This is a genomic window from Nonomuraea polychroma, from assembly GCF_004011505.1.
In the GTDB taxonomy this organism is placed as follows: Bacteria; Actinomycetota; Actinomycetes; order Streptosporangiales; family Streptosporangiaceae; genus Nonomuraea; species Nonomuraea polychroma.
The window spans coordinates 6,156,157-6,210,418 of the sequence record NZ_SAUN01000001.1 but is presented as its reverse complement, the minus strand read 5'-3'; the positions used below and the strand labels follow the sequence as shown (position 1 = coordinate 6,210,418).

Annotated in this window: 59 protein-coding genes and 1 riboswitch (2 of these 60 running past the window's edge); of the genes, 25 read left to right on the top strand and 34 right to left on the bottom strand. The window is 70.7% G+C overall.

Going from position 1 to position 54,262, the window contains the following annotated elements; translation table 11 throughout:
- Nucleotides 1-800, top strand: the 3' portion of a protein-coding gene (locus tag EDD27_RS28295) for a class I SAM-dependent methyltransferase (RefSeq protein ID WP_164903826.1). Its footprint begins 280 nt before the window's first position; the window shows 800 of its 1,080 coding nt (coding positions 281-1,080); its start codon lies off the left edge, out of view; its stop codon occupies nt 798-800.
- Nucleotides 801-886: 86 nt separating this feature from the next.
- On the opposite strand, the gene EDD27_RS28290 is transcribed toward EDD27_RS28295, so the two are convergent.
- The gene (locus tag EDD27_RS28290; protein WP_127935081.1) at nt 887-1,201 is read right to left on the bottom strand and encodes a hypothetical protein; all 315 of its coding nucleotides are present in this window, start codon (nt 1,199-1,201) and stop codon (nt 887-889) included.
- Between the two features lie 37 nt (nt 1,202-1,238).
- Here EDD27_RS28290 and pgeF point away from each other — a divergent pair, with 37 nt between their 5' ends.
- Nucleotides 1,239-1,946 carry a peptidoglycan editing factor PgeF gene (gene pgeF, locus EDD27_RS28285; RefSeq protein ID WP_127935080.1) on the top strand — a complete coding sequence of 236 codons (708 nt, stop codon included), beginning with the start codon at nt 1,239-1,241 and terminating at the stop codon, nt 1,944-1,946.
- Here pgeF and EDD27_RS28280 read toward each other — a convergent pair.
- Genes EDD27_RS28280 through EDD27_RS28270 form a run of 3 tightly spaced genes read right to left on the bottom strand, consistent with a single transcriptional unit; the run spans nt 1,943 to nt 4,184 of the window.
- Nucleotides 1,943-2,287 (bottom strand): hypothetical protein, encoded by a 345-nt coding sequence (locus EDD27_RS28280; protein ID WP_127935079.1) that lies wholly within the window; start codon nt 2,285-2,287, stop codon nt 1,943-1,945. The genes pgeF and EDD27_RS28280 overlap by 4 nt on opposite strands.
- Before the next feature lie 26 nt (nt 2,288-2,313).
- Entirely contained in the window at nt 2,314-3,465 is a 1,152-nt protein-coding gene (locus EDD27_RS28275; RefSeq protein WP_127935078.1) for an ATP-dependent DNA ligase, read from the bottom strand.
- On the bottom strand, nt 3,465-4,184 hold the full coding sequence (locus tag EDD27_RS28270; protein ID WP_127935077.1) for a pyrimidine reductase family protein: 720 nt from the start codon (nt 4,182-4,184) through the stop codon (nt 3,465-3,467). Before EDD27_RS28270 ends, EDD27_RS28275 begins: the two co-directional genes overlap by 1 nt.
- A 211-nt stretch (nt 4,185-4,395) precedes the next feature.
- Between EDD27_RS28270 and EDD27_RS28265 the strand changes: the two genes are divergently transcribed.
- Nucleotides 4,396-4,791 (top strand): hypothetical protein, encoded by a 396-nt coding sequence (locus EDD27_RS28265; protein WP_127935076.1) that lies wholly within the window; start codon nt 4,396-4,398, stop codon nt 4,789-4,791.
- A gap of 6 nt (nt 4,792-4,797) precedes the next feature.
- Here the strand turns inward: EDD27_RS28265 and glgX are convergent, their stop codons facing one another.
- Both glgX and EDD27_RS28255 read right to left on the bottom strand, forming a co-directional pair.
- Nucleotides 4,798-6,921: a glycogen debranching protein GlgX gene (glgX, locus tag EDD27_RS28260; protein ID WP_127935075.1), complete on the bottom strand. Its 2,124-nt coding sequence runs from the start codon at nt 6,919-6,921 to the stop codon at nt 4,798-4,800.
- Nucleotides 6,922-7,122: 201 nt separating this feature from the next.
- Nucleotides 7,123-7,548 carry an OsmC family protein gene (locus tag EDD27_RS28255; RefSeq protein ID WP_127935074.1) on the bottom strand — a complete coding sequence of 142 codons (426 nt, stop codon included), beginning with the start codon at nt 7,546-7,548 and terminating at the stop codon, nt 7,123-7,125.
- Between the two features lie 166 nt (nt 7,549-7,714).
- On the opposite strand from EDD27_RS28255, the gene EDD27_RS28250 reads away from it, so the two are divergent.
- From EDD27_RS28250 to EDD27_RS28230, 5 genes are all read left to right on the top strand, one after another.
- Nucleotides 7,715-8,272, top strand: coding sequence for a sigma-70 family RNA polymerase sigma factor (locus EDD27_RS28250; protein ID WP_206641690.1), 558 nt, complete (start codon nt 7,715-7,717; stop codon nt 8,270-8,272).
- Nucleotides 8,272-9,162, top strand: a complete 891-nt coding sequence (locus EDD27_RS28245; RefSeq protein WP_127935072.1) for a maleylpyruvate isomerase family mycothiol-dependent enzyme — start codon at nt 8,272-8,274, stop codon at nt 9,160-9,162. Before EDD27_RS28250 ends, EDD27_RS28245 begins: the two co-directional genes overlap by 1 nt.
- Before the next feature lie 186 nt (nt 9,163-9,348).
- A complete protein-coding gene (locus EDD27_RS28240) occupies nt 9,349-10,548 on the top strand; it encodes a serine hydrolase domain-containing protein (protein WP_127935071.1) in 1,200 nt (399 codons plus the stop codon).
- 216 nt (nt 10,549-10,764) lie between these two features.
- A complete protein-coding gene (locus EDD27_RS28235) occupies nt 10,765-11,097 on the top strand; it encodes a hypothetical protein (protein ID WP_127935070.1) in 333 nt (110 codons plus the stop codon).
- A 386-nt stretch (nt 11,098-11,483) separates the two neighbouring features.
- The gene (locus EDD27_RS28230) at nt 11,484-12,059 is read left to right on the top strand and encodes an HD domain-containing protein (protein WP_127935069.1); all 576 of its coding nucleotides are present in this window, start codon (nt 11,484-11,486) and stop codon (nt 12,057-12,059) included.
- Nucleotides 12,060-12,085: 26 nt separating this feature from the next.
- On the opposite strand, the gene EDD27_RS28225 is transcribed toward EDD27_RS28230, so the two are convergent.
- Complete coding sequence (locus EDD27_RS28225; protein WP_241564296.1) at nt 12,086-13,423, bottom strand: ankyrin repeat domain-containing protein; 1,338 nt, start codon at nt 13,421-13,423, stop codon at nt 12,086-12,088.
- 268 nt (nt 13,424-13,691) lie between these two features.
- On the opposite strand from EDD27_RS28225, the gene EDD27_RS28220 reads away from it, so the two are divergent.
- Nucleotides 13,692-14,429, top strand: a complete 738-nt coding sequence (locus EDD27_RS28220) for a DUF1707 SHOCT-like domain-containing protein (RefSeq protein WP_127935068.1) — start codon at nt 13,692-13,694, stop codon at nt 14,427-14,429.
- Between the two features lie 128 nt (nt 14,430-14,557).
- Here the strand turns inward: EDD27_RS28220 and EDD27_RS28215 are convergent, their stop codons facing one another.
- The 6 genes from EDD27_RS28215 to EDD27_RS57940 form a co-directional block, all read right to left on the bottom strand.
- Nucleotides 14,558-15,334: a sirohydrochlorin chelatase gene (locus tag EDD27_RS28215; RefSeq protein ID WP_127935067.1), complete on the bottom strand. Its 777-nt coding sequence runs from the start codon at nt 15,332-15,334 to the stop codon at nt 14,558-14,560.
- On the bottom strand, nt 15,316-16,044 hold the full coding sequence (locus tag EDD27_RS28210) for a phosphoadenylyl-sulfate reductase (protein ID WP_127935066.1): 729 nt from the start codon (nt 16,042-16,044) through the stop codon (nt 15,316-15,318). Before EDD27_RS28210 ends, EDD27_RS28215 begins: the two co-directional genes overlap by 19 nt.
- Nucleotides 16,041-16,184: an Insertion element protein gene (locus EDD27_RS28205; RefSeq protein ID WP_127935065.1), complete on the bottom strand. Its 144-nt coding sequence runs from the start codon at nt 16,182-16,184 to the stop codon at nt 16,041-16,043. The genes EDD27_RS28210 and EDD27_RS28205 overlap by 4 nt, the downstream gene beginning before the upstream one ends.
- Nucleotides 16,181-17,869 carry a nitrite/sulfite reductase gene (locus EDD27_RS28200; RefSeq protein WP_127935064.1) on the bottom strand — a complete coding sequence of 563 codons (1,689 nt, stop codon included), beginning with the start codon at nt 17,867-17,869 and terminating at the stop codon, nt 16,181-16,183. The genes EDD27_RS28205 and EDD27_RS28200 overlap by 4 nt, the downstream gene beginning before the upstream one ends.
- Before the next feature lie 106 nt (nt 17,870-17,975).
- A complete protein-coding gene (locus EDD27_RS58910) occupies nt 17,976-18,059 on the bottom strand; it encodes a putative leader peptide (RefSeq protein ID WP_311132608.1) in 84 nt (27 codons plus the stop codon).
- Between the two features lie 135 nt (nt 18,060-18,194).
- Nucleotides 18,195-18,323, bottom strand: a complete 129-nt coding sequence (locus EDD27_RS57940) for a hypothetical protein (RefSeq protein ID WP_277750758.1) — start codon at nt 18,321-18,323, stop codon at nt 18,195-18,197.
- A 55-nt stretch (nt 18,324-18,378) separates the two neighbouring features.
- Between EDD27_RS57940 and EDD27_RS28195 the strand changes: the two genes are divergently transcribed.
- From EDD27_RS28195 to glyA, 4 genes are all read left to right on the top strand, one after another.
- On the top strand, nt 18,379-19,143 hold the full coding sequence (locus EDD27_RS28195; protein ID WP_164904242.1) for a TIGR03084 family metal-binding protein: 765 nt from the start codon (nt 18,379-18,381) through the stop codon (nt 19,141-19,143).
- Complete coding sequence (locus EDD27_RS28190) at nt 19,140-19,328, top strand: YccF domain-containing protein (RefSeq protein WP_338324667.1); 189 nt, start codon at nt 19,140-19,142, stop codon at nt 19,326-19,328. The genes EDD27_RS28195 and EDD27_RS28190 overlap by 4 nt, the downstream gene beginning before the upstream one ends.
- Before the next feature lie 38 nt (nt 19,329-19,366).
- A complete protein-coding gene (locus EDD27_RS28185; protein ID WP_241564294.1) occupies nt 19,367-20,299 on the top strand; it encodes a YihY/virulence factor BrkB family protein in 933 nt (310 codons plus the stop codon).
- A gap of 143 nt (nt 20,300-20,442) precedes the next feature.
- Nucleotides 20,443-20,525, top strand: a riboswitch (ZMP/ZTP riboswitch).
- Between the two features lie 25 nt (nt 20,526-20,550).
- Nucleotides 20,551-21,801 (top strand): serine hydroxymethyltransferase, encoded by a 1,251-nt coding sequence (glyA, locus tag EDD27_RS28180; RefSeq protein WP_127935062.1) that lies wholly within the window; start codon nt 20,551-20,553, stop codon nt 21,799-21,801.
- A gap of 356 nt (nt 21,802-22,157) precedes the next feature.
- On the opposite strand, the gene EDD27_RS28175 is transcribed toward glyA, so the two are convergent.
- From EDD27_RS28175 to EDD27_RS28165, 3 genes are all read right to left on the bottom strand, one after another.
- A complete protein-coding gene (locus EDD27_RS28175; protein WP_164903825.1) occupies nt 22,158-22,679 on the bottom strand; it encodes a DUF3455 domain-containing protein in 522 nt (173 codons plus the stop codon).
- A 64-nt stretch (nt 22,680-22,743) separates the two neighbouring features.
- Nucleotides 22,744-23,463 carry an anti-sigma factor family protein gene (locus tag EDD27_RS28170; protein WP_127935060.1) on the bottom strand — a complete coding sequence of 240 codons (720 nt, stop codon included), beginning with the start codon at nt 23,461-23,463 and terminating at the stop codon, nt 22,744-22,746.
- Entirely contained in the window at nt 23,460-23,987 is a 528-nt protein-coding gene (locus EDD27_RS28165) for a sigma-70 family RNA polymerase sigma factor (protein ID WP_206641688.1), read from the bottom strand. The genes EDD27_RS28170 and EDD27_RS28165 overlap by 4 nt, the downstream gene beginning before the upstream one ends.
- Nucleotides 23,988-24,308: 321 nt before the next feature.
- On the opposite strand from EDD27_RS28165, the gene rsgA reads away from it, so the two are divergent.
- Nucleotides 24,309-25,409, top strand: coding sequence for a ribosome small subunit-dependent GTPase A (gene rsgA / locus EDD27_RS28160; protein ID WP_127935058.1), 1,101 nt, complete (start codon nt 24,309-24,311; stop codon nt 25,407-25,409).
- A gap of 198 nt (nt 25,410-25,607) precedes the next feature.
- A complete protein-coding gene (locus tag EDD27_RS28155) occupies nt 25,608-26,234 on the top strand; it encodes a phosphoribosyltransferase (protein WP_127935057.1) in 627 nt (208 codons plus the stop codon).
- Nucleotides 26,235-26,239: 5 nt separating this feature from the next.
- On the opposite strand, the gene EDD27_RS54605 is transcribed toward EDD27_RS28155, so the two are convergent.
- A complete protein-coding gene (locus EDD27_RS54605) occupies nt 26,240-26,569 on the bottom strand; it encodes an ATP-binding protein (RefSeq protein WP_164903823.1) in 330 nt (109 codons plus the stop codon).
- A gap of 273 nt (nt 26,570-26,842) precedes the next feature.
- Here EDD27_RS54605 and EDD27_RS28145 point away from each other — a divergent pair, with 273 nt between their 5' ends.
- Nucleotides 26,843-27,724, top strand: coding sequence for a helix-turn-helix domain-containing protein (locus tag EDD27_RS28145; RefSeq protein ID WP_127935055.1), 882 nt, complete (start codon nt 26,843-26,845; stop codon nt 27,722-27,724).
- Nucleotides 27,725-27,859: 135 nt separating this feature from the next.
- Nucleotides 27,860-28,093 (top strand): DUF397 domain-containing protein, encoded by a 234-nt coding sequence (locus EDD27_RS28140; protein WP_127935054.1) that lies wholly within the window; start codon nt 27,860-27,862, stop codon nt 28,091-28,093.
- 197 nt (nt 28,094-28,290) lie between these two features.
- Here EDD27_RS28140 and EDD27_RS28135 read toward each other — a convergent pair whose 3' ends face one another.
- The 4 genes from EDD27_RS28135 to EDD27_RS28120 form a co-directional block, all read right to left on the bottom strand.
- Nucleotides 28,291-29,496: an esterase-like activity of phytase family protein gene (locus EDD27_RS28135; RefSeq protein ID WP_127935053.1), complete on the bottom strand. Its 1,206-nt coding sequence runs from the start codon at nt 29,494-29,496 to the stop codon at nt 28,291-28,293.
- A 133-nt stretch (nt 29,497-29,629) separates the two neighbouring features.
- Nucleotides 29,630-29,893 carry a DUF2283 domain-containing protein gene (locus tag EDD27_RS28130; protein WP_127935052.1) on the bottom strand — a complete coding sequence of 88 codons (264 nt, stop codon included), beginning with the start codon at nt 29,891-29,893 and terminating at the stop codon, nt 29,630-29,632.
- A 20-nt stretch (nt 29,894-29,913) separates the two neighbouring features.
- A complete protein-coding gene (locus EDD27_RS28125) occupies nt 29,914-30,861 on the bottom strand; it encodes a DUF4258 domain-containing protein (protein WP_127935051.1) in 948 nt (315 codons plus the stop codon).
- A 7-nt stretch (nt 30,862-30,868) separates the two neighbouring features.
- A complete protein-coding gene (locus tag EDD27_RS28120; protein WP_127935050.1) occupies nt 30,869-31,195 on the bottom strand; it encodes a hypothetical protein in 327 nt (108 codons plus the stop codon).
- 132 nt (nt 31,196-31,327) lie between these two features.
- On the opposite strand from EDD27_RS28120, the gene EDD27_RS28115 reads away from it, so the two are divergent.
- Both EDD27_RS28115 and EDD27_RS28110 read left to right on the top strand, forming a co-directional pair.
- Entirely contained in the window at nt 31,328-31,720 is a 393-nt protein-coding gene (locus tag EDD27_RS28115; RefSeq protein WP_127935049.1) for a YbaB/EbfC family nucleoid-associated protein, read from the top strand.
- A gap of 24 nt (nt 31,721-31,744) precedes the next feature.
- Nucleotides 31,745-32,110 carry a YbaB/EbfC family nucleoid-associated protein gene (locus EDD27_RS28110; RefSeq protein WP_127935048.1) on the top strand — a complete coding sequence of 122 codons (366 nt, stop codon included), beginning with the start codon at nt 31,745-31,747 and terminating at the stop codon, nt 32,108-32,110.
- Nucleotides 32,111-32,254: 144 nt separating this feature from the next.
- Here EDD27_RS28110 and EDD27_RS28105 read toward each other — a convergent pair whose 3' ends face one another.
- The 4 genes from EDD27_RS28105 to EDD27_RS28090 form a co-directional block, all read right to left on the bottom strand.
- Nucleotides 32,255-32,566 carry a WhiB family transcriptional regulator gene (locus EDD27_RS28105; RefSeq protein ID WP_101784355.1) on the bottom strand — a complete coding sequence of 104 codons (312 nt, stop codon included), beginning with the start codon at nt 32,564-32,566 and terminating at the stop codon, nt 32,255-32,257.
- 99 nt (nt 32,567-32,665) lie between these two features.
- Nucleotides 32,666-33,535 carry a sucrase ferredoxin gene (locus tag EDD27_RS28100; RefSeq protein ID WP_241564293.1) on the bottom strand — a complete coding sequence of 290 codons (870 nt, stop codon included), beginning with the start codon at nt 33,533-33,535 and terminating at the stop codon, nt 32,666-32,668.
- 104 nt (nt 33,536-33,639) lie between these two features.
- On the bottom strand, nt 33,640-35,136 hold the full coding sequence (locus EDD27_RS28095; RefSeq protein ID WP_127935046.1) for a glycerol-3-phosphate dehydrogenase/oxidase: 1,497 nt from the start codon (nt 35,134-35,136) through the stop codon (nt 33,640-33,642).
- Complete coding sequence (locus EDD27_RS28090) at nt 35,133-35,639, bottom strand: TetR/AcrR family transcriptional regulator (protein ID WP_127935045.1); 507 nt, start codon at nt 35,637-35,639, stop codon at nt 35,133-35,135. The genes EDD27_RS28095 and EDD27_RS28090 overlap by 4 nt, the downstream gene beginning before the upstream one ends.
- Before the next feature lie 31 nt (nt 35,640-35,670).
- On the opposite strand from EDD27_RS28090, the gene EDD27_RS28085 reads away from it, so the two are divergent.
- Nucleotides 35,671-37,287, top strand: a complete 1,617-nt coding sequence (locus EDD27_RS28085; RefSeq protein ID WP_127941008.1) for an FAD-binding oxidoreductase — start codon at nt 35,671-35,673, stop codon at nt 37,285-37,287.
- A 46-nt stretch (nt 37,288-37,333) separates the two neighbouring features.
- Here the strand turns inward: EDD27_RS28085 and EDD27_RS28080 are convergent, their stop codons facing one another.
- On the bottom strand, nt 37,334-37,750 hold the full coding sequence (locus EDD27_RS28080; RefSeq protein WP_127935044.1) for a hypothetical protein: 417 nt from the start codon (nt 37,748-37,750) through the stop codon (nt 37,334-37,336).
- A 433-nt stretch (nt 37,751-38,183) separates the two neighbouring features.
- Here EDD27_RS28080 and EDD27_RS28075 point away from each other — a divergent pair, with 433 nt between their 5' ends.
- Nucleotides 38,184-39,377, top strand: coding sequence for a metallophosphoesterase family protein (locus tag EDD27_RS28075; protein ID WP_241564292.1), 1,194 nt, complete (start codon nt 38,184-38,186; stop codon nt 39,375-39,377).
- A gap of 48 nt (nt 39,378-39,425) precedes the next feature.
- On the top strand, nt 39,426-40,970 hold the full coding sequence (locus EDD27_RS28070; protein ID WP_127941007.1) for a bifunctional 3'-5' exonuclease/DNA polymerase: 1,545 nt from the start codon (nt 39,426-39,428) through the stop codon (nt 40,968-40,970).
- A 56-nt stretch (nt 40,971-41,026) separates the two neighbouring features.
- On the opposite strand, the gene EDD27_RS28065 is transcribed toward EDD27_RS28070, so the two are convergent.
- The 8 genes from EDD27_RS28065 to EDD27_RS28030 form a co-directional block, all read right to left on the bottom strand.
- Entirely contained in the window at nt 41,027-42,322 is a 1,296-nt protein-coding gene (locus EDD27_RS28065; RefSeq protein ID WP_241564291.1) for an MFS transporter, read from the bottom strand.
- Nucleotides 42,323-42,407: 85 nt separating this feature from the next.
- Entirely contained in the window at nt 42,408-43,223 is an 816-nt protein-coding gene (locus EDD27_RS28060; protein ID WP_127935042.1) for an MOSC domain-containing protein, read from the bottom strand.
- Nucleotides 43,220-44,449 carry a Cmx/CmrA family chloramphenicol efflux MFS transporter gene (locus tag EDD27_RS28055; protein ID WP_127935041.1) on the bottom strand — a complete coding sequence of 410 codons (1,230 nt, stop codon included), beginning with the start codon at nt 44,447-44,449 and terminating at the stop codon, nt 43,220-43,222. The genes EDD27_RS28060 and EDD27_RS28055 overlap by 4 nt, the downstream gene beginning before the upstream one ends.
- Nucleotides 44,450-44,505: 56 nt before the next feature.
- The gene (locus EDD27_RS28050; RefSeq protein ID WP_127935040.1) at nt 44,506-45,078 is read right to left on the bottom strand and encodes a TetR/AcrR family transcriptional regulator; all 573 of its coding nucleotides are present in this window, start codon (nt 45,076-45,078) and stop codon (nt 44,506-44,508) included.
- 48 nt (nt 45,079-45,126) lie between these two features.
- Nucleotides 45,127-47,154: a serine/threonine-protein kinase gene (locus EDD27_RS28045; RefSeq protein ID WP_164903822.1), complete on the bottom strand. Its 2,028-nt coding sequence runs from the start codon at nt 47,152-47,154 to the stop codon at nt 45,127-45,129.
- Between the two features lie 141 nt (nt 47,155-47,295).
- A complete protein-coding gene (locus EDD27_RS28040; RefSeq protein WP_127935038.1) occupies nt 47,296-48,684 on the bottom strand; it encodes a YlbE family protein in 1,389 nt (462 codons plus the stop codon).
- On the bottom strand, nt 48,681-50,015 hold the full coding sequence (locus EDD27_RS28035) for an FdrA family protein (RefSeq protein ID WP_127935037.1): 1,335 nt from the start codon (nt 50,013-50,015) through the stop codon (nt 48,681-48,683). The genes EDD27_RS28040 and EDD27_RS28035 overlap by 4 nt, the downstream gene beginning before the upstream one ends.
- On the bottom strand, nt 50,012-50,872 hold the full coding sequence (locus EDD27_RS28030; protein ID WP_241564290.1) for an oxamate carbamoyltransferase subunit AllH family protein: 861 nt from the start codon (nt 50,870-50,872) through the stop codon (nt 50,012-50,014). The genes EDD27_RS28035 and EDD27_RS28030 overlap by 4 nt, the downstream gene beginning before the upstream one ends.
- Nucleotides 50,873-51,002: 130 nt before the next feature.
- On the opposite strand from EDD27_RS28030, the gene EDD27_RS28025 reads away from it, so the two are divergent.
- The 3 genes from EDD27_RS28025 to EDD27_RS28015 form a co-directional block, all read left to right on the top strand.
- A complete protein-coding gene (locus EDD27_RS28025; RefSeq protein WP_127935035.1) occupies nt 51,003-52,610 on the top strand; it encodes a PucR family transcriptional regulator in 1,608 nt (535 codons plus the stop codon).
- A gap of 11 nt (nt 52,611-52,621) precedes the next feature.
- On the top strand, nt 52,622-52,831 hold the full coding sequence (locus EDD27_RS28020; protein WP_127935034.1) for an RNA-binding S4 domain-containing protein: 210 nt from the start codon (nt 52,622-52,624) through the stop codon (nt 52,829-52,831).
- A gap of 143 nt (nt 52,832-52,974) precedes the next feature.
- Nucleotides 52,975-54,262 carry the 5' portion of a uracil-xanthine permease family protein gene (locus EDD27_RS28015; protein ID WP_127941005.1) on the top strand. The gene runs 125 nt beyond the window's last position, so 1,288 of the gene's 1,413 nt are visible here — the first part of the coding sequence; it begins with the start codon at nt 52,975-52,977; the stop codon falls past the right edge of the window.

Below are 54,262 nucleotides of genomic sequence, written 5' to 3'. Positions count from 1 at the left end.
TCGTCCGCTGCCCGTCCTGCGGCTTCCTCTACCGCAATCCGAACGTCCGCCCCGAACGCCTCGGCGACCTCTACGCCACCGGCTACAGCAAGTTCCTGTCCGGCAAGTACGCCGCCAACCGGCAACGCCGCTACGAGCTGACCATGAAGGCGTTCTCGCCGGTGTTCGACGAGGGCAAGGAGCGCCGGCTGCTGGACTTCGGCTCCGGCGTGGGCCTGTTCCTGGAGCTGGCCGAGAAACGCGGGTTCGACGCCTACGGCGTGGACCTGTCGCCGGAGTCCGTCGAGCAGGCCAACGAGCGGCTGGACACGGCGCGGACCTACTTCGGCGCGCCCGAGGACGTGCCGGAGATCGCGGCGGGCGGGTTCGACGTGATCACGCTCTGGTCGGTGCTCGCGCACCTGCCCAGGCCGCTGGAGGACTTCAGGACGTTCCGGAGTCTGCTGGCGCCCGGCGGGGTGCTGCTCATCCTGACCGTCAACGCCCGGTCGCTGCTGCTCAAGGCGTACGGGTCGGCGTGGAGCGGTTTCACCAAGAACCACCTGATGTTCTACTCCTCGGAGACGGTGCGCACGTTGCTCGGCCGTACGGGCTTCGCGGGCGTCGCCTTCGCCCCCCACTACGGCGACACCATCGAGGCCGGCACCACCAAGCTGCCCTTCGACATGGTGGCGCGGCTGCGGCGCAACGTGAAGCTCAGCGACGGCGGCAACATGATGCGCGTGCTGGCCTTCGCCGACGAGGAGGCGATCGGCCGCTGGGGCGGCGGCCCGCTCAGGGTCCACCGCCTGCACGCCTAGCAGCGGCTGGACCTCGGGCACGCCCAGGTCGGAAGGGCGGGAGTGCGCGGGCGGCTGCTTGGCCGGCTCGGGATCGAGCTGCTCGATCAGCCGCTGCGCCAGCGCGGCCCGCCGCACCCGCTCGCGGCCCAGCTCGCGCGGCACCACGCCGAGGTGGCCGCTGCGGCCCGGATCTCGGCCAGCATCATCACGCCGCTGCCCTGAGAGGTTCTGGCGACCGGCACGCCGAGGCGGTCGCCCTCCGCCCCCACGGCCTCCAGCACGGCGGGCCCCTCCACGCTGGGAATCTCGAAGCGGTACGGCGCACCGTCGGCGAAGCTCGTGCCGGCAGGGGACGCGGCCTGCGCCACCGGGTGCCCGAGGCGGGGCATCAAGGCGTGCAGATCAGCAAGACTGGTCATGGGCAACCTCCTCCTCGTGCGACTTTAGGATCTAGGCATGGAACTGGCCCCTGGAGTTCACGTCGCCATCACCGATCGGCACGGCGGCGTCAGCGCCCCGCCATACGGCTCCCGCAACCTCGGCGGCATGGTCGGCGACGACCCCGCGGCCGTGCGGGCCAACCGTGCGGGCCTGGCGGCCGAGCTGGACGTGCGGGCCGTCGTCTACATGCGCCAGGTCCACAGCGCCGACGTCGCGTACGTGAGTGAGCCCTTCGGCGACGACCCGCCGCCACTCGATGGTGTGTTCACCACCGAGCCGGGGCTGGCGCTGGCCTCGCTCGGAGCCGACTGCCCTGCGGTGCTGGTGGCCGACCCGGAGGCCCGGATGGTCGGCGCCGCGCACTCCGGCCGGCCCGGCACCGAGGCCGGCATCGCCGCCGCCCTGGTGGCGGCCATGGCCGCCAAGGGCGCCGCGCCGGGCAGGATGGTGGCGCTGGTCGGGCCCGGCGCCTGCGGTCGCTGCTACGAGGTGCCCGCCGCGCTGCGCGAGCAGGTGGCGTCGAAGGTCCCCGAGACCTGGTCCACGACGTCGTGGGGCACGCCCGCTCTCGACCTGCGGGCCGGCATCGAGGCCCAGCTCAGGGCGGCAGGGCTGGCGGACATCCGCCACGACGCCCGCTGCACGATCGAGTCGGAAGAGCTCTACTCCCACCGCCGCGAGCAGCCCGGCGGCCGCTTCGCGGGGCTCATCTGGCTGGTCTAGCCGCTCTTGCCCCGATTGTTGTTGAACAACACGTTGACGATGATGATCGCGACCCAGATCGGGATGATGTAGCCCGCACGGCCGTCGCCCACCAGGACGAACAAGATGGTGGTGAGGGTGCCGAGACCGAGCGACACGATCGCCAGGGCGAGCCGCTGCGTGTCGCTCGGCCCCTGGTGGGCGACCGACTTCGGGGCCGCCTGGGCCAGGCGCTCGTCCACCCGCCGGTCGACCTCCTTGCCCATCTTGTCCAGGAATGACTCCACGATGGCGTCCTCGAACTCGGGCCCGAGCTCGCGGCGGGCGGACACAGCGGCCTTTAACTCATCCCCAGTACTCATGCATCGAGATATATCGGGATATCGGGCTAGCGGGCAAGGATGTCGTCAAGGTTGTAACTGACGGGACGCTCGAGCTGCTCGTACGTGCACGACTCAGGCGTGCGATCCGGCCGCCAGCGGCGGAAGTGCGCGGTGTGCCGGAACCGGTCGCCTTCCATCTGGTCGTAGGCCACCTCCATCACCCGCTCCGGCCGCAGCGGGATGAACGACAGGTCCTTCTTGGCGTTCCACCGCGACACCGCCCCGGGCACCCGCTGCCCGCCCCTGGAAGGCCCTGCGGCCGGCTGGCCGATGGTGGCCGCCGCCTGCTCGGCCCAGTGCCCCCACGGATGCTCGCTCAGCTCGGCGACGAGCGGCTTCAGCTCCTCCACCAGCTCGGCCCTGCGCGCCATCGGGAACGAGGCCGCCACACCCACGTGGTGCAGCCTGCCGTCGTCCCCGTAGAGCCCGAGCAGCAGCGACCCGACGACCGGACCCGACTTGTGCTCCCGGTAGCCGCACACCACGACGTCGGCCGTGCGCTCGTGCTTGACCTTGAACATCGTGCGCTTGTCCGGCACGTAGGGCTGGTCGCCCGGCTTGACGATGATGCCGTCCAGCCCCGCGCCCTCGAACGTCTCGAACCACTCGCGCGCCTGCTCGTCGCTGGTCGTGACGGGGGTCAGCCGCACGGACCCGACCTTCTCCGGGAAGATGCCCTCCAGCCGTGCGCGCCGCTGCGCGAACGGCGCCTCCATCAGCGACTCGTCCCCCAGTGCCAGCAGGTCGAACGCGATGAACTGGGCCGGCGTGCGCTCCGACAACATCTTCACCCGCGACGCGGCCGGGTGGATGCGCTGCTGCAGGGCGTCGAAGTCCAGCTGCGACCCCGTGGGCAACACGATCTCGCCGTCCACCACGCACCTGTCCGGCAGCTCCGCCCGCACCGCCTCGACCAGCTCGGGGAAGTAGCGGGTGAACGGGCGCTCGTTGCGGCTGCCCAGATAGACCTCGTCCCCGTCGCGGAACACGATGCAGCGGAATCCGTCCCACTTCGGCTCGTAGAACAGCGTGCCGTCCTGCTTCGGCATGGCCTTGACCGGCTTGGCCAGCATGGGCGGCACCGGCGGCCGCACCGGCAGATTCGGCACCGGCTCCGGCTCTTCGACCGTCCCGGTCGGCTCCGTCGGCTCGCTCATCAGCTGTGCTCCCTCACGTACCTGCAGAAGAGGACCCCCTCCTCTTCCAGCACCTGCTTCAGATCCAGTGTGACCTGCGCGGGCTCGCCGTTCTGAATGCGCGCCGCGCCGCCCCCGACCAGCATCGGGCTGATCGACAGACACAGCTCGTCGACCAGGTCGCAGGCCGACAGCTGGGCGTTGACCCGGGGTCCGCCCTCGCACAGGATCCTCGTCAGCCCCCGCTCGTGCAACTGCGCCACGGCCAGCCGCAGGTCGACGCTGTCCTCGCCGGCCACGATGACGTCGTTGTGCCTGGCGAGCTCCTTGCGCCGCTCGTGCGGCGCGGACTCGCAGGTGATCACGATGGTCTGGCTGGTGGCGGCGGTGAACAGCTCGTCGTCGAGGTCGAAGCCGAGGCTGCGGCTGATGACCGCGATGTGCGGCACGTCGGGGCGGCCCGCGCGGATCTCCGCCCACGAGTCACGGGGCTTGACCGGGCCGTACCCCTCCTTGCGAACGGTCGAGGCGCCCGCGACGACGACGTCGGCCAGCCCGCGCAGGACCTGGAAGATGCGCTTGTCGCCGGTGCTGGACAGGCCGCCGGAGCGGCCTTTCAACCAGGCGGCGCCGTCGGCGCTCGCGACCATGTTGAGGCGCAGCCACGGCCGGCCCTCCGGATAGGCGTACGCCTGCGCGATGTCTGGATTGTCCTGTATGTCGGGATAGATGCGCCGCACCCCTCTACCTTGGCACACCCGGCCGACAACCGCCCCACCCCGCTCACCGCCCGATACGACCCCGCCCAGCTCGCCGTCCCACCCGCCACCTCCCGGCCGCGCAGCGGGGGAGGCGGCGGTGGGGCAGATGCCGCTTTCCGCTAAGGAGAGACATACCGGCGACTCTCGGCTTAACGTGACAACAGGGATCGGACGGACAGGGGAGGGGCCCGTGGGCCTGGTCACCGTCGGGACGTGGACGATCACCGCACTCGCCGGGCTGTACCTGCTCTACCTCTGGCTCTCAGGAGGCGGCATGCGCCGGGCCAAGGTCACCCGTTTCCCGGCGACGCTGGTCTTCTCCCACCCGACGCTCGCGGTGTCGGCACTGGTGTGCTGGATCGCCGGCCTGCTTACCGGCAGCCGGGTGCTGGCGTGGGTGGCGTTCGGCGGGCTGGCGGTGGCCGCTCTGCTGGGGTTCGCCATGTTCACGCGATGGCTCGGGGCGGGGCGGCACGAGAAGGACGGGCCGGGCTTCCCGCTGCTGGCGGTGACGTTGCACGGGGTGGCCGGCGTGACGACGTTCGTGCTGGTGTTCCTCGCGGCCAGCACCGCGCGCATCTTCTGACCGGCCCTAACGGCCTGAGCGCGGCCGCCTGAGCACCTGGAGCGAGCGTGCCGTGACGGCCACCACGTCGCCGGCTTGCCACCCGTCCTCGGCGAACACCTCTTCCACCGTGTCGTGGCTGGTGTCGAGCACGGGCAGCCATCCGGAGCCGAACTCCTCGCCGGGCAGCGTGAACGTCATGTTCTCGTGGTGCGCGTTGATCAGCAGCAGGAACGAGTCGTCCACGATCCGCTCGCCCCGCGGCCCGGGCTCGGTGATGGCCTCGCCGTTGAGGTAGACCATGAGCGACTTGGCGTAGCTGATGTGCCAGTCGCCCGCCGTCATCTCGGCGCCGCCCGGCCTGAGCCAGACCAGGTCGCGGTCGCCGTTGTCGGGGTGGCGGCCGTGGAAGAAGCGGCGGCGCTGGAAGACCGGGTGCTCTCGGCGCAGCTTCGACAGCGCGCGGACGAACTCCAGCAGGTCGGACTCGGTGCGCAGCAGCGACCAGTCCACCCACGCCAGCTCGTTGTCCTGGCAGTAGGCGTTGTTGTTGCCGCGCTGGGTGCGGCCGATCTCGTCGCCGTGGGACAACATCGGCACGCCCTGCGACAGGAACAGCGTGGCCAGGAAGTTGCGGCGCTGGCGGCGGCGGAGCGTGACGATGCCGGGGTCCTCGACGGGGCCCTCGGCGCCGCAGTTCCACGAGCGGTTGTCGTTGGTGCCGTCGCGGTTGTCCTCGCCGTTGGCCTCGTTGTGCTTGTGGTCGTAAGACACCAGGTCGGTGAGCGTGAACCCGTCGTGGCAGGTCACGAAGTTGATCGAGGCGACCGGGCGGCGGCCGGACGACTCGTAGAGATCGGCGGAGCCGGTCAGGCGGGAGGCGAACTCGGGGAGGGCGGAATGCGTACCCCTCCAGAAATCGCGGACGATGTCCCGATATTTGCCGTTCCACTCCGTCCACAAGGGCGGGAAATTCCCGACCTGGTAGCCGCCGGGCCCGACGTCCCACGGCTCGGCGATCAGCTTGACCTGGGAGATCACCGGATCCTGCTGGATCAGGTCGAAGAACGCGCTCAGCCGGTCGACGTCGTGCAACTCACGCGCGAGCGCCGACGCCAGGTCGAAGCGGAACCCGTCGACATGCATCTCCAGCACCCAGTACCGCAGCGAGTCCATGATCAGCTGCAGCGCGTGCGGCGAGCGCACGTTGAGGGAGTTGCCGCACCCGGTGTAGTCGAGGTAGTAGCGCCGGTCGCCGTCGTGCAGCCGGTAGTAGGCCGTGTTGTCGATCCCCCTGAACCCCAGCGTGGGCCCCATGTGGTCGCCCTCGGCCGTGTGGTTGTAGACCACGTCGAGAATGACCTCGATGCCCGCCTCGTGCAGCGCCCGCACCATGGCCTTGAACTCCAGCACCTGCTGCCCCCGCGTGCCCGCGCTCGAGTAGCGGCCGTGGGGCGCCAGGTAGGCCATGGTGTTGTAGCCCCAGTAGTTGGTCAGCCCGCGCGCCACCAGGAAGTGCTCGGGCACGTAGTGGTGCACCGGCATCAGCTCGACCGCCGTGACCCCCAGCGACAGCAGGTGATCGATGATCGCCGGATGCCCCATGGCCGCGTACGTGCCCCGCAGGTCCGGCGGCACGTCGGGGTGACGCATGGTGAGCCCCCGCACGTGGGCCTCGTAGATCACCGTCTGGTGGTACGGGATGCGCGGCGGCCGGTCGTTGCCCCACTCGAAGAACGGGTTGATGACCACGTTCTTCGGCATGTAGGGCGCGCTGTCCTCGGTGTTGCGCCGTGAGGGATCGGTGAAGTAGTAGGGGAACAGCGCCTGGTTCCAGCTCAGCTCACCGTCGATGGCCTTGGCGTAGGGGTCGAGCAGCAGCTTGGCGGGGTTGCACCGGTGTCCCTGCGACGGGACGTAGGGGCCGTGCACACGGTAGCCGTATCGCTGCCCGGGTTGGATCCCCGGCAGGTAGCCATGCCAGACGAAACCGTCGACCTCGGGCAGATCCACCCGCTCTTCGGTGCCGTCATCGTGAAAAAGGGACAGCTCGATCCGCTCGGCGACCTCGGAGAACACCGAAAAGCTGGTGCCAACACCATCCCAGGTAGCGCCGAGTGGATAGGGCTCGCCCGGCCAGACCTCGCGCATGTGGCCCAATTGTCGCACGGGATAACCGCTCTTGGTCCTCAATGAGCCGATGGCCTCTCGACCAGGACACCTACAGTCCCGGTCGGTCGCGCCACCCGGCGTCGCGGGACACGGCGCCGGAACGGCTCACGTCGCCCGCGACGCCGCCCGGCGGCCTCGGAGGGGAGACCGGGAACGGCGTCGAGGGCGGGCGGAGGAACGTCAGAGCAGCTCGGCCTTGAGGCTGATCGTCGTGCCCGCCAGTGCCTTGCTGACCGGGCAGTTGGCCTTGGCGGCCTCGGCGGCCTCCTGGAACTGCTCGGCCGAGATGCCCGGCACGTGGCCCTTCACGGTGAGCACGATGCCCGTGATGCCCTCACCCGGCTGGAACGTCACGTCCGCGCTGGTCTGCAGCGACTCCGGCGGCGTGCCGGCGCCGGCCAGGCCGTGCGAGAGCGCCATCGAGAAACAGGACGAGTGCGCGGCCGCGATGAGCTCCTCCGGCGAGGTCTTGCCGTTCGCCGCCTCGGCCCTGGAGGGCCAGGAGACCTCGAACGTGCCGACGCCCGAGGTGTCCAGCGAGACGGTGCCCGAACCGTCGAGCAGGGCGCCCTTCCACTGGGTGGTTGCGGTGCGTGTGGTGGCCATGGCTATGTGCTCCCTCCGTCGTGGACTTCCGACACTATCGTGGCCTGATCGACGACTGACAAAGTGTCGCGCGCCAGTCATCCGGCTCTACATTTCCGGCGAATAATGGCATGCTCGGGTCGCGGCGCATCTGCCGCCTTGGTCCGCCGGATGAAACGGGAGTGTGGTGCCAGTGGAGGCACCGTACGACGACCGGCTGCTGCATCAGCGGGTGGTCGGCGGCGATGAGTCGGCGCTGGGAGAGGTCTACGATCGGTTCTCCTCGCTGATCTTCGGTCTCTCGCTGCGTGTCACCAGGGACCGGGTGATCGCAGAAGACATCACGCAAGAGGTGTTCCTGATCTTCTGGGAACGGCCGCTGGCCTACGACCCGGATCGCGGCACGTTGCGCGCCTGGCTCGCGACGATCGCGCACCGCCGGGCGGTGGACCACGTCCGCGCCGAGGAGCGGCGGCGCGTGTCGGCGCTCGGGCCCCGGCTGTTCGAGCGGGAGCCGGTCAGGCTGGAGGACACCGTGCTCGCCGCCGACGAGGCCGCGCGGGTGCGGCAGGCCGTGACGTCACTGCCAGACGGCCTCAGACAGGCGATCGAGTTAGCCTACTTCGGGGGCAGAACATATCGGCAGGTCGGCGAGGAACTGGGCGTGCCCGAGGGCACGGCCAAATCGCGCATCCGGCTGGCCCTGAAGCGGCTGGCGGACGCGCTGGCGGAGGAAGAGGTGTGATGGACCCCGTCGAGCGTCTCTACCTGGACGCGTTGATGGAGGAACCGGCGGTGCCGACCGGCTCGCTGCGGCCCCAGCTCCTGGCCGGGGCCCGGGCGCGGCGCCGGCCCGCGGCTCCCACCGCGGCCTGGGCGGAGCCGTACGCAGGCCGCGTGGCCGCCATGGACGCGCTGCTGGCCTCGGCCGCCGAGGACGACTGGTCACGCGTGATCGTCGAGGGCTGGACGCTGCAGGAGCTCGTCGCCCATCTGGCCGCCAAGGACGGCCTCATCGCCGCTTGCGTCGGCGCTCCCGTGCTCGGCCCGCCCATCGGGGCGGCCGACTCGCTGGGGCGTACGAGCGACGTGCAGGCGTACGAGCGAGCCCGCAGCCCCGAGCAGACCCGGCGGGACTGGCGGGCCCAGGCTGACGCGCTCTGCCGCCACCTGGCGGATCTGCCGCCGACCACGCCGGCCACCCTGGACGGCCTGGAGGTCCCGGTGAGCGACCACATCCTCGCCAGGGGCCTGGAGACGTGGATCCACACGGACGACGCCGCCAAGACGGCCCGGCTCCGGCTCCCCGACCCGATCCCCGAGCACATCCGGCCCACCGCTGACCTGTGCGCCCGCCTGCTGCCCTGGACGATGCTCTTCTCCGGGCTCAACGGCGCGGGCCGCACCCTGCACCTGACGCTGACCGGGCCGGGCGGTGGTGAGTGGCTGCTGCCCCTGGGGGTGGAGGACAGCGAGCCCGGCGAACCTGACGCCCACATCAGCGCCGACGTGGTGAAGTTCTGCTTCCTGCTGGGTGGCCGGGGAGACCCGGCGGACTTCCCGGCCGAGCTGGCCGGCGACCTGGCCCTGGCCCGGGACGTCCTGACCACGGCCCCCGCCCTCTCCGGCCCCTGACCCCACACGCCACTGGCGACTGTACGTAGGGCGTGCGAGCGAGCGGGACGAGAGGACAGGGCGAGAGGGCGAGGCCGGGCCGGGCTGCGGCGAGGATGCCGGATCGGGTGGGGCCGTTCGGACCGATGAGTTGCGCGCCTCGCGGCGGTCTGTTCTCTGGAAGGGCAGACCGACGGGAGGGGTCCCATGGGTGAGCAGGCCGGAGGGTTGTCGGCGGCGCGGCTCGGCCGCATGCGGGAGGCGCTGGCCCAGGCGGTGGCGGACGGCGACATGCCGGGGGTGGTCGCGCTGGTGCACCGGCGCGGCGAGACACACGTGGCCGCGCTGGGCACCCAGGAGCTGGGCGGCGACGCCCCGATGCGCCGCGACACGATCTTCCGCATGGCGTCGATGGTCAAGCCGATCACCGCGGTCGCCACCATGATCCTGGTCGAGGAATGCCGGCTGCGGCTGGACGACCCGGTGGACGACCTGCTCCCGGAGCTGGCCGCACCGCGCGTGCTGCGCCACCCCGGCGGACCGCTCGACGACACCGTCCCCGCCGAGCGCGCGATCACCGTACGCGACCTGCTGACCTTCCGCCTGGGCGCCGGCCTGGTGCTGGGCGACAGCCCGATCGGACGGGCGATGGCGGAGGCCGGGCTGGGGATCGGCCCCGACGGGCCCCCGTTCGGGCCGGACGAGTGGATCAAGCGGCTCGGCGCGCTGCCTCTGGTGCACCAGCCGGGGACGACGTGGATGTACAACATCGGGGCCGACGTGCTCGGCGTGCTGATCGCCCGCGCCGCGGGCCGGCCCTTCGCCGAGTTCCTGCACGAGCGGGTCTTCGAGCCTCTGGGCATGCGCGACACCGGCTTCCACCTGCCGAAGGAGAAGCTCGGCCGGCTCGCGGCGTCGTACGCCCCCGCCCCGGGCACCGGCGCGCTGACCCCGCGCCCGGGCCCGCGCGAGGGCGCGTGGGACCGGCCGCCGGTCTTCCCTTCCGGCAGCGGTGGACCGAGCCTGCTCTCGACCGCCGACGACTACCTGGCCTTCTGCCGCATGCTGCTGCGCAACGGCCGGTACGACGGCGGCCGCATCCTGTCCAGGCCCGCGGTCGAGCTGATGACCACCGACCACCTCACAGCCGCTCAGAAGGCCGGCAACGAGATGTTCCTCGGGTCGGGCGGCTGGGGGTTCGGCCTCGCGGTCGACGCGCGCCGCAACGACCTGGCCGTCGGCCCCGGCCGGTTCGGCTGGACCGGCGGCCTGGGCACCGAGGCGTACGTCGACCCCGGCGAGGACCTGATCGGCATCCTGCTCACCCAGCGGGCCCTGGGCTCACCCCTGCCCCCGCGCGTGTTCCAGGACTTCTGGACGCTGGCGTACGCGGCGATCGACGACTGACCCGGCGAAAAAGACCGGCGACACGCCGCGCGCTGCGCAAACAAGCAGGAAACCGTTGTTTGGCAACGCCTCTGGGTGGCGCCGGTGATTTGACGCGTTGTTGAGGTCCGGAGAAGTTAACTGCGATTTCGTGGATGGGTAATTCTGCTTCCGTCCGGCGTCCCACGACATTCGGGCGCCGGAGTCGCGGCCGATCTATCCATGAATGGAAGTCGAATGCACCTGAATACCGAAAGTCGGCAACTGCGCACGCGCACGCGCGTCGCGACACTGGCTCTGGCCGCCGCGGCCGCCGGGGTCATGCTCCTGCCCGCCGGTCAGGCGGTGGCCAGCGCGAGCTCGACCGCCACGGCCGGGGTCTCGGTCAGCTCGCACGAGACGCCGCCGCACTACTGCGCGTGGAACTACCGCTGCAGTTACGGCTGGTGGCGCTACCACCCCGGCTGGCGCGGCCACCACTACGGCTGGCACCCCGGTAACCGGTACTACTACGACCGCCTCCACAGGCACTACAACGGGTCCTGGCACTACCGCGGAGCCCACGACTAGGACGACTCGGAACCACCCGGCCCGACGGGGCCGGGCGGGCACCACCACAATGGCTCGCGCGAGCACGTGAAGCATCCACACAAATCCGCTTGAGTACCCGGACGGGGAAATGTCCGGCCACGAGCCCGACGATTCATGGGTCCAGCGGGAAGAACCGCACCGGCAACACGGCGGACGGGCCGTGCGGAAAATCGTCTCCTCGGATCCGTCGATGGCAAATGCCGCTACCCAGGAATGGTCGCGGCATTTGTCGAAATTTGCGATATTTGCCGGTGCCTCGTGTCCTCGCCGGCGCACCGCCGACGGGGGCCGGGACCGTCCCTTCAACGGCAGCCGGAAGCGTCGTTTAGGCTCTTGGGTCCTGCGCATGACGAGAGGGGGTCCTCGTGACAGGCGATGAGACGGGGCTGGCCGGGCTGCTGTACGAGTTCGGGCTGCTCAAACGTTACAAGCGGACCGGTTGGCTGGTCGCCGGCGTACGCGACCCGGAGAGCGTCGCGGAGCACTCCTTCCGCGCCGCGATCATCGCCGCCGCGCTGGCCAAGCTGGAGGGCGGCGACCCGGAACGGGCCGCCTTCATGGCGCTGTTCCACGACACGCAGGAAACGCGCATCACCGACATCCCCTACATCGGCAAGCGTTACCTCAAGGCCGCGCCCAACGAGGAGGTCACCGCCGACCAGGTGCGGGACGTGACCGCGCCGGTGGCGGACATGGTGCGCGACGCGGTGGCCGAGTACGAGGACAGGTCGAGCGTCGAGGCCGTCTGCGCGCGGGACGCCGACAAGCTGGAGTGCCTCATCCAGGCCGTCGAATACCGCGAGCAGGGGCACCAGAACGTCCAGGGGTGGATCGACAGCTCGCTGGCCGCCCTCACGACCCCGAGCGGCAAGCGCTTGGCGGAGGAGGCCCTGCGCACGGGCACCCTGGAATGGGTGACCCGCGTGCTCAACGGCGACTGAGGTCGGCCTGGCCCCTCCGGCCCGCGCTACTGCTGCGTGACGAGGTTCCTCGCGTACTCGTCGTCGCTTTCGGCCAGCACCCGCTGGGCACCCTGAGCGGCCCGGTCGTCCCCGCGGACGGCGAGACCGCGCGTGGCCTCGGCCACCGTGCGCAGGTCAGGGTCGGCGAGCCGGGCGGCCAGGGCCTCGCGGATGCGCGGCGTGTCGGCCTCCAGCCCGGCGAGCCCGGCGGTGGCCCAGTCGCGCACCTCGGCCTCGTCGCTCTCGGACATCTCGATCAGCAGGGCCAGGCCCTCCTCGTGGTCCGGTGGCAGCACGTCGGCCAGCGCGATCGCGTCCGTCATCGTGCGCTTGTGCCCCGGGCGGCCGATGATGTCGAGGACCGCGGGCAGCGCCCGGGGGTCGCCCTGGTGGCCGAGCGCGGCCAGCACCGAGCGCAGCACCTGCGGGTTGCCCTCCGTGGTGACCATCTTCTGCAGCAGCGGCAGCGTGCGCTCCAGGAACGGCTTCTCGCCCTCGGCGAAGCCGAACTGGGCGATCGCGTCCACGCCGAACTCCCGCTCCCTGGCGTCCTCGCTCACGCACAGCTTGGCCAGCGCCTCGTACGTCTCCTCGTCGGCCCGCTTGGCCAGCGTGTCGGCCACGATCCACCAGGTCTCGGCGTCCTCGTCGATGTCGCGATGGGCCAGCGCCCGCGCCACGAGCCGCTCCACGGGCGGGTAGACCCCGGTGGCGTCCTCCAGCAGCGTGGCGATGGCGGCGTGGCCCCGCTGCGCCTGGACCTGCTCGGTCTGTTCGCCGTCGGGCGCGCGACCGGCCACCGTCACCAGCTCGGTGCCGTCCTTGGCGTACTGGCGGGCCACGACGTACTCCCAGCCCTCCTGCTCGATCTGGTCCAGCAGCGCGCTCTCCAGATGCACGCCCACCCAGTCGACGGCGATGTCGAGCGGCGTGTCGCCGTCGCCGTCGAACTTCTCAGGGTCGGCGCCCGCCTCCAGGAGCTCCTGCACCACACCCAGCGCGCCGCGCCTGGCGGCCAGCGTGAGCGGGGTGTCGCCGTCGTCGTTGGCCGCGTCCACGTCGGCCCCTGCGTCGATCAGCACCCTGGCGGTGGCGGCGTGGCCGTTCGAGGCGGCCCAGTGCAGGGCCGTCCAGCCGCCGGTCTCCCGGCCGTTGACGTCGGCGCCGGCCGTCAGCAGCGTGCTCGCCACCTCGTGCCGGTCCCAGGCGGCGGCCGCGCACAGCGGCAGCCCCTCCTCCTCGCCCTCGCTGGGCTTGTTGGGATCGGCGCCGCCGGCCAGCAGCTTGCCCACGGTCTCGGTATCGCCGTTCAACGCCGCGCGGTAGAGCTGTTCCTCATGCATGACACGGACCCTAACCTGGTCCGGCCGCGCCCCGGACCAAGCTAGGGCCATGTCATCGATTGGTACGCGCCCCAGAGCCGACTGGGTTCAACACTCATGACGAATTGGCATGCCGATGAGAAACCTGCTCATCAGACTGCCGCCCCACCGTCGTGCCGGGTCGAGGTCGTAGCGGCAGTCCGTTTTGCAGGTTTCTCATCGGTTGGTCTGACACTTCTCCTCCAGAAGGAGGAGCTGCATTTCGGCCAAGACGCGATATGTTGCGAGTATGACTGATCCCGGTGAGGTCCGCGCGTCGGATGCCGAGCGCGAGGCCGTCGTCGAGCAGCTCCGTGTCGCCTCGGTGGAAGGCAGGCTCACGCTGGCCGAGCTGACCGACCGCACGGAGGCGGCCTACACCGCCACCACCCACGCCGAGCTGGCGATGCTCACCCAGGACCTGCCTGCCGCCGGCGCCGTGCCCGCCGGCGCCGTGCCCGCCGGAGCTCGGCCCGCCCGTGAGGGCAGGAAGCGGCGCTGGTTCGTCGGCGTCATGGGCGACTCCAAGCGGCGCGGGAAGTGGCGGATCGACCAGGAGCTCGGCGCGGTCGCCGTGATGGGGGACGTGGTGCTCGACCTGCGCGAGGCCGAGGTGCGCACGGACGTGGTCGACATCACGGCCGTCTCCGTGATGGGGGACGTGAAGATCATCGTGCCCGACGGGGTCAACGTGGATCTCGACGGTATGGCCATCATGGGCGACAAGAAGGTGGACGTGCTGGAGGCCGCGCCCGGCATGAACGTGCCCGTGGTCCGGGTGCACGCGTACGCCGTCATGGGCGACGTCAAGGTGCTCGGCGACTCGCGGGCACAGCCGCTGAAGCGAAGCTTCGCGGCCTGGCGCGAGCACTGGCGGCAGCTGCACGGCGAGGACTGGCGGGAGCTCGGCAGGCAGCTGCGGACCGAGGGCCGCGAGCTGCGCAGGCAGCTGCGCGACCAGCACAAGGGCTACGGGCGCGGCTACTGAACGCCACGGGACTCCTGGCGCGGCTACCGACGGCGTGGGGCTACGGGCGCGGCTACCGACGGCATGGGGCTACGGGCGCGGCTACTGACGCGCCCCGCCCGACGAGGCGGATCGGCGCCGCGAACCGCTCAGATCGCGAGGGACACCGGCTGCCGCTGCGCCTGCTCGTAACGTTCCAGCAGCACGTCGGCCAGCTCCGGCGCGGGACCGAGCACGTCGGCCACGACGGCCGCGCCCGCCTCCAGCGCGCTGCGCCGCACCTTGTCGGCGAAGTAGCCGGGAGCCAGCAAATACGGCGCCACGGCCACCCTGGGCGCGCCCGCGCGTACCAGCTCGGCCACCGCCTGCGCGGGGGAGGGCTCTGCGGCCGAGGCGTAGGCGGCCTTGACCGTCCACCAGCCGGTGCGCCGCCACTCCCGCGCCATCTCCGAGATCACCGCGTTCGCCCTGGCGTCGCTGGAGCCCGCCGACACCAGGACCACCGCCGTGTCCGGGTCCCCGGGCCGCACGCCCGCCTCGGCAAGGCGCCGCTCCAGCGCGGCCCGCATCAGCGGGTGCGGGCCGAGCGTCGTGCCGTACTGCACGCGCAGGCGGGGCCGGCGCGCGCGTGCCTCGTTCAGCGCCGCCGGCAGGTCCACCCGGCTGTGGTATGCCTCGGTGAGCAGCAGCGGCAGCACCACGGCCTCCTCCAGGCCGCTCAGCGCCTGAGAGAGCGTGGGAGCACAGTGATCCAGGTACGCGACGCGGACGTCCAGCGGCACCTGCTCGAGCAGCGCGGCCACGGTGGCGGCGGCACGCGGATCTCGCGATCCGTGCGCCACCGCCACCAGTGGCACGCCACCGGGGGCCGTCCCGCCTGCCAACGGGACGAGTCCCCTCCTGGGGATCAAAGGTGAATGCCGCATTCGACCTTCCCCAGGCCCGCCCAGCGCCCGCTGCGCGGATCCTCTCCCTCAGCGACCTGCCGCGTGCACGGCGCGCAGCCGATCGAGGGGTAGTTGTCGTAGTGCAACGGGTTGATCAGCACCCCGTTGTCGGCGATGTAGTTGTCGACGTCTTCCTGCGTCCAGGCGGCGATCGGGTTGACCTTGACCATCTGCCGCTTGGCGTCCCACTCGACGACCCTGGTGCCGGTCCGGCTGGGCGACTCGTCGCGGCGGATGCCGGAGACCCACGCCAGGTACGGCTCAAGCGCCCGGTTCAGCGGCTCCACCTTTCGCAGGTAGCAGCACAGGTCCGGGTTACGGCCGAACAGCCGCGGGCCGAGATCGCGATCCTGCTCCGCGACCGTCCGCGACGGCTTCACATCGATCACGTTGACGTCATAGACCTGCCGCACCGCGTCCCGCGTGCCGATCGTCTCGGCGAAGTGGTAGCCGGTGTCGATGAACAACACGTCCACGCCGGGCTTGACCCTGCTCACCAGGTCGATGAGGAGGGCATCGCTCATCGAGGACGTCAGGCAGAGCCGGTCACCGAACGTCGCCGCCGCCCAGCGGATGATCTCGCGCGCGGGGGCGCCCTCCAGGAACGTCGCGGCGGACTCGACGATGTCCTGCAGGTCGAGTGTGCCGCGTTGCTCTCTCAAACCCACTTCGATGTCCACCAGCGTCATATCTTCACTCCGATCCCGAGAAACTTCAGCTTGAAGGCGCGGGCGCAGGCACGGCAGTACCAGCCGCCGTCACCCTCGTAGGGTTCGAGGTCCTCGTCGCCGCAGTAGGGGCAGTGGAACGGAACCGCTCGGGTGCTCATTTCAGGTCCGCCTCGTCCGCGCGCTGCACCCAGTCGGCGAACGACTCGCCTTCCTTGCGCTGCGCGTCGTAGTTCTTCACCACACGCTCCACGTAGTCGGGAAGCGCCTTGGCGGTGGTCTTCAGCCCGCGCACCTTCCGGCCGAAGCCGGCGTTGACGCCGAGCGAGCCGCCCAGGTGGATCTGGAAGCCCTCCACCTGGTCGCCGTTCTCGTCCACCACCAGCTGGCCCTTGAGGCCGATGTCGGCGACCTGGATCCGGGCGCAGGAGTTGGGGCAGCCGTTGACGTTGATGGTCAGCGGCTGGTCGAAGTCGGGGAGCCGGCGCTCCAGCTCGTCGATCAGGTGGCCGGCCGTGGCCTTGGTCTCGACGATGGCCAGCTTGCAGTATTCGATGCCGGTGCACGCCATCGTCTGGCGCCGGAAGGTGGACGGCCTGACCTGCAGGTCGTTGGCCTCCAGCTCGGCCACGATGGAGTCCACCTGGTCGGGCGCGACGTCGAGGATGACCATCTTCTGCTCGACCGTCGTACGCACCCGCTCGGAGCCGTGCCGCTCGGCGATGTCGGCGATCGTGTGGAGCTTGTCGCCGTCGAGCCTGCCCACCTTGGGCGCGAAGCCGACGTAGAAGTTGCCGTCCTTCTGCGGGAAGACGCCCACGTGGTCGCGTCGGCTGCCGCGCGGCTGCTCGGGGGCGGGCCCGTCGGGCAGCGGAGCCTTGAGGTATTCGGTCTCGAGGATCTCGCGGAACTTCTCCACGCCCCAGTCGTTGACCAGGAACTTGATCCGCGCCCGGTGCCGCAGCCGCCGGTAGCCGTAGTCGCGGAAGATCCCGACCACGCCCTCGTAGACCTCGGCCGCCTGGTCGGGCCGGACGAAGACGCCGATCCGCTTGCCCAGCATCGGGTTCGTGGACAGGCCGCCGCCCACCCACAGGTCGTAGCCGGCCTCGCCCTGCTCGTTGACCACGCCGACGAACGCCACGTCGTTGATCTCGTGCACCGTGCAGTGCGCCGGGCAGCCGCTCAGCGCCGACTTGAACTTGCGGGGCAGGTTCGAGTACGCGGGGTTGCCGACGACCCGGTCGTAGATCTCGCCGATCTGCTCGGTCGCGTCGAGCACCTCGTCGGCGTCGATGCCGGCCAGCGGACACCCCAGGATCACGCGCGGCGTGTCGCCGCATGCCTCGGTCGTCGACAGGCCCACGGCCTCCAGGCGCTCCCAGATGTCCGGCACCGACTCGATCTCGATCCAGTGCAGCTGGACGTTCTGGCGGTCGGTCAGGTCGGCGGTGCCGCGGCCGTAGTCGTTGGAGATGTCCGCGATCGTGCGCAGCTGGGCCAGGGAGAGCTGGCCGCCGTCGATGCGTACACGCAGCATGAAGTAGCGGTCGTCCAGCTCCTCCGGCTCGAGGATGGCGGTCTTGCCGCCGTCGATGCCGGGCTTGCGCTGCGTGTAGAGGCCGTACCAGCGCATGCGGCCACGCAGGTCGGCGGGGTCGATCGAGTCGAAGCCACGCTTGGAGTAGATGTCGATGATGCGCTGGCGGACGTTGAGGCCGTCGTCGTTCTTCTTGTTCTCTTCGTTCTTGTTGAGCGGCTCACGGTAACCGAGAGCCCACTGGCCTTCGCCGCGCGGGCGCTTGTGGTGCCGGCTGGCAGGGGTGCGGCTGGCAGGGGTGCTCATTGCGCGTCCTTAGGATCATGGGCGCGCGCAGGATTCCTCAAGCCTCATCGTCGAGGGCAGGATGCGAGGGAGGATTGCGACGCGCTCAGCGGCAGAAACAATCGAGTTAGCGGGCGTCGCAACAGATGGCACTGCGGACACGCTGAAGGTCGACGTGGCGTCGACCGACGAGCATGGGGTCCGCTGGCATGCTTCGAAGATACCTTGGCCGTCCAAGATGTCCAAGACGGGGTCCAGAGTATGGACTCAGATGGACCCGCAGCGAAGCGAGGACACCTATCTAAGTCCTCCCGAGCGGGCTCGGCAAGGAGCAGGGTCCGATCTTTCAACCCTGGCGGCGCCAGCCCAGCTCGCAGTCCTTGGGCCTGTCCTCGGCGCTCTGGTGCTGGCAGTCGCACCAGGAGCCGCCGCGGCAGTCCTCGTGGCGTTTCTCCTTGCAACTCTGGCAGATCACGTCTGCAATTATTCTCCTAGAACCTTGTTCGGGAGGCTGACAGCACGTGAATCTCATGGACGAGTTGCTCGGCGATCTCCGGGCCGAGACCGCCTCCTTCGAGGCGTTGCTCCAGCCCCTGCGTGACGAGGACTGGGAGCTGGCCACGCCTGCCGAGGGCTGGGCGGTCCGGGACCAGGTGAGCCATCTGGCCTGGTTCGACGACGCCGCAGCCCGGGCGGTCACCGACCCCGAGGGTTTCCACGCCTCGCCGGCAGGGTTGTCGTCCGTGGACGACCTCGTCGTGCAGGCGCGCGGGATGTCGCCGGCCGAGCTGCGCGACTGGTTCCGCGCCGCACGGGGCCGGAGCATCGACGCGTTCGCCGCGCTGGGCCCCCGCGACCGGGTGCCGTGGTTCGGGCCGGCGATGTCGGCCGCCTCCTTCGTCACCGCGCGGCTGATGGAGACCTGGGCCCACGGCCAGGACGTGGCCGACGCGCTCGGAGTCGTCAAGGAGCCGACGAGCCGGCTGCGGCACGTGGCCATGATCGGGTTCAGGGCCCGGCCCTACAGCTTCGCCGTGCGCGGACTGCCGGAGCCCACCGAGCCGGTGCGCGCGGAGCTGACCATGCCTGACGGCAGCATGTGGTCGGCCGGCCCGCCGGAGGCGGCCGCCGTGGTACGCGGGCCGATGCTCGACTTCTGCCTCGTCGTCACCCAGCGTGTCCATCTGTCCGACACGGCGCTGGAGCTCGAAGGCGAGCCGGCGCGGGCCTGGATGAAGATCGCCCAGGCGTTCGCCGGTCCTCCTGGTAAAGGCCGGGCACCCAGATCAGGGTGACATGCTGGTGCGTGGTCGCCGGCATCTGGCTCGCCATCGGCCACGTCGTCACCTCTATCCCCCTCTTCATCTCCATCATCGGGATTTCCCATGGGCGTCGCGAACATCAAGATGATCCCGGTCTCCCTCCTTCCGCTGGGCGCCCGCATCGTCGACCTCGACTAGGGCAGCTACAGGGGACGTAAGCTGTGCCGAAGAGTCACTGCGAAAACTGTTGGGTGCCATGACGTCCACTGATGCGCCGCCCCGGCCGAAGAGAGGGCTTGTCTCCAACGCCAGGGCCAGGCTGAGCTGGGTGCTCGACACGAAGTCGTGGGCGATCGTCCGCGCGGCCACCAACGCCGGCGTCACCTACCGGGTGACCGGCCTGGCGGGCGAGGCGGCGTTCTTCGCGCTGCTGTCGCTGCCTCCTTTCGTGCTGGGCCTGATCGGCGTACTGGCCAAGATCGGCGCCTGGGCGGGCGGCGAGGTGGTCAAGCAGGTCAATGCGTGGGTGATCGAGCAGGCCGCGCTGCTGTTCTCGGTCGATGCCCTGAACAAGGTGGTCAAACCGCTCATCGCCGACGTCCTCAGCAACGACGCGAGCAAGGTGTCGATCATCTCGCTGGGCTTCCTGCTGTCGCTCTGGTCCGGCTCCCGAGCCCTCTACGTGTACGTGGACCTCATCTCCGTCGCCTACGGACTGGGCGAGGAACGCGGCATCATCCGCACCAGGCTCATGTCCTTCGGCCTCTATGTCGTGGGCCTGGTCATCGGCATCATCGTCATGCCGATCCTCATCGTGGGCCCGACGCTGCTCAAGGACGCGCTGCCCGGCGAGTACGGCGTCATGATCGACATCCTGTACTGGCCGGTGGTGATCGTCGGCTCGGTGCTCTTCCTGACCGTGCTCTACCACGTGAGCGTGCCGGTCAGGACGAAGTGGTACCGGGAGCTGCCCGGCGCGATCCTGGCGCTGTTCCTGTGGATCCTCTGCGCCGCGGTGCTGCGGGCCGTGCTGGCCGCGTGGTTCTCACCCGTCTCCGTGTACGGCTCCCTGGCGGCGCCCGTCGCGGTCCTCCTGTGGCTCTACATCACGGCGCTGGCCGTGCTGATCGGGGCCATTCTCAACGCCGAGGTCGATCGGCTCTGGCCGGGCGTGAGCCGTACCAAGTAGAGCCACCGAAGGTTCCCGATCTACCCGGCGCCGAGATCGACGTCAAGCTCGGACCGCTCGGCGTGATCAAGGACGTCGCCGTCACACCCGCCTGAACCCGCAGATCAGGAAGCGATGAGCCGTCGGCGGATCCGCTATCGTCTACAGCGAGACGCGACTGGCGCATTGGGTGGGATAGACCACCGGGGAGCGAAAGGAGCGGAGGCCGTGCGCCTGGGTCTTCGCACGTTGTCAACGATGACAGGAGAGTCATGAGTTCTCTCGCTAGCGTCGACCCGCAGATCGCCGAGCTCATCAAGGCGGAAGAGCGCCGCCAGTCCGACACGGTCAAGCTCATCGCGTCGGAGAACTACGTGTCCAAGGCCGTGCTGGAGGCCACCGGCACCGTCCTGACCAACAAATACTCCGAGGGCTACGCGGGCAAGCGCTATTACGAAGGCCAGCAGGTCATCGACCAGATCGAGACCGTGGCGGTCGAGCGGGCCAAGGCCCTGTTCGGCGTCAACCACGCCAACGTCCAGCCCTACTCGGGCTCGCCCGCCAACCTGGCGATCTACATGGCGTTCCTGCAGCCCGGCGACACCGTGATGGGCATGGGCCTGCCGTTCGGCGGCCACCTCACGCACGGCTGGTCGGTCTCGGCCACCGGCAAGTGGTTCAACCCGGTGCGTTACGGCGTACGCAAGGACACCGGCCGCATCGACCTCGACGAGGTGCGGCAGCTCGCGCTCGAGCACCGGCCGAAGCTGATCTTCTGCGGCGGCACCGCCATCCCGCGCACCATCGACTTCGAGGGCTTCGCCTCGATCGCCCGCGAGGTCGGGGCCGTGCTGGCCGCCGACATCGCGCACATCGCGGGCCTGGTCGCGGGCGGCGCGCACCCGTCCCCGGTCGGCCACGCCGACGTGATCTCCACGACCACTCACAAGACGCTGCGCGGCCCGCGCGGCGCCATGCTCATGGCCACGAGCGACGAGCACGCCACGGCACTCAACAAGGCCGTCTTCCCCGGCCTGCAGGGCGGCCCGCACAACCACACCACGGCCGCCATCGCCGTCGCGCTGCACGAGGCCTCCACCGACGAGTTCAAGGCCTACGCGCACCAGATCGTCGCCAACGCCAAGGCCCTGGCCGACGAGCTGGCCTCCCGCGGGTTCGACCTGGTGTCCGGTGGCACCGACAACCACCTGATCCTGCTGGACCTCACGCCCAAGGGCATCGGCGGCAAGCCGGCGGCGCAGGCGCTCGACCGGGCCGGTCTGGAGACCAACTACAACACGGTGCCGTTCGACACGCGTAAGCCGTTCGACCCGTCGGGCATTCGCATCGGCACGCCGTCCGTCACGTCGCGGGGGATGGGCGAGGCGGAGATGCGGCAGATCGGGGCCTGGATGGACGAGGTCGTCACCGCCCTCGCCAAGGGCGACGCCGAGGACGTCATCAGCCGGGTGCATCACGAGGTCAGCGAGCTGACCGCGCAGTTCCCCGCCCCGGGTCTTTAGGCCCATTTTTTACGGCCGGGCCGGGTTCTTCCAACCGCCGTCGTTGGCTGGGCTCTGTCGGGAGAGAGGCTTTTGATCTTTTACGGCGGGGCCAGGTTCATCCAGTCGCCGTCGTTGGCTGGGCTCTGTCGGGAGAGAGGCTTTTGATCTTTTACGGCGGGGCCAGGTTCATCCAGTCGCCGTCGTTAGCTGGGCTCTGTCCAGGGAGACGCTTTCTGACCCGGTCAGTGGCGCGCCGCCGTTACGGCGCCCCGCTGGCCGGGTTCCGTGGTTCCTAGCCTGGCCGCCATACATCTTGCGCCGGGCTCGGCCGCACCCCATCCCGCCGCACCGGCGCCCGGACGGCTTCTGCCCGCCTACGGCCCCTTACCTCGTGCGAAGTGGCACCGTCCGTCGGCGCGTCGTCGCACCGGCCTCGTTGGCCGGGTTCCGTGGTTCCTGGCCTGGTCGCCGCGCCGGTCTGCGGCGCATCCCGCCACACGCTCCCGTACACAGGGGCGCCCCGCCGCACGGGCTCCTTGTGCGGCGGGGCGCTTGTCGCGAGCGGGGCGGGCCGGAGTGCCCCGTCGCGGTGGCCGGCGGCGGGGCCTGGAGGACTGGGCGCCGCGCCGGCCGGGGAGGGCCTGCCAGGGGGACGGGACCGGCGTCCCTTTGGTCAGGCCTTGGCCGAGGACGATGTAGTCGGCCCCGTACGGGACCTTGGCCTGGGTGCCGGGCTGGCAGGTGTCGTTGGGGGCCAGGCCGCCGGTGGTGCTCAGGCGCAGGATCTGCGTGGTGTGGGCGAGGAGGCCGGTGCCGGAGGCTGACTGCGTGTCGTCGAGCACCAGTTCCGGGATGTTGGCCGTGCCGTTGGGCGTTCTGGTGACGTCAATACCCACGCATCCGCGCCAGGGCATGGGAGAGCCCTCCCACCAGTGGCGCGAGGGCTCGGAATAGGTGGGATCAAGCCTCGATGGTGAGCAGCCTCTTACCTGTCGAGGTCACCACTTCGAAATGATCGACGTCCTTCAGTTGGGTCGCGCTGCCGCCGTGCATGTAGAGCGGATCGGGCGACCCCGGCACTCCGTACCCGGCTGGAGGCACGGACCACCCGGTCATCACCCGGCGCTCACCCGATTTGGAGACCGAGATCAGCTCGCACTCCAAGGGCCCCTTGACCCCGGCCAGCTTGAGGGCCGCGTGCGTGCCCCAGCCTTTGGACTCCACCACCAGCCCGCCGGTGATCCCGTCGACCCCCTTGCCCTCGATGGGCCGGCCGCCGGCGTAGAACTGCTCGGCCGGGCCCATGTGGGACATCTGATCGGAACCCTGCGCGACCTGCGGCGCCTCACCCCCGGTGAGCTGCGTGCCGATGGTCAGCCCGCCGGCGACCAGCGTGACCGCCGCCGCCATCCCGATCATGAACGTCCCCTTGCGCGTCCTCCTGTCCGCCGCCCTCTTGCGGCGCAGCATGTCGATCGCCGGGGCCGGCGAAGGCGGGCGGTCGTCCACCACGGGACCACCGAGCCCGTTCAACACGCTCGCCACGCCGGCCAGGTCGGAAAGCTCGGAGCGGCAGGCGGCGCAGAAGAGGAGGTGGGCCTCGAACGCTTCCTTGTCGTCGTCCTCGAGCAGGCCGAGCGCATACGCGCCCACGTCCGTGTGCTCGACTCTCGATGTCACGCCGTCACCCCCCTCTCCTCCAACGCGATGCGCAGCGCGCGAACGGCGTAGTAAACCCGGGACTTCACGGTGCCCACCGGGATGCCGAGCGCCGCGGCGGCGTCGTTGACCGACCGGTCCCGCAGGATCGTCTCGTTGAGGATCTCGCGGTGGGCCGGCGACAAAGCCTTCAGCGCCTCTGACACGACCACCTGGTGCAGGAGACCCTCCATCTCGTCCGGCACGGGCATGCTCGCCAGCGGCCCGTCGCCCGACTCCTGGGGGCGGGCGTCCCTGCGCCGCCGGTCATCGATCACGATACGTCTGGCGACTGTGGCTAGCCAGGGCATAAGTGAGACTGCCTCAGGATCGAGCTGCTCCGCGCTGCGCCAAGCGCGGATCATGGTCTCCTGTACCACGTCTTCCGCCCACTGCCGATCGCCCGCCGTCAGCCGGATCACGAAGGCCAGCAGCGGCCTGTGATACTCCCGGTAGAGCGCGGACACTGCCACCTCGTCGTCGGGCGCCTCGTGATCCGGTCGCATGTGCCGGATCCGGTGGCGTGAGCGCGGCTTGCCCATCGGGGCGGCTCCGTCGGCCGAGGGCGGGGGATACGTGCTCGCTCGCATCATTCCCCTTTCTCGCGTCCGTCGGCAGGAGGTACGACGAGCCGGCATGGCATGGTTCAACACATCGCCATGCCAAATTGGATTGCATCGCCGGGGACAGGGTGCGTAGAGTCACCACGGCAACCGATCGAGGAGGTGAGGACTATGCGGGTCGTCCTGCTCTGCCTGCCGTCAGTCCACCTCCGGGCGCTCATCTGACGCTGCCCGGTTCCTTCTCGAATCAAGGGCTTCATTCCGTTGTCTTCTTACGATCTTTCTCTGCTCGGCTGGACCGATCTCCGCGCCGCCGAGCTGCCTACCGGCACCGTTCCCGCCCGTGTGGCCCGCGTCGACCGCGGCGCCGCCGAGGTGCTCGCGGCCGACGGGCACCATCACGTCAAGTACGCCGCCCACGTCCGCCGGGCGTCGGCCGCGGACCCCGTCGCGCTGCCATGCGTCGGCGACTGGGTCGCGCTGCGGCTGCTCCCCGAGGGGCGCTACGAGCTCGACGTGGTGCTGCCGAGGACGACCGCGTTCATCAGGGGCGGCGTGAGCCGCGACTCGATCGGCGGCCTGTCGGGCGACGGTCAGGGCCAGGTGCTCGCGGCCAACGTCGACGTCGTGTTCGTGGCCGAGCCGTCCATGCACTCCACCGACTTCGCCGACCTCGGCCGCATCGAGCGGCTCGTCGCGCTGGCCTGGGAGTCCGGCGGCACGCCCGTCGTGCTCATCACCAAGTCCGACCTGTTCGAGCAGGGGCTCGACGACCTGCTCGCCGACGTGCGGGTGGCCGCGCCAGGGGTGGACGTGCACGCCGTCTCCTCGCTGCACGGCGAGGGGGTGGAGCTGGTCGCCGGCTACCTCGGGGGCTCGCGTACGGCCGTCATCCTCGGCCCGTCGGGCGCCGGCAAGTCCACCCTGGTCAACGCGCTGGCGGGGGAGAGCGTCATGGACACCCAGCAGGTACGCGCCGCGGACGGGCGCGGGCGGCACACCACCGTGCACCGGGAGCTGATCCCGTTGCGCGGCGGCGGGCTCGTCATCGACACGCCGGGCATCCGCAGGATCGGGCTCTACGACATCGGTGAGGGCGTGGACCTCGTCTTCTCCGACATCGAGACGCTGGCCGGGCGGTGCAGGTTCGGCGACTGCGGGCACAACGGCGAGCCGGGCTGCGCGGTGCTGGCCGCGGTCGACAGCGGTGAGCTGCCGGAACGGCGCCTGGAGAGCTGGCGCAAGCTGCAGCGCGAGGCCGCCTGGATGGCCGGCCGCACTGACGCGCGCCTGCGCAAGGAACAGCAGAACAAGTGGAAGGTCATCACCAAGGAAATGCGCCGCTCGGGCCGCAACCGCCCCTGACCCGCTGCGTGGGCCGTGGTCCTGCCCGGGCCCTGTGTCCGGGCGGGCCTGGCCTACCGTTCATGCCGTGACTGCGGGGCGTGGAGACCGGTGTGGCCTGCGGTGACGCGGTGATGGGTGAACCAGGGTGACCGAGATCTGAACGGGTGAGGGGGCCGGGAGGCGAGGAGTGCGCGCCTGCGGGGTAGAGCACAGGTCATGGAGCTCTTCCCAGACCGGGCCGAGGCCGGGGCAAGGCTCGCCGAGCGGTTGCTGGACGCGCACGACCCTGTCGTGCTCGCGCTGCCCCGCGGCGGCGTGGCAGTGGCCGTGCCCATCGCGCGCAGGCTCGGCGCAGACCTCGAGGTGCTGGTGACCAGGAAGATCGGATATCCGCCGACGCCGGAGCTGGGCGTCGGCGCGATAGCCGAGGGCGGCGAGCCCGTCTTCGATCTGCGGCTGCTGGACCGGCTCGGCATGACGCCCGAGTCCGTCGCGGACGTGGTGGAGAGGGAGCGGAGAGAGCTGGCCCGCCGGGTGCACGCCTACAGGGGGGACCGCCCTCTGCCTCCGCTGGAGGGCCGGGAGGTGATCGTGGTCGACGACGGCCTGGCCACCGGCGGCACCGCCCGGGCCGCGCTCAGGGCGGTCGCCACGCACAAGCCCGCCAAGGTGACGCTTGCCGTGCCGGTCGGAGCCCGCGAGACCGTGCGGTCCATGCGGGACGAGGCTGACGAGGTGGTGGTGCTTCTCACGCCGATCGACTTCAGGGCAGTCGGGCAGTGGTACGAGCGATTCGACCAGCTCAGCGACGCCGACGTGCTGGAGCTGCTCGGCCGGGAGTGACCGGCTCAGCCCGCGAGCACGGCCCAGACCAGCTTGCGCGTGCCGCCGGGGGAGAGCCACCCCCAGGCCGTGCAGAGGGCGTCCACCAGCCGCAGCCCTCGCCCGTACTCGGAGAAGACGTCGGGTGCGGCGGCCACCGGGACGGTCTGGCTGTGGTCGGTCACCACACAGGCCAGCTCGGCTCGGTGGGCCAGGAGCCGGAGCTGCACGACCCCGCCGCCGTGCCGCATCGCGTTGGTCACCAGCTCGGAGACCACCAGCTGCGCGTCGAAAGCGACCTCGATCACGCCCCACGAGGTGAGCGTCTGATCGACGAACCGCCTGGCGGTGGCCACGCAGGCAGGCTCGAGCGCCGAACGCTGATGGAAGGGGAACACAGCGTCGCACTCACCGGCGCGGCCATCCACCAGAATGGTCGAGAGCCACCCTGGTGGCCGGGAACCGATGGCGGCTTGCGGCCGAGCGTCGAAAGTCGTCATTCTGGCCCCCGAAGCGCGGTCTGGTGATCCATTGCCCATCTTTACGGGGAGTGCTTACCAATGCAAGACTTTTCGTAGTTTACAGATGCCAATCGCATCTGCACGTGCAGACGATCAAGGGGCGGCGCAGTGAGCGCAGAGAGCGCGGAAGGGAAGCTTCTCAGCTATTCGCCGGGAAGCCCGACGGTGCTGCGTATCCTGCTCGGAACCCAACTCCGGAGGCTCCGTACCGAGAAGGGTATCTCGCGGGACGACGCTGGGTACTCGATTCGCGCATCTCACGCCAAGATCAGCAGGCTGGAGCTCGGCCAGGTCAGTTTCAAGCAGCGCGACGTGGCGGATCTGCTCACCCTGTACGGCGTCACCGACCCGGCCGAACGGCAGCCGCTGCTCGACCTGGCCAAGCAGGCCAACGCCCCAGGCTGGTGGCACAAGTACACCGACGTGCTGCCCTCCTGGTTCGAGGTGTACATCGGCCTGGAGGGCGCCGCCTCCAGCATCCGCACCTACGAGAACCAGTTCGTGCCCGGCCTGCTGCAGACTGCCGACTACGCCAGGGCGGTCATCGAGCTGGCCCATGAGAAGGCGACGCGGGAGGAGATGGACCGGCGGGTGGCCCTGCGCACCATCCGGCAGGAGCGGCTCTCGAGCGGGCTGACGCTCTGGGCGGTGATCGACGAGGCGGTCGTACGCCGCAGGCTCGGCGGGCCGGACACGATGCGGGCGCAGATCGCCCATCTGCTGGAGGTCACCGCCTCGCGCAACATCACCGTGCAGATCATGCCGTTCGACCGCGGCGGCCACGCTGCGGCCGGGGGGCCGTTCAGCATCCTCCGGTTCCCGGAGCGTGAGCTGCCCGACGTGGTGTACATGGAGCAGCTCACCAGTGCCCTCTACCTGGACAAACCTGCCGACTCTGACCACTACATGGAGGTCATGGACCGGCTGAGCATCCAGGCGGAGACGCCGAACGAGACCAGACGCTTTCTGGAACGATTGCTTTCCGACTGACCTGCTGAAATCCCTGTGATCCACTACATACCGGGATTTTTGGTCGTCCGGTATATAGACGTCAACGTGTTGCCGTATTGTCACCTCGCAAACGCGGATGCACGTGCATCCGTAAGATCGCGAGGAGCTGCCCCCATGCACGAGTTCCGGAACGGAACACCCGCCGGCCGTCTGCCCGTCGTCTGGCGCAAGAGCAAGAGGAGCAACCCCAACGGCAACTGCGTCGAGGTCGCGAACCTGCCCACGGGGGAGATCGCCATGCGTAACTCACGCTTTCCCGAAGGGCCGGCGCTGGTCTACACCCAGGCGGAGATCACCGCGTTCGTCCTCGGGGCGAAGGACGGCGAATTCGACGACCTCATCGTCTGAGAGGCCGGATTACGGGCGAGTCCAGGGCCGGATTTCGGTCACCCTGGGTCAGTCGCGGGGCGCGCCGCGCCGGCGCCACTCGGTCAGTCGCGGGCGCCCGGGAGCCGGCCGCGGCCGGTGGCCCCCGCCGGCGAACGCGACGTAGCGAAGGATCACGTTCGGCCGGTGGGCGGGCCACCGGCCGAACCGGGTGGCGCCTACCGGTAGACGCGCGGGTCCGCCTTGAGGCCGCCGGTCAGGCGGAGGGTGATGAACTCGTTGTCATCCGGCTTGCCCGGCGTGCGGCCGTTGGAGAAGGGGAAGTTGTTGTCGTCCAGCACGCCGAGCGTGCGGTCGTCGAGGATGACGACGTCCTCGATCGTCTGGAACGGGAACCTGAACGTCCCCGGCGCGCCACCGAGCCCACGCGGGTCGGCGATGTTCAGCAGGTCGGCGACCAGGGTCTTGTCGAGCGCGCCGTCGCCGTCCTTGTCCCGCATGTCCGCCAGGTAGATGCGCTTGACCTGCGCGGCGTCGCCCTGCAGGTTGTCCCGCTCGATGATCAGGAACCGGTCGGCGTCGACCGCGATCGCGTCGCCGATGGCGTGGGAGGACGAGTCCAGCCGGTACGTCCACCGCCGCCCGGTGTAGGCCCGCTCGCGCAGGTCGAACTCGTTCATCCGCAGCGTCCCCGCAGGGTCGCCGGCGACCGTGCCCTCGAGCAGCGGGTAGAGGTGGCGGCCGTCCACGGACCTGGCCATCCCCTCGAAGCCCTTGCTGCCGCCGAGGTTGGGCTGGGCGCCGTTCAGGTTCGGGTTCTCGGGCGCGCGGACGCCCGGCAGCTCGATCGGGGCCTCCATCAGCCGGCCCTTGCGGTCGAAGTGCAGCAGGAACGGGCCGAACTCGTCGCCGATCCAGTACGTGCCGTCCACCGTGCGCACGATCGACTCGACGTCGAAGTCGGCGCCGGTGAGCGTGCGGTCCTTCCTGGTGAGCGGGAACGGCACCAGCCCGCGCGGGTCGGTCAGGTTGAACCCGCCGAGCACCTGGACGGACTTCGCCGCGAAATCCGGCTTGACGCGGTGCACCCGCAGCAGGAAGTCGGCGCTGTTGGCCTTGTTGCCGAAGCCGTTGTCGGACAGCACCTCGAACGTGCCGTCGTGGCGGCGGACGATGCCGCTGAAGCCCTGCACGGGCTGGCCGGGGAACGGCGGCGTGACCCCGTTGACAGGCGCGGTTCCGAGGGACGATCCCGACGGCTCGCTGCCGGGGACGAAGGTCAGCGCGGGCAGCGAGGCGAACCCCGTCAGCGTGGCCTGCCCGAAACCGGGCTGGGTGCCGTGACGGCCGGGGTCGGCGGCGGCGGGAGCGGCTATGGACAGGGCCGCCGCGCCCGCGGCCAGCAGGATGGCGATGCGTTTCATGGCGGGCACCCTAGGGCGGCCATATGACGGCATTCCGAACGGACGGCAACGGGCGATGACCGCCAGATGTCGGCCCGGCTGTCATCGCCCCCGTATGGTGCGGCGCCACGGTGCCCGAGGGCGTGCGGTGACGCTAACGCGAAGGCAGCCCGTACGCGGTGGGCGGGGGCTCCTCGTCGTCCTCGTGCGCCAGCGCGAGGACCTCCGGCCGCAGGATGGCCGACGCCCCGAGGACCTCGACCCCGAGGAGGCGGCCCCCGGCGTCGAAGTCCAGCACCAGTTCTCCCGGCATGCCCTCGCGCTCCACCAGGACCTGCGACTCCGCCTCACCTTCGCCGATCTCGTCCACGAGGTAGATGTAGGCGACGTCGTTCTCGTCGTCGTGCTCGATCCGCAAGTCAGACCTTTCAGCGGTGACTATTTCTTGTTCTTCCGGATGACCGAGATGATGCCGCCTCGTCTGTTCGTCACGACACGCATGTTCTGGGTCTCATGGACGGTGGTACCCGGCTGGTTGCCGGGCTTCGACTGCCCGTTCTTGATCGTCTGATTGACCATGTCATCGCTGACGCCACGCTGGCCCTGGCGCTGATTGGCGTGTGACGTGGTGCCGTCCGTGCTGTCCTTCTTGCTCCCGCCGCGGCCGCCTCCGCCGCGGCGCCCGTTGCCGCCTTGTCGCGCGTTCTTGTTGCTGCGGCCCATCGCGGCCATGCGGTCGCGCACGTGACTCGGGCCGGTCGTCGCTCGCGGGCCCACGTTCCTCGGCCCCGCGAGCGCGCGCCCGGGACCGGCAAGCGCCGGGGTCGGGCCGCCGCCTCCGGGGCGCCGCAGCATCTCCACGATGCGGCGGAACCGCTGGGTGAGGAGCCGGTTGAGCGCCGGCGCGATGACCCTGCCCGCCCCCTCCATGCCCTCTCGCTTGACCCGGAGGATCAGGGCGCGCGAGCGGAGCATCTCCGCGGTGGCGAGGGCGCCGCCGTACGGCCCGCCCATCAGCAACGCCCTGGCCACCCGCACGGTCGTGATGACCGCGGCGGTGCCGATAGCGATCTTGACTCCGGTCGTCAGCCAGGCGGTGTTCTCCAGCACGACAGGGGCGGACCTGGCCGCCGCGATCGCCTGGCTCTGATGCCCGCCGTCACCGCCGGTCTCGCCCCAATAGCCGGCCAGCGCGGTGCTTCCCTCGCCGTGGTAGGCCTGCCGCGTTCCGCTGACCGCGGCGTCGGCTCCGGCCGCGGTGGGCTCGGCCACGGCCAGCACGGTCCGCCAGGCGTAGGAGTCCTTGAGTACCTCGTCCTCGTCCCCGGGCTCCATTTCCAGGCCCATGTCGTGCAGCATCCCGTGCACTTCGGGGGGGAAGGTCATGGCCATGTCAGGTCCACCTGTCCGCGAGAGCACGCGCCTGGTCCACGCCGGCCCGCTCGCCCTCACGCGTGTTCGCGGAGGCCAGGCTCAGCCCGTTGCCCGTGTCGCCCATGGCCCCGGAGATCCCGGTCATGGCCTCGAGCCCGAGCGCCGTGGCTTCGGCGTACGGGCCGAGCAGCATGGACAGCAGGCCGCCGGCGCCTCCCCAGGAGGCGCCGCCCACGCCACGCTCCCTGAGCCGCTCCAGCGCCGCGGCGTAGTCCTCTCCGTGCACCCGCATCGCGGTGGCGTAGCGCTCCACAGAATCCCGGTCGATTTCAAGCCCCGAACTCATGCGGAAGACCTTAGTGCGAACGATCGCTGAACGCGCCGTGATCATAAATTTCGTGATCCATCTCGCTTTGAACAAGATTGTCGATCATGTGACAAACTGCTGAGCAATCACTGCCAACAGCGGGAGTCGACCATGACGACACCTTCACCGGAGGCGGATGCCGAGCACATGGAGCGGGTCCTGAGCCAGGGCGCGCGCATGATGGCCCGCCTGCGGCAGGCGCAGGCCGAGCTGCGCGACGTGAGCGGGAGGGCCGAGAGCTCCGACGGCATGGTGCGGGCCGTGGCCGACGGGCGGGGCGGCATCGTGGAGCTGCGCCTGGATCCGCGCGTGATGCGGCTCGACCACGCGGCGCTCGGCAAGCAGGTGACGGCGGTGCTCCAGGACGCCCAGCGGGAGGCCGAGACGCGGGTCCGGCGGATCACGGACGACGCCATGGCCGACACCGAGCACATGCCCCAGCCGCTCGACGAGACGTTCATTCGTGACAGGGTCGAACAGGTCGCCCGTAATCTGATCAGCTGAGAGGCGAGCGTGCACGATTTCCGCATGGACCCGGCCGGCATCCGAGATGAGGACATCAGGCGAGCCGAGGACGAGGCGGACAGAATCCTGGCATGGGTGGAGCGGGCGCAAGCCGCGCTCGACGAGCTCAGGGGTGTGGGCGAGAGCCCGTCAGGTCAGGTCGAGGCCACGGTGGCGGGGAACGGCCGGGTGCTCGACGTGACCATCAAGCCGCGGGCCATGCGCATGGACAGCGTGACGCTGTCGGAAGAAGTGCTGGAGGCGGTCGCGCGGGCCGGGCTCGACGTGGCGCGCCGTACGGAGGAGTTGATGCGCGAGGGCCTGCCCGGGTTCGAGCCCGGGGAGGCCGCCGCACAGATGGAGCGTGTCATGAACGCTCAGTGGAGATGACGCCGCGCCGGGGGAGCGCGGCGATCGTGGTGCCTGATCAGGCAGTTGTCCCGACCGGGTTCGCCGGAGCCTGGGCATGGAAGGCCAGGCTCCGGTTCATCGGCACAACTGCTTGATCACGCGATGGTGACGCTGCCGGGTATGTCAGGCGGCGGAGATGCCGGCGCTGGCCGCGCGGCGCATGCGACGGCGCCGCTCGGAGGCGCGCTCGTCTTCGTTGAGACCGCCCCACGTGCCGTACTTCTCGGGCCGGGACAGCGCGTAGTCAAGGCACTCGGTGCGGACGGGGCACTGGGCGCAGATCGCCTTGGCCTTCCGCTCACGTACGTCACGCTCGGGCTGCCGCTCCCCGTCGGGGCCGAAGAAGAGCACGAGGTCCTCACCCCGGCACGCGGCATCATCCTGCCAACCCCAGCTGGGGCGCGGGCGGGCGAGCTGCCGACGTACCTGAGACATGAGAAAACCACCTTCGTGAGAGGTATTTCGGATTTGAGCCGCATTGGACGCTTTTGGCGTCACTGTTCCAACGCAACGTAAGGCCGTGATGTTCCCTGTTCAGGCAAGAGCAGGCGTGGCGTACCGCACAGGCGCGAGCCTGTCCAGCGAAACCAGCCGGTAGGTGGTGATCGTCTCGGCGCAAGCCGTGCCACACGGCGCTGTGAACGCCGATGGCTCAACCACAACCTGGAGCCGGACGTCGCCGCAACGCACGATGGCTACGGTGACGTCACCGTCCGACCTGGAGGATTCCACGGCCACCGCGCCGACGGAGCGCTCTCCCGTATGGGCTCGGGCGAAGTGCTCGACGGCTTGCAATGGCTCAGGGATGCCTGCGCGTCCCCGGTAGCGGTCGAGAATGACCTCGCCCGACCGGTACGCGTTAGCCGCTGCCAGTGCAGCAGCCTGAGACATGCTGCCGTAGAAAATTCCGTGTGGCAAGCACACGAGGTTGGCGGCGTAGCGATCGCCGCCAACGTGTGACGTTTCCCACACTCTGTCCGGCAGAGAATCGGCCAGGAACCGAGCGAGGGGTAGTCCAATGCGGGCGCAGCACACATTGCGCTTGGCGTGCGTGCAGACCAGAAATACCGGCTCGTCTTCAAGTATGCAGGACTCCGGGACCACTCCGGCCACCAGCGCGTCCAGGTCAAGATCGTCAGGACCTGCGATGACGCCGCCGGCCAGCCAGGGGCGGTCGCCCGCGCCGTAGGCCAATAGCACACGGATGCCCTGCTCCCGTGGGCGGGTCCGCTTGCCGGGGCGGCGGATCAGCTGGGGCCTGATACCGCGTTCGAGTGCCCGGCGGACGAGTTCAGAGATTCTCTCAGGAAGTTCGAAGCTTTCCAGATGGGAGGGCCAGGCGCCGTTGTGCTCGATGAGCAGCCAGAGCCGGGCTCCCACGGTGGCGCTGGCCAGTGTGGGCACCTTCCCGGTGTGACACCCGACAGGATGCTCGCAGCCCCTCGCCAACGCTTCGCTCCCTCTTTCTCCGTTGAATTAGGTAAGACTAACCTAACGGATCGGCGGGCTCAGGCGTGGCTGGTTCGCTCCAGTACGTCCCGTGTCGCGGGCAGGGCGCGGTCCCTGTCCGTTCTGACCAGGCCGATCCGGGTCCGCCTGTCCAGCAGGTCGCCCTCGTCCAGCGCGCCCTCGTGCAGGACCGACCACATCAGCTCACCCTCGGTGATGCCGAGCCCGACCTCCTCCGGGTACGCCTTCACGAGCTCGTGCACGGCGCCGGCCTCGCTGCCGTACCGCTCGGTCAGTCGGGTGGGCAAACCGGACGGCTGGGGCCCGGCACCCACAAGCGGGATCTTCCGTGTGCGGCACCGGCCGGCAGGGAGTTTCCTGGACGAGACCGCTCGATCCACCGCGTCCTCGGCCATGCGCCGGTATGTCGTCAGCTTGCCCCCGACCACGGTGACCACGCCGCCGTCCGACACCACCGCGTGCTTCCGGGAGAGGTCCGCCGTGCGCCCGTCCGCTGCCAGGAGGGGCCTGAGGCCCGCGTAGACGCCCGCAACCGCCTCTCTGGTCACCGGAGTCCCCAGAATGCCGTTCAGCACCTCCAGGAGCGCTCTCACGTCCTCCTCGGGCACTTCGGGGACGTCGGGCACGGGCCCCTCCACGGGCTCGTCCGTGAGGCCGACGTACGCGCGGCCGTCGCGCTGCGGCAGAACGAGCGCGAACCTGTTGCTCTCTCCCGGTATGGGCACGTGCATGCCGGCGATCAGGCCCGGCAGGGTCCCCGGGCTCAGCACGAGGTGCGTGCCGCGGGACGGCCGCAGCTTCACCTGCGGATCGAGGGTGCCCGCCCACACCCCGGCGGCGTTGATCACCGCCCGGGCGCGGATGGTGAAGTGCTCGCCCGTCAGCTCGTCGCGCACGTCGGCGCCGCGGTCCGACAACCGCAGCGCACGGCAGCGGGTCAGCACGCGGGCGCCGTGCGCGGCGGCGGTCCTGGCGATCGCCACCACCAGCCGGGCGTCGTCGAGCAGCCGGCCGTCCCACGACAGCAGCGCGCCGCGCAGGCCGTCCACGTTCACCACGGGCGCCAGCGTGTGCGCCCTGGCCGCGTTGAGGCGCGTCGGGCCGGGGAGCAGGCGGCGCGGCGTGCGCGCGGCGGCGCGCAGGGCATCGCCGGCCCGGTAGCCCGCCATGATCAGCGCCGTCTGCCGCCGGGAGACCCCGGGGGTCAGCGGCAACACGTAAGGATGCGCCTTGACCAGGTGCGGAGCCGTCCTGCGCAGCAGGATCCCGCGCTCGACCGCGCTCTCGTAGGCGACGTCAAGCTGCCCCTTGGCCAGGTACCGCAGGCCGCCGTGGATCAGCTTCGAGCTCCACCTGGACGTGCCGAACGCCAGGTCGTGGGCGTCGATCGCGGCCACGCTCAGCCCGCGCGAGGCGGCGTCGAGCGCGGCGCCCGCACCCGTCGCGCCGAGCCCCACCACGAGCACGTCCACCCGTTCCTCGGCGACCTCGCGCAGCTCGCGGGCGCGGCGGCGGGCGTTCAGCGAACTCTTCACAGGTAGGCCTCCAGCAGGGCGGCGAGCTCGGTGTCGAGCTCGTCAAGCGTCACGGGGTCGAGCATGGTGGGCGCCGACAACAGGAACGACTGTGCCACCAGCAGCACCGCCCTGGCCTTGCGAGGGTCGCCGAGTGCCGGCTCCAGCACCCGCAGCACGGCCTCGTGGGTCGCGCCCCGGCGGTCGAGCAGGTAGGGGATGAGCAGGTCGGGATCCGCTTCCACGATCTTGCGCCACAGCGGGTGCGCGCGCAGCCCCCGCACCCCGGCGACCACCGCGCGCACCGGATCCGACATGTCCAGCTCCGCGACGACGCGCACCCATTCCCTGGTCATCACGTCGGCGACGAGCGTGCGCACGTCGGGCCAGCGGCGGTAGATCGTCATCCGGGACACGCCCGCCCGGCGCGCCACGTCCGTGAGGGTCGTCCTGCGGACCCCGTAGGCCAGCACGCAGTCGCGAGCCGCGTCAAGGACCCCGTCATTGTGACGAATCGACGTCATGTGTCACAGTGTAAGCATGCCTGGAGAACCGATGTCATGGTCGGGCTGGGGCGACCCGGCCAAGAGCCGCGAGCTGCCCGAGCAGGTGCGCAAGCTGCTCCACGACTTCCTCGGAGTGCGCGCGCCCGAGGCTCCCGCCGTGACACTGGAGTCGGTGCGGCTCCCGCCGATCGCCCTCGCCGAGCCGCAGGTGTCGGCGCTCGCCGGTGTCGCCGGGCCGGACCACGTGCTGACCTCGCACGAGGCCCGTGTTCGCCACACCCGCGGCAAGTCCACGCCCGACCTGCTGCGCATGCGTGCCGGCGACGGCTCCGACGCGCCCGACGCGGTGGTGCTGCCGGGCTCCCACGAGGAGGTCGCCAGGCTGCTGGAGCTGTGCGCGCGGGAGCGGATCGCCGTCGTGCCCTTCGGCGGCGGCACCTCGGTGGTGGGCGGGCTCGCGGCCGCCCGAGCCGGCTTCGCCGGCGTGATCGCGCTCGACCTGGCCAGGCTCGACCGGCTGCTCCGGGTGGACGCCAAGTCGATGGTGGCCGAGTTCGAGCCGGGCGTGCGGGCTCCCGACGCCGAGCGGCTGCTCGCCCCGTACGGCCTGACCCTCGGTCACTTCCCCCAGTCCTTCGAGTACGCCACGCTCGGCGGCTTCGCCGCGGCCCGCTCCAGCGGCCAGGCCTCCGCCGGGTACGGCCGCTTCGACGACATGGTCGTCGGCCTCACCGTGGCCACGCCGTCGGGCGACATGGAGCTCGGCCGGGCTCCCAAGTCGGCGGCGGGTCCCGATCTGCGGCAGCTCATGCTCGGCTCTGAGGGCGTCTTCGGGGTCATCACCGCGCTGCGGCTGCGCGTGCGGCGCGCCCCCGCCGAGCGGTTGTACGAAAGGTGGCGCTTCGCGTCGTTCGCCGCTGGACGCGAGGCTGTGCGGGCGATCGCCCAGGAAGGGCCGCTGCCGGCCGTGCTGCGGTTGTCCGACGAGAACGAGACGATGATCGGCCTGGCCAAGCCGGAGACGATCGAGCCGGGCGGCGAGGCGGGATGCCTGGCGATCGTCGGCTACGAGGGTCGGCCGGCGACCGGGCGCGACGTCGCGGACGGCTCGGCGGGCGGGGGGATCCCGCTCTCGACCCGGCGGGACGCCGTCGCGGCCGTGCTGGCGCGAATGGGCGGCGAGCCCGTCGGGGAAGTGTCCGGCAAGGAGTGGGAGCGCGGCCGCTTCTCGGCGCCCTATCTGCGTGACGCGCTGCTCGCGGCCGGCGCCACCGTGGAGACGCTGGAGACCGCCGGGTTCTGGTCCGATCTGCCGCGGCTCTACGACGCGGTGCGGCTGGCGCTGCTCGGCGAGCTCGGTTCTCCGCTGGTCATGTGCCACATCTCGCACGTGTACGAGACCGGCGCGTCGCTGTACTTCACCGTCGTGACCGCGCAGGAGGACGATCCCGTGGCGCAGTGGGAGCGGGCCAAGGCGGCGGCGAGCACGGCCATCGTCGAGGCGGGCGGGACGATCACGCACCACCACGGCGTCGGCCGCGATCATCGGGACGCCTACGCCGCCGAGCTCGGCCCGGCCGGCGTCGCCATCCTGCAGGCGGTCAAGTCGCGGCTCGACCCGGCCGGCATACTCAACCCCGGCGTGCTGATCCCCCGCTCCGGCTGACCTGGCCGGGCCTTCGTGCGGCCGGGCGTGCTGCGGCATCGGCGGGTCAGTCGTCCGGTGGCGGGGGGATCCCGTCCGCCTCGGCCAGCGCCGCGGCGGCCTCGCTGTAACGGTGGAGTGCTTCCAGCACGGCGGCCAGGCCGTGCAGCGAGACCACCAGCGGGGCGCCGCCCCTGGCACGGGTGAGCGCCACCGCCTCCTGGGCCAGCGGCAGGGCCTCCATCGCACGGCGGCGCTTGAGCAGCACCTTCGCCGCCGTGCGCAGGCAGCGCGCCAGCAGCTCCGTGTGCTCGCCGGGACTCTCCCTGGCCAGGGCCCGGCTCCGGGCGATGGCCTCCGTCAGGTAATCGATCGCGGAGTTACCCCACCGAGGCCGCTTCAGGGCATATGCCAGCAAACCCTCGATGGCCTTCGCTTCGGAGGTGCCTTTTCGGGTCGCGTCATCCGGGCCGTTACGCGTCATGGGAGCCTCCCCTAGGCCATCCCAACCGCTTGCTTGGGGGGTGAGGCTACACCATGGCGCACCATCTGTGTTCTCTGCGGTACGGAGAGTTCGGGATGCGCGAATGGTAGATCGCGGTAAAGATGTGGTCATGGTGGATGAGGAAGAAGTGGCAGCGGAGCGCAGAAAACAGCTTTCATCACGGATGTCGGAAGCGGGCGCGGGGTGGGCGTGCACGCAGAGCGGCACGTTTGACCAGCTCAGGCCCAATGGCCACGGGTTCAGCTGGCTGAATATGGCGACTCTCTGGCGTTCACGCAACGAGATCCTCGCCGGGTTGTTCGGCGATCCCTCGGGGGAGGTCCGGGCGCGGTGGGTGGCGGCTCAGGAAGCGCGGGGGATTAATCCGGAATTTCGTATCAAGCCACCCATTGGGGGAAATTTCAGTTTCCTGTTGCTCGGTGATACCGGCGAGGGCGACGCCTCTCAGTACGCCGTCGTTCCCGGAATGCTGAAAGCCGGTCAGGGAACGTCCTTCACCATCGTCGCCAGCGACGTCGTCTATCCGACGGGATCGGGCAACGAATACGGGGACAAGTTCTTCCGTCCGTACAAGGACTACGACGCCCCCATCTACGCGATCCCCGGCAACCACGACTGGTACGACGGCCTCGGCGGCTTCATGCGGGTCTTCTGCGACGCGCCGCCGCTCAAGCCCAAGCCGGACCCCGGTCTGCGCGGGCTGTTGTGGCGCAAGCCGGAGACGATCGACGAGGCGCGGCTGGCCGAGGCGCGCTCGCTCAGGGGCAAGCCGTCGCAGCAGGCCGAGCAGCCGGGGCCGTACTGGGCGATCGAGAGCGACAGCCTGCTCATCGTCGGCGTGGACACCGGCATCAGGAACGTGATCGACAAGGGGCAGACGGCGTGGTTGCGCCGCGTCTCGCTCGACCCGCGCCCGAAGATCCTCGTGACCGGCAAGCCCATCTACACCGGGAACGTCTACAAGCCCTCACCGCTGGAGGAGGGCGGCACGATTGACGACATCGTGCGCGACCCGGCGCACCGGTACGTCGCGGCCATCGGCGGAGACGTGCACAACTATCAGAGGTATCCGGTCAAGGTGGGCGACCGGGTGATCCAGTACGTCGTGGCGGGCGGTAGCGGCGCGTTCATGCACGCCACGCACACGATCGGCCGCGTCGACGTGGGAGGGGTGCACGAGGACGCCTTCAAGTGCTATCCGCTGCGCGGCGACTCGCTGTCGTTCTACAGCCAGCTGTACGCGCGCAGGCTGCGGATGAAGTGGCTCTCCCTCAGGCCCGACGAGGCTCTGTGCATCATGTCCGAGCACATCAAGAACCAGCCCGTCAGGACACCCGCGGGGCCCGTGAAGATCACCCGCCGGATGCGGTGGGCGGCGCGGCTGCTCGGCGCCTGGCCGTGGCCGTTCCGGCTGCCCGTGGACAAGGTGTTCCACCGCTACCTGTCCGAGTTGTCCGACTGGGACACTCCGCCGTTCTTCAAGCAGTTCCTGCACGTGTCGGTCACGCCCGAGGAGCTGACGTTGCGGTGCTTCGCCGCCACCGGGTGCCTGGCGCAGGAGGTGGAGCCGCCGGTGGAGGACGAGGTGCGCATCAGTTTGTCGTAGGCGTCTGTCACCCTTGACTGCGTGTATGTCGTGGTCGCCGGAGAGACGATGCTTCCGGCCGGGGGCACGGCTCGGCGCACCTCCGACCTGGCGGAGGCCGTGCGCGAGGTCGAGGCGGCCGAGCGGCCGCGGTGGGTGTGGGCCGACGCGCGGGAGACCTATCCGGCGCTGCTGCGGGCGGGCGTGCGGGTCTCGCGCTGCCACGACGTCGCGCTCACCGAAGGGCTGCTGCTGGCGTACGAGGGCCGCTACGGCGAGAATCGCTCGGCCAGGGCCGCCCACGCCCGGCTGCACGGGTTGCCGGTGCCCGACGAGCAGCCGCCGGACGCGCCCGGCACGCTCTTCGCCCCGGAGCCGCTCGCCGCGGAGGCGGTGGCCGAGGTGCTGGCCGATCAGCTGCGGCGCATCGAGGCGCTGCCGGAGTCCGGCAGGTTCAGGCTGCTGGTGGCGGCCGAGTCCGCGGGGGCGCTGACCGCGGCCGAGATGGCGCACGACGGCATGCCGTGGCGCAGGGACGTGCACGACGCGCTGCTGACCGAGCTGCTGGGGCCGCGGCCGGTGCACGGCATGCGGCCCGCCAAGCTGCAGGCGCTGGCCGACGAGGTGGCGGCGGCGTTCGGACATCCGGTCAATCCCGACTCGGTGCAGCAGTTGGTCAAGGCGTTCAAGGGGGCGGGGGTCGCGCTGAAGAGCACCCGGTCGTGGGAGCTCAAGCAGATCGACCATCCGGCGGTGGCGCCGCTGCTGGCATACAAGGAGCTGGCCCGGCTCTTCAGTTTCCACGGGTGGGTGTGGGCGGACCAGTGGGTGCGCGACGGGCGGTTCCGGCCTGAATACGTGGTGGGCGGCGTGGTGTCCGGGCGGTGGGCCACCAGCGGGGGCGGGGCGCTGCAGATACCCAAAGTGATGCGGCGGGTGGTGGTCGCCGACGACGGCTGGACGCTGATCGTCGCCGACGCGGCGCAGCTGGAGCCTCGTGTGCTCGCCGCGATGGCCGGGGACATGGGGCTGGCCAGGGCCGCCGGCGAGATCGATCTGTACTCGGCGCTGGCGCAGTCCTTCGGCGGGCAGCGGGACAACGCCAAGATCGCGATGCTGTCCGCCATGTACGGCGGCACCAGCGGGGACGCGCCCAAGCTGCTGGCGATGATGCGGCAGCGCTTTCCCCAGGCATACCAGTTCGTGGAGGACGCGGCCAAGGCGGGGGAGGAGGGGCGGCTCGTGCGGTCCTGGCTCGGCCGCACCAGCCCGCCGCCCTCGTCCCGGTGGAAGGAGCTGGTGTCGGGGCCCGAAGGCGGGCGTGCGGCCAGGGACCGTGGGCGGTTCACCCGAAACTTCGTGGTGCAGGGGACGGCCGCGGAGTGGGCGCTGGCGCTGCTCGCGGTGTTGCGGGGGTTGCTGCCTCCACCTGCGCGGCTGGTGTTCTTCCAGCATGACGAGGTGATGGTGCACTGCCCGATCGGGCAGGCCGAGGAGGTGATGGCGGCCGTGACGGCGGCGGCGGAGGAGGCCAGCAGGCTGCTGTTCGGACGGACGCCGGTGCGGTTTCCGATGGAGGCGGTCGCCGTCACCTGCTACGCCGACGCGAAATGACCGGCTGCCCGGCGCCGCTGGACCGACGCCGACTCACCACCTCACCCGCTGCCATATCACCGCGCGCCGTCACCCGGTGAGGTCAGGCGGGGGGTGCGGTGGTGGGTGGTGGCGAGCCAGAGGCCCGCGACCGTGACCATGGCGCCGACGCCCAGTCCGAGAGCGCCGTAGGACAGGACGCCGACGATGACGCCCGCCACGATCGTGCCCGTGGCGCCGCAGACGTTCATCAGCAGGTCGGAAAGCCCTTGGACGGCCGGGCGGCGGTCGATCGGGACGGACTCCGTGACCAGGGCGGAGCCGGCCACCAGCCCGCATGACCAGCCCAGACCGAGCAGCACCAGCCCCGCCGTCACCTGCCACACGCGGTGCCCCGCCGTGCCGGCCAGCACGGCGGCGCTGAGCAGCAGGGCCATGCCGAGCACCAGCACCGGCACCTTGCCGGCCTTGTCGGCCAGCCAGCCCACGACCGGGGACAGCACGTACATGCCCGCGATGTGCAGGCTGATCACGAGCCCGATGACGTCCAGGTTCGAGCCGTCGTGGTGGAGCTTGACCGGGGTCATCGACATGACGGACACCATCGCCGTGTGGCTGACCGCGATCATGACCAGTGCCCGGCGGGCCATCGGGGTGGTGCGGAGGGTCTGCCAGGCGGTCCTGACCGTGCGGTGGCGTCCCGAGCCGGGAGGCCCGGCGCCGTTGAGCCGCCGGGCCAGCGTGAGCGGGTCGGGCCGCAGGAAGGCGATGATCACGACCAGTGCCAGCGCGAACGCCAGCGCCGCGAACGCGAACGGCCCCGCCTTCTCCACCAGCCCCAGCCGCATGCCGATCTGGTCGGCGGGCCTGGCCAGGTTGGGGCCCGCGACCGAGCCGATCGTGGAGGCCCAGACGACCAGCGACAGGTGCCGGGCCGAGCGGCCCCGCGGCGCCAGGTCCGTCGCCGAGTACCGCGCCGCCAGGCCCCCCGCGGTGCCGCCGCCCACGAGCACCAGCCCGGCCAGCAGCAGCGGCCACGACCGCAGGCTGATCGCGACCACGGAGATCGCGCAGCCCGTCAGCGCCGCCACGTACGCCAGCGTCAGCCCCGCGCGGCGCCCGCCCTTGCCGGAGGCCTTGGCCGTCGGCAGGGCCAGCAGCGCGGCGCCGAGCACGGTGGCCGTCCCCGCGAAGCCGCTGATGACCGTGGACCCCGACAGCTCGTCCACCACGACGGAGCTGAGCGCCAGCCCGACGGCGACCCCCACGCCGCCCATGATCTGTGCGACGGACAACACGCTCAAGGTGCGGCGCTGGACGATGCGAATCCGGTCAGAAGGGGAGACAGCGGGCTTGGTGGGGGTGCTGGTCACCTGTGAAGTCTCGCATAGCCCCCAACATCACCCTAAAGAGGACAGTAATCCTTTTCCCTCAGGGAAGCCCCATTTCTGCGCTGTTTCAGAGAAGGGTGATGGAGTCTCCCGTCGCGATCCGGCCGGGTCCGTCCGGGATCAGGTTGATGCCGAACCAGACCTTGCCGTCCCACTTGCGATGCTTGGACAGCGTCCGGATGGGCTCCTTGCCCTTGGTGTACGTGGCCGTGTCGACCGTGGTCAGCACGCACCGGTCGCACCCCTTGGACACCCGGAAGTCGACCGCCCCGATGCGCACCCGCTTCCACTCGTCCTCGGCGAAGGGCGTGCCCACGCCGTCGATCACCACGTTCGGCCGGAACCGGTGCATCGGCAGCGGCTTGGGCGCTTCCTCGCCGCGCTCCTGCGCGCCCTCGACGATCCAGTCGTTGAGCTGGGCGAGCGAGGCGGTGGACGTCAGCAGCAGCGGGTAGCCATCGGCCAGGCTGACGCGGTCCTCCGGGCGTCCGTGGTCGGGATTGACCGGGCGGCGGGTCGGGTCGTCGAGCCACTTCAGCCGGACCGGCCGCCCCGCCAGCTCCGACAACCAGCGTGCCGCGTCATCACCACAGTCGGTGAGCTCCACCGGCGTGCGCCCCACGAGGACCGTGGACATCGTGTCGTCCGGGGTGACCCGCAGCGGAGCGGCGTGCGGGCCGGTCAGCGTGAGCGTGCCGCCATCGACCCTGGCCACGCAGGCCAGCAGGAGCGGTTGCTCGCGAGCGGTCAGGACCTCGCCGCGCTCGTCGGTGATCAGGTAGCGCCGGTCGTCAGCCAGCCCCCAGGGCTGCACTTCGGCCTCGTGGATCTCATGTCCAGCGGTGGACTTGACGGGATAAAAGTGGATGCTCGCCAGCCTCATACGGCCGACCGTACCTCACCGGCCGCAGCCGGCTCCGGCGCGGTCGCGTCCGCGCGGTGCAGGCGTCCGGCGAGGGCCACTGTGACGAGGGAGACGACGCCGATCGCGGCGCCGATCCAGGCCACCGACGGGTAGCCGAGGCCCGCGCCGATCGACAGGCCGCCCAGCCAGGGGCCTACGGTGATGCCGACGTTGAAGGCGGAGACGTTCACGGCGGCGGCGAGCGTGGGGGCGTTCTTGGCCAAGGTGAAGACGCGGGTGTTGAGCGCGGGGTTGGTGGCGAAGCCGAACGCGCCGAGCAGGAAGATCAGCGGTATGGCGAGGAGCGGGACGGACGCGGTCAAGGCCAGTGCGGCCGAGCTGAGGACGAGGCCCGCGACGCCGATGGAGAGGGACAGGAACGGGCGGGCGTCGGCGGTCCTGCCGCCGATCGTGATGCCGATCAGGCAGCCGACGCCGTAGAGGGCCAGGACGGCGGGCACCCACGCGGAGTCCAGGCCCGTGGTGTCGACGAGCATCGCGCTCAGGTAGCTGAAGGAGGCCAGGAGGGCGCCCGTCGTGAGTGCGGTGGTGCTGTAGGACAGCCATAGGCGAGGGCTGGTCATCGAGCGCAGTTCGTCAGCGAGGCGCGGTACGGCCCCGCCCGTGCCGGCGCCCTCGGTTCCGGTCGCGGTCGCTTGCCGGCCGCTCGGGATGGTGGCGAGGATGCCGGCGCCGGCGAGGGCCGACAAGGCCGCGACCGCCCAGAACGCCGCCCGCCAGCCGAGGTGCTGGCCGATGACGGTGCCGGCGGACAGGCCGATGATGGTCGCGACGGTCAGCCCGCCGGCGAGCACGCTCATCGCCTTGCCGCGGCTGTTCGCCGGCACCAGGCCGATCACGGTGCTCGCGGCCACGGCCCAGAAGCCCGCGTACACGAAGGCGCCGACGACCCTGGTGGCGAACAACATGCCGTAGCTCGACGTCAGCGCGCCCACGACGTGCGACAGCGCGAAGACCACGAGGAACGCCAGCAGCGCCGTGCGGCGCGGCCAGCGCAGCGTGACGGCGGCCAGCACCGGCGCGCCGACCAGCATCCCCATCGCGAACGCCGAGATCAGCAGCCCCGCCTGGGGCACCGACACACCCAGGTCTGCGGCCATCTCGGGGAGCAGCCCGGCCAGCATGAGCTCCGAGGTGCCCTGAGCGAAGATCGACAGGCCAAGTATGTAGACCGCCAACGGCATGGCGGACTCCCTTCCTGATTTTGGATTGATCAGTTCAAAACGCGGGCGTGAAAAAGTCAGACGGCGTCGAGCGCGGTTCGCGCGACGGACTCGAGCGCGGCCCGGCCGGCGCCGCCGCGGGCCATGACGCGCAGCCCGCTGACCGTGGCGAACACGAAGCGCGCCAGTGTGAGCGGGTCCTTGGCCGCGTCGATCTCGCCCCGCGCGCGGGCGCTCTCGAACGCCGCGCGCATCATCTCGAACCGCTTGTCGTTGTCGCGCCGCAGCAGCTCGGCCACCTCCGGGTCGCGCGGGGCCAGCTCGATCATGGAGTTGACCACCAGGCAGCCCGCCGGATCGCCGGGGTCGGGCTCGACGGCCCACCAGAGCACGGTCCTGACCTTCTCCTTGATGGGCAGGTCGCCGTCCATCAGCTCGGCAAGGGCGGCGTTGCGCTCGTCCATGTAGTGGCGCAACGCCTTCTCGAACAGGTCGTGCTTGCCGGCGAACGTGTTGTAGATGCTGCTGCGCCCCAGTCCGGTGGCCGCGCACAGGTCCTGCGTCGAGGTGGCTTCGTAGCCCGCCTTCCAGAACGCGCGCATGGCAGCCTCGACCGCCCGCTCCTCCTCGAACTTCCTCGGTCGCGCCATGTTCCGCACGTTAGCACGTTTTGGAACGATCGGTGCAATACCTTGGGGCTAGGTCGTCTTCCTGAAGGTGTCCAGGAAGACCTGCCGCGTGTCGGCCTCGTCGTCCCACTTGAGCTCGGGCAGGTCGAACATGATCTTGAACGCGGTGCTGTTGTCGATGGTGACGTACCTGGTCAGCGCGTGCATCGGGACGCCGTTGGCGGTGGTGTAGGTGTACTCCCAGTCGGCCGCCTTCCAGCCGCGGTAGTCCACCGCCTGCAACTGCACCTGGATGTAGCTCTCCAGGCCGCCGTCGGCCTCCAGCCTGCCGAGCTCGGACAGCCCGCCGTCGGCCTGCGGGGTCGCCTCCTCCACGAGGACCCGGATGCCGGAGTCCTTCGGCCCGGTGAACGTGGCCTGGCCGCCCGACGAGGCCAGCTTCCAGTCCTCGGGCACGGCGACGGAGAAGCCGGCCGGAGTGTGCTCCTTGTACCCCTCGGGCACGACCGATGGGTCGGCCTGCAGCGCCTTGTCGGTGGCGGCCGTGGCGGCCGGCGTGCTCAGGGCGGCCTCGGGTGTGCTGCCGGACGACAGGACGACCATCACGGCGCCGATGACGACGGCCAGCGCCACCAGCGCGCTGACGATCGTGAGCGGCGTCGGCCGCCCGTCGCGCATCCAGGGCCCGTCGTCCACCTCCGGCCTGCGCCTGCTCTTGCCCGGGCGCGGCCCGGCGGTCGGCAGGCTGGCCAGGCGGCTGTTGCCGGTTTCGTGCGACAGGTTGCGCGAATGCTCGCGCAGGTCGTCGGCGGAGGCCAGCGGCCACGGGGTCGCGCCGGAGGTCGTGGACGAGCGGCTGTCGGTGGTCAGCGGCAGGATCGGCGGCGGATGCGGCCCCGACGGGCCGTCCAAGTCGTCGTCGAAGGCCCGGCGCGGGCCTGTCGAGAACCCCGGCGGCGTCTGCGGTCCCGTGCCGAAGGAGCCCGGCAGCTGGTCGGTCCGGTGGCTGCCCGACGGGGTGGACAGCCCGTCGTACGGCATCGAGTGGCCGCCCGACGGGCTGCTCAGCGGGTCGTACGGCACGCGTACCGGCCCCGAGGGCGTCTCCACGATCCGCGACGGCATCGGCCCCGACGGCGTGTCGAGCGGCGGCAGCAGCGCCGCGGGCGTCGGGTCGGCCGGGCTGGGCAGCGTCTCGGGCTTGCGCGGGCGGGCGGAGCCGTGGGCCCGCAGCACCGCCTCCAGCATCTCCATGACCTGCGTGGCGGTCAGCCGCTCGGTGGGGTTCTTGCGGAGCAGCCCCTCGATCACCGGCATCAGCGAGCCGGCCCGCTGCGGTGTGATCGGGGGCTGCGTGAGCACCTGGCCGAGCACCGCTACCGGGTCGGGCCCCTCGTACGGCGGCCGCCCCTCGACGGCCGCGTACAACGTCGCCCCGAACGACCACAGGTCGGCCGCCTGCGTGATCGGCTGCCCCGACAGCCGCTCCGGCGGGATGTACGCCGGCGACCCCATGAGCAGCCCGGTCTGCGTGATGTTGACGTCGCCTTCGATGGCGGCGATGCCGAAGTCGGTCAGCACCACCCGGTCCTGGGTCAGCAGCACGTTGCCCGGCTTGATGTCGCGGTGCAGGATCCCGGCGGCGTGCGCGTGCGTGAGCGCGTCCAGCACGCGGATGCCGATCTCGGCGGCCTGGATCACCGGGAGCGGCCCGCTCTGGCGTACCGCCTGCTCCAGCGACCACGCCCGGACCAGCTCCATCACGATCCAGGGGCGGCCGTCCTCCTCGACCACGTCATGCACGGTCACGATGCCGGGATGCGTCAGGCGCGCGGCCGACCTGGCTTCACGCAGCATGCGCCGGTGCGCCACTTGCTTGCCCGCGTGGTCGAGGCCGTAGGAGAGGATCAGCTCCTTGACCGCGACGTCCCGGTCGAGCAGGACGTCGTGGGCGTGCCAGACCATGCCCATGCCGCCCCTGCCGACCGGCGACATGAGACGGTAGCGCCTGCCGATCAGGCGGCCCTGGCTCTGCGGGGCGCCACTCGGGGCACTTCCCTCTCCGCCGGGACCGCTCAGCAAGCGGTCGGCTGCCATCTTCCCGCCCCCATCTCGCCTCATCCGTCACGTGCGTCTTCACGCTACTTGCAGATTATTGAGGTTCGACACGATATCGGCGGGGAATCCGTAATGGAAGCTGATGCCCCTTTACAGCGCTGCTGACGTGCTGATATATCGCTAATCAAATAGATCACTTACTGCGCCGGCCAAGGCCTGCAATGCGCTGGTGAAAGCCTCGGCGGGTGGCTTGACCAGGCCCGCTCCGACTTGTCCCGTTCCAGGGATCCGCCCCGCGATGCCGGTGTTGACCACGGGCAGCAGGCCCGTCCTGGCCACGAGCGTGACGTCGATTCCGACCGGCGTGCCGCGGAAGCCGAGGCCCGGTATCTGGTACGCGGGGTGCTCGGCGAGCGTGATCTCGTACATGGAGCGGGTGGCCCGCACCGCGTCGGCCACCTCGCCGCCCACGAACCGCACGATGGCCGGGGACGCCGCCATCGCGAACCCGCCCAGGCCGGACGTCTCGGTGATCGTGGAGTCGCCGATGTCGGGGTTGGCGTCTTCGGGGCCGTACGAGCCCAGGTAGAGCCCGTCGGGCACCCCGGCGGGACCGGTGAACCAGCGCCCGCCGAGCCCCGACACCTGGACGCCGAAGTCGGTGCCGTTCCTGGCCATGGCCACGACCATGGTCGAGCCGGGGATGTCGCGGGCCGCGTCCGTGCTGACCTTGGCCGCGGCCATGCCGGCATTGAGGAAGAAGTGGTCGTTGCCGTTGATGAAGCGCAGCACCTCCGCGGCGCGCGCGGGGGCGGCCTCGACCACGGCCGGGGCCAGCTCGCGCAGCAGCAGCGAGGTGGCGGCCCGGTTGCGGTTGTGCAGCTCGTCGCCCATCTGCAGGGCCTGCGCGATCAGCGAGCGCAGGTCGATCGGGCCGGTCCGCTCCAGCGTCGCGGCCAGTGCGGGCCCGAGCACCGCGTCCATCCAGCGCAGCCGGTCGAGGACCTCCGGCCCGTACGCGCCGTACCTGAGGACTTTGCCCAGGCCCTCGTTCAGCGAGCAGTAAGCGGTGCCGCCGTGCTCCTCGTCGTGCACCTCGAACAACCACATCGACGGGCTCACCACGCCCGCCATGGGTCCCACGGTTGCGTGCTCGTGGCAGGGCCGCAACGTGATCTCGCCGGCCGCCAGCTTGGCCGTCGCGTCGTGCTCGTCGCCCGCCAGGCCCTCCAGCAACATCGCGCCGATCAGCGCACCACGCATCGGCCCCGAGGCGCGTTCCCAGGTGATCGGCGGGCCCGCGTGCAGGAACGTGCCTCCGTCCAGCACCTCCGACGCCCGCCGCACCCCGACCAGGTACGGCCGTGCGGAGGTGAGCCGGCGCGCGGCCAGCTCGTTGGCGGCCTGCCTGCGCGGGTCGGCCAGCACCTTGACCAGCGCCTCCGCGGTGCCGGGGAGCGGCGGGCGCCAGTCCACCGGGGTCGTCGGCACGGCCTGCGCGGCCAGTGCCTCATCGAGCAGGACCGCGCCGACGGTGATCACGCGGGACGGGGCGGACATCGGGCTCATACGAGACTCCTGGCGTGCCGGGCGGCCTGGGCGTTGGACACGAACACCGCGGCGCCGGCCGCGCGCAGCGCGGCGGCCTGGCGGTGCAGGTCCTGCGGGTCGCCGAGGGTGCCGACGAGGGCCACCACGACGGCGGCGGGGGTCTGGGCGATGGCGGGCACGAGGGAGGAGGCCGGGTCGGGGTCGGCGCCGTGGCCCAGCACGACGTCCATGAGCACCACGTCGGTCTCGCGCGCCCGGGACAGGGCCTCCACCCGCAACGCAGGGTCGATCATCGGGTGCGCGCGTCCCCTGGTGTAGGCGTCGTCGCCGTAGTCGACGAAGTCGCCCTGTCCGGCGATCGCCGCCGCCTCAAGGCTGAGCGTGCCCCCGGCGTAGATGCCCTTGAGCGTCTTCCCGGAGGTCTCTCGCATGGCGCCCGGCCAGGAGGGCCACTCAGGGACGGGCCTGCCGAGGGTGTGCAGCGCCCGCTCGGCGGCCTCCGTGAGGTCTGCCGGGAGCAACGCCGACACCACCGGCGTGCGCAGCCCGGCCGCGGCCTCCTCCACGCGCCGCGCCACCTCGGGCGCCGGTGGCTTGGAGATCAGCACGATCAGCTCGGTGCCCGGGTCCTCGTCGAGCATGCGCAGCGCGCGCAGCGTCGACAGGCCGCCCACCTCGGCCGACAGGTCCCTGCCGCCCACGCCCAGGATGTGGCCGACGCCCGCGCCCGCCCAGTCGAGCAGCGAGGCGACCTGCTGCGCGCCGGTGCCCGACGCGGCCACCACGCCGACGGGGCCGGGGGCGAGAACGTTCGCGAAGCCGAGGCCGACGCCGCCGATCGAGGCGGTGCCGCAGTCGGGGCCCATCACCAGGACGTCCCGCTCCTCCGCCAGCTCCTTCAGCCGCCGCTCCTGCGCGACGGGCACGCCGTCGCTGAAGATCATGACGGGCAGGCCGGCCATGACGGCGTCGTACGCCTCGCAGAAGGCGTGCTCGCCCGGAACCGAGACCAGGACCAGATCGGCCGGGCCCCTGGTGGCCGCCGAGCGGGTGGTCAGCGGCGGCTGCTCCGTCGCGGTCCCCGGCCGCTGCAGCGTGGTGAGCTGCCGGTCGGCCTCGGCGACCGCGGCCTGCGGGTCGTGCGCCCGGACGGCGATCAGCAGGTCGCCAGGACCGGCCTCGGGAACGGTGAAGCCGAGATCCCTGACGACCGTGACGTTGAGGCCGGTCGCCATGGCGACCATGGCCGCCTCGACGCCCGGCAGGTCGGCCAACGCCCGGCTGACCCGCATGAGCTGGACCGAGTCGTAGTACGCTCCCTTGCGGACCAGCACCACCTCCCCGCTCACCGCTGCCCGCCCAGAGCGAGGACGGCGTGCACGCCGATGGCGACGCCCTGGGCGAGGTCGGCGCCAGAGGTGTGGCCGAGGCGGCGCAGGCGGCGCAGCGCCGGGTCGAGCGCCTGTCCGCCGGCGACGCCGCGCAGCACCGCGAGCACCTCGGGGCTGGCCTCGCCTCTGGCCGCGCAGTGCAGCAGCGTGGCCGACAGGGGAGTGGTACGCGTGCGCGCGTCGAACGTGACGGTCGCCCCGAGCCAGTCCGCCAGCCACACCGCCCGGTCCGCGCCCGTCGCCCTGCCCAGGTGCCGCAACGTCACCAGCAACCCCGCCAGCACGTCGTCACCGCTCGGTGTGAGCCCGGGCCCGAGTCCGATGAGCTGCTCGGCCGCCGTCACGACCCCCAGCAGCCACCCTTGCGCGCAGGCGGCGGCGAGCGAGGCGATCGCTCCGTTGCCGTCCAGGCCGGGCCGCTGATCGGCGGGTCGCGCCAGGATCGACGCGGCGCCGGCCAGCGACGCCGGATCGGCCGGTCCGAGGGGCGGCGCCGGATCCCACCAGCGGCGCACCCGCATGCTCAAAGGCCCCAGGTCGATCACCCGGTCACCCACCGCCGCCTCGTCACCCACCGTGACGTGCGGCAGCGGGCCCGCCAGCAGCACCGAGTTCGGGAGCCTGGTGGCCTCGCCCGTGATGACGGCGATCACCGAAGGCTCCAGATCGGTCCTGACCTCCAAATACACGCCGGCGGGGAAGGCGGCGAGCACGCGGGCGGGGCGGCGCGGCGACTCCAGGAGCGGCCGTACCGCCGCGCTGGCCGCGCCCGTGAGTTGGACGCGGGCACGCCGCGCGTGAGTACTGACCGTCACCGGACCTCCCAACCACTCTTGGAGCTGACCGTAGAACGGGCCGGGAACCCTCCGTACGGAGAAATTTGCCAACAGTCAGCGGGAAGGTTGGCTCTTCCTGACAGACCGCTTCCGGGGTCACAATCTCCCCATGGAGCCCCCCGTCCGTCTCGCCAGCACCGGAACGATCATCCACGGCGTGTCCGTCGAAGAGGTTCTGGGAGTGTCCACCCTCGCGGAGGCCAGGCTCATCGCCGGGGAGAGCGGGCTCGGGCGCATCGTCCAGCGGCTCAACGTCATGGAAGTCCCCGACATCCTGGCCTGGGTCAAGCCGCACGAACTGCTGCTCACCACCGGATATCCGCTGCGCAACACGCCGCAGTCGCTCGGCCGGCTCGTGGCCGATCTCGACGAGCGCGGCCTGGCCGCACTGGCGATCAAGCTCGGCCGGTACGTCGACGAGCTGCCCGACGAGATGGTCGAGCAGGCCGACCGGCTCGGATTCCCGCTCATCCTGCTGCCGAACGACGTCGGCTTCGACGACATCCTCAACCAGGTGCTGACCGACATACTCAACCGCCAGGCCGCCATGCTGGCCCGGGCCGAGGAGGCGCACCGGGCCATGGTGCAGGTGGTGCTGGCGGGCGGCGGGCTGGGCGAGGTCACCGCCGAGGTGGCGCAGCTGCTCGACGTGTCGGTCGCGGCCGTGGACGGCGCGGGCCACGTGCTGGCCACCGCCGGGCCCGCCGACCACGTCGCGGTGCTGCGCGAGTCGATCTCCCGCGAGGGCCCGCCGACCTCCCCGGCGCGGACGTCGGGGCGCGGGCGGGCGTTCGCCTCGGTGCCGGTGCTGGCCGGTGGGCACCATCACGGCAGGATCGTCGCCTACAGCCCGTCGGCGGCGATCAGGGACGGCGACGTCGGCATCCTGGAGCGCGCGGCCACCGTCGCCGCGCTCGTCGTCACCCGGCAGGAGGCGGTCAACGCCGTCGAGAGCAAATACCGCGCCGACTTCCTGCGCGACGTGCTCACCGGCCGGGCCGGCAGCATCGAGCGGGTCACGGCCCGGGCCAGGGCGTTCGGATGGGACCTGGCGCGGCCGGTGACCGTGCTCGTGGCCGAGCTCGACCCTGACGGGGACGAGCGCAGCGCACAGGACCGGCTGGTGTCGTGCTGGACGGCGGCGATCAGGCGGCACGACCCGCGGGGGGCGGTGGCCGGGTTCTCGCACGAGGTGGTGGCCGTGGTCGACGCCTCGATCGACGCCAGCCGGGTGGCCAAGGACGCGGCCTCGGCGTTCGCCGACGTGCCGCCCGCGACGTTCTCGACCGGCACGTCCCGGCCCAGCCCGGGCGCGGAGACGTTGCCGGAGGCGTACTCGCAGGCGTTGAAGGCGGCCAGGGTGGGCCGCCAGCTGCACGGCCCCGGCGCGGTCGCGCACTTCGACCAATTGGGCGTCTACCGGCTGCTGTCGCTGGTCAACGACACCGACGAGCTGCACGCGTTCGTCCGCGAGACGCTCGGGCCGCTGGCCTCCGACGACGACGCCGAGAACGCCGACCTCCGGCGCACGTTGCAGGTGCTGCTGGAGACGAACCTCAACGTGGCGGAGACCGCCAGGCGGCTGCACTTCCACTACAACACGCTGCGCTACCGGATCGGCAAGCTGGAGCGGATGCTCGGCAACTTCACCGACGACCCGCACCTGCGGCTCAACCTGACCCTGGCCCTGCACGTGTTGCGCATGCGGGGCATCTAGGCTGGAGCCTCGTGGACCTGGACTTCGAACTGCAATCCGACTACATCCCGCTGTGCGACCTGCTGAAGTACTGCGGGATCACGGAGACCGGCGGCATGGCCAAGCACCTGATCGCCGAGGGCATGGTGCTCGTGGACGGAGAGGTCGAACTGCGCAAAACCGCCAAAATCAGGGCAGGTCAGGTCGTGAGTGGGGAAGGATTCTCGATTCACGTCACGTAGTTCTTGCGTGTGCGCGAGGGTTTCACTGGTAGTCGGCGCAGATTTGGCAGATCATGCCCGTGTAGGAGCGTCCGGGCGGGCCTAATGTGCCCGCAACGGAACGTGGCGCCGGCTCAGCGAAAAACCAGCACAAAGGGGCCCTCATAGTGTGGGGATGGACCAAACACGGTGACGGCAAGCACCTGACTCCCGGAGAGGTGGTCAGGCCCGACGAGCGCTTGAGCTGGCCCAGAATGGTGGGCTTCGGCGCGCAGCACGTGATCGCGATGTTCGGCGCGACGTTCGTCTTCCCGATCGTCATGGGGCTGGACCCCAACGTCGCCGTGATGATGTCCGGCGTCGCGACGATCCTGTTCCTGCTGATCGTGAAGGGGAAGGTGCCCAGCTACCTGGGCACCAGCGCGTCCTTCGTCGGCGGCGTGTTCGCCATCAGGGCGGCCGCGGGCGGTGACACCGCCGGCGCGGACGCGATCGTGACCGGCGCGATCCTGGTCGCCGGCCTGGTGCTGGCGCTGGCCGGTCTCGCCATCCACTTCCTGGGTGTGGAGATCATCCACAAGGTCTTCCCACCCGTGGTCACCGGCGCGGTGGTGATGCTCATCGGGTTCGGGCTGGCGTTCGTGGTGGCGGACGTCTACTGGCCGCAGGACCACTGGGTGGCGCTCATCACGATGGTGATCACGTTCCTGGTGATCGTGTTGTTCAAGGGCTTCATCGGGCGGATCGGCGTGCTGATCGGGCTGGTCACCGGGTTCGTGCTGTCGTGGCTGCTGGACCGGGCGGCCGGGCCGGTCACGTCCGTGCTGCCCGGCCAGAACCTGCGGGACGCGGCGGGCAACCCCTGCCCGGTCGAGGGCACGTACTGCGTGGCCGCGGCGTTCCCGCACGACCGGGTGAACTTCGGCCAGGTGGCCCAGGCGGAGTGGTTCGGGCTGCCGGACTTCCATGGCCCCGACTTCCGCTTCTCGGCCGTACTGCTGGTGCTGCCCGCCGTCATCGCGCTCATCGCGGAGAACATCGGGCACGTCAAGGCCGTGGGCGAGATGACGGGGACGGACGTGGACCCCTACGTCGGGCGGGCGGTGATGGCCGACGGCGTCAGCACCGTGGTCACCAGCGCGGTGGGCGGCTCGCCGACGACGACGTACGCCGAGAACATCGGCGTCATGGCGGCCACCAGGGTCTACTCGACCGCCGCCTACTACATCGCCGGCGTGATCGCGATCTTCTTCGGACTCGTTCCCAAGTTCGGCGCGCTGGTCGCGGCCACGCCGGGCGGCGTGCTCGGCGGCGTCACCGTCATCCTGTACGGCATGATCGGGCTGCTCGGCGCCAAGATCTGGATCGAGAACCGGGTGGACTTCGCCGACCCGGTCAACATGGTCCCCATCGGCGCGGGCATCATCCTGGCCATCGGGCCCGTGAGCCACT

What these genes read in the sequence shown, in the direction of transcription:
- EDD27_RS28125 (WP_127935051.1), bottom strand. Translation starts at nt 30,861, where the DNA reads ATGACCTTCCCCCCCGAAGTGCACGGGATGCTGCACGACATGGGCCTG.
- EDD27_RS28155 (WP_127935057.1), top strand. Translation starts at nt 25,608, where the DNA reads ATGGAGCTCTTCCCAGACCGGGCCGAGGCCGGGGCAAGGCTCGCCGAG.
- EDD27_RS28110 (WP_127935048.1), top strand. Translation starts at nt 31,745, where the DNA reads ATGGACCCGGCCGGCATCCGAGATGAGGACATCAGGCGAGCCGAGGAC.
- glyA (WP_127935062.1), top strand. Translation starts at nt 20,551, where the DNA reads ATGAGTTCTCTCGCTAGCGTCGACCCGCAGATCGCCGAGCTCATCAAG.
- EDD27_RS28135 (WP_127935053.1), bottom strand. Translation starts at nt 29,496, where the DNA reads ATGAAACGCATCGCCATCCTGCTGGCCGCGGGCGCGGCGGCCCTGTCC.
- EDD27_RS28235 (WP_127935070.1), top strand. Translation starts at nt 10,765, where the DNA reads ATGCACCTGAATACCGAAAGTCGGCAACTGCGCACGCGCACGCGCGTC.
- EDD27_RS28240 (WP_127935071.1), top strand. Translation starts at nt 9,349, where the DNA reads ATGGGTGAGCAGGCCGGAGGGTTGTCGGCGGCGCGGCTCGGCCGCATG.
- EDD27_RS28255 (WP_127935074.1), bottom strand. Translation starts at nt 7,548, where the DNA reads ATGGCCACCACACGCACCGCAACCACCCAGTGGAAGGGCGCCCTGCTC.
- EDD27_RS28210 (WP_127935066.1), bottom strand. Translation starts at nt 16,044, where the DNA reads ATGACGCTGGTGGACATCGAAGTGGGTTTGAGAGAGCAACGCGGCACA.
- EDD27_RS28060 (WP_127935042.1), bottom strand. Translation starts at nt 43,223, where the DNA reads ATGAGGCTGGCGAGCATCCACTTTTATCCCGTCAAGTCCACCGCTGGA.
- EDD27_RS58910 (WP_311132608.1), bottom strand. Translation starts at nt 18,059, where the DNA reads ATGCCAGCGGACCCCATGCTCGTCGGTCGACGCCACGTCGACCTTCAG.
- EDD27_RS28185 (WP_241564294.1), top strand. Translation starts at nt 19,367, where the DNA reads ATGACGTCCACTGATGCGCCGCCCCGGCCGAAGAGAGGGCTTGTCTCC.
- EDD27_RS28140 (WP_127935054.1), top strand. Translation starts at nt 27,860, where the DNA reads ATGCACGAGTTCCGGAACGGAACACCCGCCGGCCGTCTGCCCGTCGTC.
- EDD27_RS28220 (WP_127935068.1), top strand. Translation starts at nt 13,692, where the DNA reads ATGACTGATCCCGGTGAGGTCCGCGCGTCGGATGCCGAGCGCGAGGCC.
- EDD27_RS28205 (WP_127935065.1), bottom strand. Translation starts at nt 16,184, where the DNA reads ATGAGCACCCGAGCGGTTCCGTTCCACTGCCCCTACTGCGGCGACGAG.
- EDD27_RS28115 (WP_127935049.1), top strand. Translation starts at nt 31,328, where the DNA reads ATGACGACACCTTCACCGGAGGCGGATGCCGAGCACATGGAGCGGGTC.
- EDD27_RS28025 (WP_127935035.1), top strand. Translation starts at nt 51,003, where the DNA reads ATGGAGCCCCCCGTCCGTCTCGCCAGCACCGGAACGATCATCCACGGC.
- EDD27_RS28165 (WP_206641688.1), bottom strand. Translation starts at nt 23,987, where the DNA reads ATGCGACCGGATCACGAGGCGCCCGACGACGAGGTGGCAGTGTCCGCG.
- EDD27_RS28090 (WP_127935045.1), bottom strand. Translation starts at nt 35,639, where the DNA reads ATGACGTCGATTCGTCACAATGACGGGGTCCTTGACGCGGCTCGCGAC.
- EDD27_RS28055 (WP_127935041.1), bottom strand. Translation starts at nt 44,449, where the DNA reads ATGCCGTTGGCGGTCTACATACTTGGCCTGTCGATCTTCGCTCAGGGC.
- EDD27_RS28290 (WP_127935081.1), bottom strand. Translation starts at nt 1,201, where the DNA reads ATGACCAGTCTTGCTGATCTGCACGCCTTGATGCCCCGCCTCGGGCAC.
- glgX (WP_127935075.1), bottom strand. Translation starts at nt 6,921, where the DNA reads ATGCGCGAGGTCTGGCCGGGCGAGCCCTATCCACTCGGCGCTACCTGG.
- EDD27_RS28215 (WP_127935067.1), bottom strand. Translation starts at nt 15,334, where the DNA reads ATGCGGCATTCACCTTTGATCCCCAGGAGGGGACTCGTCCCGTTGGCA.
- EDD27_RS28040 (WP_127935038.1), bottom strand. Translation starts at nt 48,684, where the DNA reads ATGAGCCCGATGTCCGCCCCGTCCCGCGTGATCACCGTCGGCGCGGTC.
- EDD27_RS28105 (WP_101784355.1), bottom strand. Translation starts at nt 32,566, where the DNA reads ATGTCTCAGGTACGTCGGCAGCTCGCCCGCCCGCGCCCCAGCTGGGGT.
- EDD27_RS28120 (WP_127935050.1), bottom strand. Translation starts at nt 31,195, where the DNA reads ATGAGTTCGGGGCTTGAAATCGACCGGGATTCTGTGGAGCGCTACGCC.
- EDD27_RS28275 (WP_127935078.1), bottom strand. Translation starts at nt 3,465, where the DNA reads ATGAGCGAGCCGACGGAGCCGACCGGGACGGTCGAAGAGCCGGAGCCG.
- EDD27_RS28085 (WP_127941008.1), top strand. Translation starts at nt 35,671, where the DNA reads ATGTCATGGTCGGGCTGGGGCGACCCGGCCAAGAGCCGCGAGCTGCCC.
- EDD27_RS28050 (WP_127935040.1), bottom strand. Translation starts at nt 45,078, where the DNA reads ATGGCGCGACCGAGGAAGTTCGAGGAGGAGCGGGCGGTCGAGGCTGCC.
- pgeF (WP_127935080.1), top strand. Translation starts at nt 1,239, where the DNA reads ATGGAACTGGCCCCTGGAGTTCACGTCGCCATCACCGATCGGCACGGC.
- EDD27_RS28195 (WP_164904242.1), top strand. Translation starts at nt 18,379, where the DNA reads ATGGACGAGTTGCTCGGCGATCTCCGGGCCGAGACCGCCTCCTTCGAG.
- EDD27_RS28200 (WP_127935064.1), bottom strand. Translation starts at nt 17,869, where the DNA reads ATGAGCACCCCTGCCAGCCGCACCCCTGCCAGCCGGCACCACAAGCGC.
- EDD27_RS28225 (WP_241564296.1), bottom strand. Translation starts at nt 13,423, where the DNA reads ATGCATGAGGAACAGCTCTACCGCGCGGCGTTGAACGGCGATACCGAG.
- EDD27_RS28070 (WP_127941007.1), top strand. Translation starts at nt 39,426, where the DNA reads ATGCTTCCGGCCGGGGGCACGGCTCGGCGCACCTCCGACCTGGCGGAG.
- EDD27_RS28245 (WP_127935072.1), top strand. Translation starts at nt 8,272, where the DNA reads ATGGACCCCGTCGAGCGTCTCTACCTGGACGCGTTGATGGAGGAACCG.
- EDD27_RS28045 (WP_164903822.1), bottom strand. Translation starts at nt 47,154, where the DNA reads ATGGCAGCCGACCGCTTGCTGAGCGGTCCCGGCGGAGAGGGAAGTGCC.
- EDD27_RS28280 (WP_127935079.1), bottom strand. Translation starts at nt 2,287, where the DNA reads ATGAGTACTGGGGATGAGTTAAAGGCCGCTGTGTCCGCCCGCCGCGAG.
- EDD27_RS28080 (WP_127935044.1), bottom strand. Translation starts at nt 37,750, where the DNA reads ATGACGCGTAACGGCCCGGATGACGCGACCCGAAAAGGCACCTCCGAA.